The sequence below is a fragment of the Streptomyces sp. CNT372 genome, assembly GCF_000377145.1.
Map to the genome: position 1 here is coordinate 404,468 of NZ_KB897778.1, position 57,671 is coordinate 462,138.

A 57,671-nucleotide genomic window follows, 5' to 3' on the forward strand; every position below is an offset into this window, starting at 1 on the left:
GAGTGCCGAAGAGGTACAGCACCAGCTCCTCGTTGATGCTGATACGGCCGAAGTCCATCGCGACCGTCGTCGAGCTCTTGCGCTCGACCCCGGCGATGTCGTCCACACCGACGCCCGCCTGGGTCATCGTCTCCTCGGTCGTCAGCGGGCGGATCTCGCTGACCGAGCCGACCAGGGTCGTCTTTCCGACGCCGAAGCCGCCCACGACGACCACCTTGACGGCGGCCGTGGCGGTCGTCGGCAGCACGTCCTCGCTCCGCGGGCCGAGAGGCTGCTCAGAGCTTTTGAAGTCCATCGATCACTGCCTCAATCAAAGCGCGGTCGGGGAGGGAGGCCGCCCGGACGGGTGCGCGGGCGAGCACCCTGTCCTCGGCCAGAAGGTCGCTGAGCAGCACGGTGACCACACTCACCGGCAGACTCAGATACGCGGAGATCTCGGCCACCGACAACGGCGCCTGGCAGATCCTGATGATCGCCGCGTGCTCAGGCTGCATGCCGGGCTTCGGCCCCGACCTGGCCACGATCAGCGTGACCAGGTCTAAGGAGGCCGCTACGGAGGAGCCGCTGCGGCCGCCCGTGATCACGTACAGCCGCTCCGGACTGGTCTCCTCCCAGTCCGCGCCCGCGTCGCTCACCCGGTCTGCCCGTCGTGCCGGGGCGGCGTGCTCAGGTGCTCTCCGATCCGCAGTACGAGGTCGCGCATGCGCTGGCCCATCAGTCCGGCGTCGACGCCCTCGTCCGCCAGGACGGCGAGGTAGGCACCGGCGCCGGCGGCCATCAGGTAGAAGAAGCCGCCGTCCATCTCGATCACGACGAGCCGCATCCGGCCCTCGCCGCTGGGGAGTTCGGCGGCCACCGCGCCCGCGAGGCTCTGCAGGCCGGCACAGGCCGCGGCCAGCCGGTCGGCGGTGTCGTCGTCCGCCCCGTACTGGGCCATGCGCAGGCCGTCGGCGGACAGGACGACGACGTTCCGGGTCTGGGGGACGCCCTCCGCCAGGTCCTTGAGCATCCAGTCCATGTTGCTGTGATGGGACTGCCGCTGAATCATGGCTGCTCGTTTCCGTTGTTCGTCTGGGGGGTCTCACCGGACAGGCCGCTCTGGAACGCGGACAGCCACATACCCGGCTGTACCGCCGGCTCCGGGTCCGGTGCGGTCGGGGAAGGCGCGGTGCCGTCGGCGGCGAGGGCGGGCGCGGCCGCGCGTGTCTTGCGGCGGCGCTGGGGCAGCCCGCCCGCGGTCCGCTCGGTCACCAGGGGGACCTCCTCCTCCGAGGGGAGCGGGGCGGTGGGCCCGGTGACGGGACGCGGCCGTGCCTCCGCAGCGGCGTACGCGGCGGGGGCGGCGACCCCCGCGGGCGCGGCCGGCGCGGCGGAGGCGGACGCCCGGGGACCGGAGGCGGTGCCGATGCCGTGCGCGAGGCCGGTGGCCGACGCGGTGGTGGTGATCAGGTCCTGCGGCACCACGAGGACGGCGCGCACACCGCCGTACGCCGAGGACCGCAGCGAGACCTGGAAGCCGTACGCCTGCGCCAGCCGGCCGACCACCGCGAGACCCAGCCGGGGGGTCTCGCCGAGGTCGTTGACGTCGATGCCCTGCTGCGCCTGGCGCAGCATGCGCTCGGCCCGGCCCCGGGCCTCCTCGCTCATGCTGACGCCGCCGTCCTCGATCTCGACGGCGATGCCCGACTGCACGTCCACCGCGGTCAGATGGACCCTGGTCTGCGGCGGCGAGTAGCGGGTGGCGTTGTCCAGCAGTTCGGACAGCGCGTGGATCAGCGGCTCGACGGCCCTGCCGACGACGGCGACCTCGGAGACCGTGTGCAGCTCGACGCGCTGGTAGTCGATGATCCGGGACATCGCGCCGCGCATCACGCTGTACAGCGGGACGGCCTTGCTCCACTGGCGCCCGGGGCGCGCCCCGCCGAGCACGGCGATGGAGTCGGCGAGCCGGCCGATCAGCGCGGTGCCGTGGTCGATGCGGAGCAGGTCGCCGAAGACCTCGGGGTTCCGGCCGTGCCGGTCCTCCATCTCCCGCAGCTCCTGGGCCTGCTGGTGGACGATGGCCTGCACCCGGCGGGCGATGTTCACGAAGGCGCGCTGCGCGGACTCGCGCAGGTCCTCCTCGGCGCTCACCGCGTCGACCACCGAGCGGAGGACCGCCCGGTGCTCGGGAGAGGTGTCGAGACCGGCGAGGACGTCCTCGGTGAAGGCTCCCTTGCGCAGGTCGGCCACCACGCGGGGCAGGAGTTCACCGGCGAGGCGGCTGGTCTCGGTGGTACGGCGGGCGAGTTCCGCCTCCTGCGCGGCGGATCTGGCGTGCAGTTCGGCGATCCTGCGGCCCCGCCGCGCGGTCTCGGCGCAGGCGGCGGCGACCGCGGCGACGGCGACCGCGCAGACGATCGCCACCGGCGTCCGGGCCGCGTCGGACACGAGCAGGACGGCCGCGACCGCGCCCGCGACCGTCACGGCGACGGGCAGTTGCCACACGAGGCCGGATCCCGGCCCGGTGGCCCGGGCCGCCGTTCCCTGTCGAACCATCAGCATCCTCAGACTCAGAATCGAACGGGAAAGATCATATGAAACGACGGGCGGGAGCATATCCCGCTCTGCGTAAGGGTGTTGACCACGGGGCGCTGAACTGGCGCGTTCCTCGCGGCCGAAAACGCAAGGAGGCGCGCCGGGTCGTGATGACCCGGCGCGCCTCCTTCTCCCCGGCCCGCACGCGGCACCTGCCGAGCGCGCCGAGCCCGCGCGCAGCGCGGGATTACCGCGGGTTGCACCCGGCGCGCCCGCCGCCCCGCCCCAACTCGCCGGGCCCGCCCGCACGCCCTCCGGAGACGCCCGGCGAGCCCGCCGCTCCGCTGTCGTGCCGCGCCGGCCGGAGACGCCCGGCGAGCCCCTCGATCTGCTGCCGTGCCACGCCCGGCAGGACGCGCGCCCCGCACGCCCGGACGCGCCCGCAGCGCAGGATCGCGGGTTGCACCCGGCGCGCTCGCCGCCGCTCTCCGGGCCCGCCCGCGGCAGGACGCGCGCCCCGCGCGCCTGCAGCGCGTTCACCGGACGCGCGCCCCGTGCGCCTGCCGCGCGTTCGCCGGACGCGCGCGCAGCCCGGGACTACCGCGGGTTGCGCCCGGGACGCCCGCTCCGCTGTCGTGCCGCGCCGGCCGGACCCGCCCGGCGAGCCCCTCGATCTGCTGCCGTGCCACGCCCGGCAGGACGCGCGCCCCGCACGCCTACCGCGTGCTCGCGGCCCCGTCCGCCGCCTGGGCGGCGAGCGCGCGCTCCACGCCCGCGCGGGACTCCGAGACCAGCCGCCGCAGGGCCGCGTTCGGCCGGGCAGACTCCAGCCACGCGTCGGTCGCCGCCAGCGTCTCCGGCGTCACCTGGAGGGACGGGTAGAGCCCGGTCGCCACCTGCTGCGCCATCTCGTGGCTGCGGGACTCCCACACGTCCTTCAGCGCGGCGAAGTACCGCTCCGCGTACGGCGCGAGCAGTTCACGCTGGTCCGTCTGCACGAAGCCGCCGATCACCGCCTCCTGGACGGCGTTGGGCAGCGCGTCGCCCTCGACGACCGAGGCCCATGCCTCCTCCTTGGCCTCCGGGGTCGGCCGGGCCGCCCGCGCGGTGGCCGCGTGGCGCTCGCCCGCCGCCGTCCGGTCGCGCTCGTACTCGGCGGCGATCTCGTCCTCGTCGTAGACGCCCGTCGCCGCCAGCCGCTCCACGAACGCCCAGCGCAGCTCGGTGTCGACGGCCAGGCCCTCGACCGACTCGGTGCCCTCCAGCAGGGACTGGAGGAGGTCGAGCTGCTGCGGGGTGCGCGCGGTCGCGGCGAACGCCCGCGCCCAGGCGAGCTGGTGGTCCCCGCCCGGCTCGGCCGCCCGCAGATGCGCCAGCGTGGCGTCCGTCCAGCGGGTCAGGCCCGTCTCGCGCCAGGCCGGGTCCGCGTACAGGTCGAGGGCCAGCTTCACCTGGCGGTGCAGCGACTGCACCACGCCGATGTCGGACTCCTTGCCGATGCCGGAGAGCACCAGCTCCAGGTAGTCGCGGGTGGCCAGCTCGCCGTCCCGGGTCATGTCCCAGGCGGAGGCCCAGCACAGGGCGCGCGGCAGGGACTCGGCGAAGTCACCCAGGTGCGCGGTGACCGTGCGCAGTGACTCCTCGTCGAGGCGCACCTTGGCGTAGCTCAGGTCGTCGTCGTTGAGCAGGACGACCGCCGGACGCGGCCGGCCCACCAGCGCGGGCACCTCGGTCAGCTCGCCGTCCACGTCCAGCTCGACGCGTTCGGTGCGCACCAGCTTCCCGGCCGCGTCCAGGTCGTAGAGACCGATCGCGATGCGGTGCGGACGCAGCACGGGCTCGCCCTTGGCGCCCACCGGCAGCGCGGGGGCCTCCTGGCGCACCGCGAAGGCGGTGACCGTGCCCGAGGCGTCGGTGGTGATCTCCGGGCGCAGGATGTTGATCCCGGCCGTCTCCAGCCACGCCTTCGACCAGGTCTTCAGATCCCGGCCGCTGGTCTCCTCCAGGGCGCCGAGCAGGTCCGACAGCCGCGTGTTGCCGAAGGCGTGCGCCTTGAAGTACGCCTGCACGCCCCGGAAGAACTCGTCCATGCCGACATAGGCGACGAGCTGCTTCAGAACGGAGGCGCCCTTGGCGTAGGTGATCCCGTCGAAGTTCACGAGAACGTCGTCGAGATCGCGGATCTCGGCCATGATCGGGTGGGTCGACGGCAGCTGGTCCTGCCGGTACGCCCAGGTCTTCATGGAGTTCGCGAAGGTGGTCCACGCGTGCGGCCACTTCGAGCCCGGCGCGTGGGCCTGGCAGGCGATGGAGGTGTAGGTGGCGAACGACTCGTTCAGCCAGAGGTCGTTCCACCACTCCATGGTGACGAGGTCGCCGAACCACATGTGGGCCAGCTCGTGCAGGATCGTCTCGGCCCGCACCTCGTAGGCCGCGTCCGTCACCTTGGAGCGGAAGACGTACTGGTCGCGGATGGTGACCGCGCCCGCGTTCTCCATGGCGCCGGCGTTGAACTCCGGCACGAAGAGCTGGTCGTACTTGGCGAACGGGTAGGCGTAGTCGAACTTGTCCTCGAACCAGTCGAAGCCCTGCCGGGTGACCTCGAAGATCGCTTCCGCGTCCAGGTACTCGGCGAGCGAGGGGCGGCAGTAGATCCCCAGCGGGACCGTGCGGCCGTCCTTCTCCCAGGTGCTGTGCACGCTGTGGTACGGGCCGGCGATCAGGGCCGTGATGTAGGTGGAGATCCGGGGCGTGGGCTCGAAGGTCCAGACGTTGTCCTTCGGCTCGCCGGCCGGGGAGTTGGAGATCACGGTCCAGCCCTCGGGGGCCTTCACGGTGAAGGCGAAGGTGGCCTTCAGGTCGGGCTGCTCGAAGTTGGCGAACACCCGGCGCGCGTCCGGCACCTCGAACTGCGTGTACAGGTAGGCCTGCTGGTCCACCGGGTCGACGAAGCGGTGCAGGCCCTCACCGGTGTTGGTGTACGAGCAGTCCGCGACCACGCGCAGCTCGTTGTCGCCCTCGCGCAGGTGCCGCAGGGCGATCCGCGCGTCCCGGAAGACCGACGCGACGTCCAGGTCCCTGCCGTTGAGCACCACCTCGTGGACGGCGGGGGCGACCAGGTCGACGAAGGTCTCGGCCCCGGCCTCGGCCGAGGCGAAGCGCACGGTGGTGACGGACCGGTAGATTCCGCCCTCCTGCGCGCCGGAGAGATCGAGGTCGATCTCGTACGAGTGGACGGTGATCAGGCGCGCGCGCTCACGCGCCTCGTCACGGGTCAGGTTCGTGCCAGGCACCCGGTCATCTCCTCGGTTTGCGATGTGTGCGGCCATCCTTCCACGCGGCGCCCCCGCCGCGCCCGGGGGAATCGGGCCGCCGGGCCCGGGCGCGCGGGAGGATGGCGCGCAGGGCCGCGGGGGACGCGGCGGACGGACAGGGGGGCGGACAGGGGGGCGGACATGGAAAGTCGGCGGATCGTGATCGCGGGGGCCGGTATCGGGGGGCTGAGCTGCGCCCTGAGCCTGCACGCGGCGGGGCTGCGGCCCCGGATCGTGGGGGCTGCCCGGCGGCTGCGGCCGGTGGGCGTGGGCATCAACCTCCTGCCGCAGGCGGTGGCGGAGCTGACCGCGCTCGGCCTCGGCGAGGCGCCGGCCTCCATCGACGCCGCCTACCGCCGCACCTCGGGCCCGTCCTGACCGGCGTGCGGCCCGGAGCGGGCCGGGTGCGGGGCCGGGCCCGCGCACGCCGTGGGGGCGGGCACCCGGACCGGGCGCCCGCCCCCACGGCGGCCGTGCGGGAGCGCGGCCGCGCTCAGCCGCGCAGTTCGTCCGCGACCAGCTCCGCGATCTGGACCGCGTTCAGCGCCGCGCCCTTGCGCAGGTTGTCGCCGGACAGGAAGAGGGAGAGCCCGTGCTCGACGGTCTCGTCCACCCGGATGCGGCCCACGTAGGAGACGTCCTTGCCGGCCGCCTGGAGGGGGGTCGGGATCTCGGACAGCTCGACGCCCGGCGCCTCGCCCAGGAGCTCGTAGGCGCGCGCCACGCCGATCGGGCGCTCGAAGCGGGCGTTGACCTGGAGGGAGTGGCCGGAGAAGACCGGCACGCGCACACAGGTGCCGGCGACCTTCAGCTCCGGGATCTCCAGGATCTTGCGGGACTCGTTGCGGAGCTTCTGCTCCTCGTCGGTCTCGAAGCTGCCGTCGTCCACGATCGAGCCGGCCAGCGGCAGCACGTTGAAGGCGATCGGGCGCTTGTAGACACCGGGCTCGGGGAACTCGACGGCCCCGCCGTCGTGGGTCAGCTCGGTCGCGCGGCCCGCGACCTCCTTGACCTGCCCGTCCAGCTCGGCGACACCGGCCAGACCGGAACCGGAGACGGCCTGGTAGGTGGTGGCGACCAGCGCGGTCAGCCCCGCCTCGATGTGCAGGGGCTTCAGGACCGGCATGGCGGCCATGGTGGTGCAGTTCGGGTTGGCGATGATCCCCTTGGGGCGGTCCTTGATCGCGTGCGGGTTGACCTCGGAGACCACCAGCGGGACCTCGGGGTCGCGGCGCCAGGCGGAGGAGTTGTCGATCACGACCGCCCCCTGGCCGGCGACCTTCTCGGCGAGGGCCTTGGAGGTGGCGCCGCCCGCGGAGAAGAGCACGATGTCCAGGCCCGTGTAGTCGGCCGTCGCGGCGTCCTCCACGGTGATCTCCCGGCCCTCCCAGGCGATGGCGGAGCCGGCGGAGCGGGCGGAGGCGAAGAGCCGCAGCTCGTCGACCGGGAACTTTCGCTCGGCGAGGATCCTGCGCATGACCGTGCCGACCTGCCCGGTGGCTCCGACGATTCCGACCTTCACGAGTTCCTCCGTACGTTCCGTCCGTGCGTGTGCGCGGTTGCGGCACGGGTGCCGCTCCATGATGCGTCTTTCCAGGTCCGGCCTGTCCAATCGATTGTCCGGTGGATGGGACATGTGCCACACTCCGGCGCCCCGCTGTGACGGACGTCATCCACGGCGGCCGTCCTCTCCCGCGCCCCGGGAACGCCGACGGGGCGGGAGCCCGAAGGCCACCGCCCCGCCGTCATGCGCTGACGGGCGTTACTCGGTGACCTTGGAGATCACCACGCTGCCCGCGCCCGCGGCGGTGCCGCGCGCGTTCACCAGCGTCGCCTCGCCGAAGAACTGGCGTCCCTCGGGAGCGGCGCCGGCCACCACGACCTGCGCGCCGACGGTGGCGGACTGGCCGCTGCCGAGGGAGACCGGCGTGCTGCCGTCCACCTTCAGCGTGCCGAGCGACGGGGAGAAGAACACGTCGCGGTAGTCGAACTCGGTGGTCCCGGCCGGGACCGAGTAGCCGTCCACGACGATCCGGTAGGCGCCGGCGGCCGGCTTGACCAGACGCACGGCCTCCTCCGAGTCGGCGTCCGCCGCCTGGCCGACCTGGGTGGTGCCGCGGTAGACCGTGAGGTCGAGGTCCGCGCCGGTGTCCGAGGTGGAGCCGATGGCGACGTCCAGACGCTCCACGCCCTCACCGATGGTGAGGTCGTAGACCAGGGACTCGCCGTGCTTGATCGACGGACGGGCCACCTTGGCGGAGCCGAGCGCGCCGCCGGCGAGCTTGCCCTCGATCGCGCCGAACTCGTTGGTCACGTTCCACTGGACGTCCGCCGGGGTGCCGACCTTCGCCTCGGGGATCGTCTGCACCGCCGGGTCGAAGGAGGCGCCGAGCACGCTCACGTCGAGCTTGTACGGGTTGTCCAGCAGCGGCGACGTGCGCCGCGACTCGACCTCGATCTCCCAGACGCCCGGGGTCGGGTTCGCGTACGACCGGACGTCCGGACGGCAGGTGTTCGCCGGGTTGTTGTAGTTCGGGTAGCAGTTGATCGTGGAGGTCGGGTCGACCGGCACGCCGTACGGGTGCAGGGCGATGAAGCGGGTCTGGCTGTCCTTGGCGAGACCGCTGATGGCGACCTCGAGGTTCTTGGTGCCCTCGGGGACGGTGACGAAGTAGGACCTGTGGCTGTTGCGCTGCACCGAGCCGGACTCGGCGACCGCGTAGGACGGGGCGGCCAGCGCCTTGGAGGCGACGACCGTCGTCAGGATCTGCTTGTCCGTGCCGACCGTCTTCGCGTCGTCGGCGAGCAGGACCGCGCTGTGGACACCGGCGGTGCGGGCCTTCGCCTGGACGGTGACGGTGACCGGCTGGTCGAGCGGCAGCTTGATCTTCTTACCGCTCAGCAGCCTGAAGGTGCCGTCGTTGTTCTTCCACTTCAGGGTGTGCGCCACGGCCTTCTTCGGGCCGGTGGTGCGGGTGATGGTGATGTCGTACGTCCGCGCCTTGCCGACCTGGAGGCCGCCCTCGCGGTCGTAGAGGCCGGTGCCGAAGCCCGGGGTCTTCAGCGCGAAGTCGATCGCGGTGTCGACCGGGGCCTTGACGCGGTACTCGTGCGCCTCGGCGCCCTTCTTGATGGCCTTCCAGGCGTCGACGACGTCGATCAGACCGGAGCCCTGCTCGTGCGCGAGCACACCGTCGATGGTCTTGGCGGTGCTGGTCAGCGCGGTGCGCAGCTTGGCCGGGGTGAGCTCGATGTCCTTCTGCTTCGCGGCCGAGAGCAGCAGGGCCGCGGCGCCCGCGGTCTGCGGGGCGGACATCGAGGTGCCCTGCAGCATCGAGTAGCCGGGCGGGAGCTGGTAGCCCGCCTCGGCGACCGGGCCGCCCGGGCTCCAGGTCTGAGTGGTGTTGATCGAGGCGCCGGGCGCGACGATCGTGGGCGTGAAGCCGCCGTCCTCACGCGGACCGCGCGAGGAGAAGGGCAGCATCGCGTAGTCCTTGGCCACGGCGGAGCCGTAGTTGGCCGCCCAGGTCTCCTTGGAGATGGCCGCGCCGACGGAGACGACCTTGTCCGCGACGGCCGGGTCGCCCAGGGTGTTGGTGCCCGGGCCGGAGTTGCCGGCCGAGATCACCAGCTGGACGCCGTAGGTGTCGATGAGCCGGTTGTACAGCTCGGCGCGCGCGTTGTTGCCGTCGTTCAGCGCGGGCAGACCGCCGATGGACATGTTGACGATGTCCACGCCGCGGTTGATGACCAGGTCGGCCATGCCCTCGGTGAGCGCGATGTTGGTGCAGCCGCCGCTCCAGGTGCAGGCGCGGGAGGAGACCAGCTTGGCGCCGGGCGCCGCGCCGTTCATCTTGCCGCCGAAGAGGCTGTTGGCGGCGGTGATGCCGGCGACGTGGGTGCCGTGCGAGCCCTCGATGATGCCGATGCTGACGTAGTCGGCCTTGGCGCCGGCGCCGTAGACGACGTCCTTGCGGACCTCGATCACGAACGGGATCCGCTCGGCCACGGGGGTCGCCGGGTCGTCCTTGCCGAAGTAGCCGACCTGGAAGCCGTTCTTGTACGGCTTCATCACGGTGTCGTTGGTGAAGTCCCCGTCGTTGTCGAGGTCGACCCGCGCGGTGCGGGTGCCCGCGTCGTAGAGGACGCCCCAGGTGTCGGTGGTGTCGCCGTCCCGGTTGAGGTCGCCCGCCATGTCGCCGCCGAGGGTGGCGGACTCCCGGAACAGGCTGAAGTGCCAGGAGCCGGCCGGCGCCTTCCAGGTGCGGCCGGAGGCCGTGAACGCCGGGCCGCTGACGGCCTGGTTCATACGCAGCCAGGTGCCGTCGCCGTCCGCCACCGGGTCGGTCGCGGTGACCCAGTCGACGATCTTGCGCTCGCCGGTGGTGGTCTTCTGGAGCGCCGGGTGGCCCAGGTCGATGCCCGAGTCGAGGATGCCGATGGTGACACCGCGGCCGTCGGCCTTGGGGTTCTTCTTGACGAAGTCCACCGCGCCCGTCTCGAAGGACGGGTTGTACGGGTTGACCGCGGGCGTCTTCCTGTCCGGCGCCGGGTAGGCCGCGGACTGCTTGGCCGCCTTGCCGGCTGCCTTCACGGTGTCGGCCGCCGGGGTCGGGTCGTCCAGCTCGATCTCGTGCTTGAGGTCGATGCCCTGCACGGAAGTGAGCTTGGCCGCCGCCTTCAGCGCGGCCTCCGCCTTCGCTGTGGGGAGCGTGGCGCTGACATAGCCGATCTCGTCGAAGGTGCGGCCGACGGTGGCGCCCTCGACGGAGTCGAGCTGGGCGGCGACCTTGTCGGTCGCGCCGGGCGTGGCCGCGACCATGACGGTCACGTTCTTCTGACCGGTGGCCTGGGCCTCGGCGAGGAGGTCGGTGTCGGCCTTGCCGATCTTGTCCGACGGCTCCGTGGCCTTCACACCGCCGGTGCCCGCCGGGTCGGCGGTGGGCACGGAGGCGAAGGCGGGGGCCACGCCCGTGGCGACGAGTGCCGCCACCATCGAAGCGGCCGCTGCCACCCTGCCCGCGCGTCTGCGGGCGGGTATGGAGCGACCTGAGGTGGTGCTCTGGGACTGGGGGGTCATCTGCATCCCTGTTGGTGAAAGAGACGGTCCGGATTTCGGTGCCGGATGACCGCTCACCCTTTCGCAAATGACAGGGGTTTGTGGAGAGTTGACCTAGACGTGATGTGCGCATGGCGGGAACCCGCCAGTAAGCGGAACCTGCCAGTCGGGTCGAATCGGAAGGTACCGGTACGGAACCTCTCCCCCCGGATGTGGCGGAAGGGTGTGGGGGTGACGGTTGTTCAACGCGGCAGGACCACGACGTACGCGGCCGGCTCGCGGTCCGCCGCCGCCATCAGGGCCGTGCGCACCACCACCGCCTGCTGCCCGGGGGACTCCCGCAGCTTGCGGGGCGTGAGGTGCACCACGGTGATGCCCAGACGCTCCAGGGTGTCCCGCTTGCGGCTGTACTCCGACCACAGGGCCGCCTCGTCCTGCCGGGGCGCCCGGGTGTCCAGCTCCACGGCGACCGCCTGGTCCGGCCAGTACGCGTCCAGCCCGCCCAGCGGCGGCCCGCCGGGCAGCCGGAGGTCCACGTTCCACAGCGGCTCGGGCAGTCCGTGGGCGCGCACCATCTCGTACAGCCGCCCCTCCGCGAGGGCCCGGCCCTCGGCGAGGAGCGTGTCGACCGCGTCCACCACGTGCGGGCGCACCAGCAGCCGTGCCTCGTTCAACTCCCTGACCAGCTCCTGGGGTTCGCAGTGGCGTCCGCGTACGGCCTCGGTGAGCAGCCGTCGCACCGCCTCCGGGTCGTCGTCCCACTGGGCGACCGCGTCCGCGACCGCGCGGGCGGGCGGCGCGACGGGCAGCCCGTCGATCTTCTCGGGCGCCGGCAGGGCGTGCCCGCGCACCAGGCGTACGCACCCGGTGGACCGCAGCCGCCGGGTGCGCGCCACCAGGACGTCGACCGTCTCCAGGGCGTCGAGTGCGGGCGCGGCGGAGAAGCCGTGCAGCGCCAGGGCCGCGAGCCCGGTCACCATCGCGTCGCCGTAGGGCTCGGACACCCGCCGCTGGGCGGGCAGGACGGGGCGCCCCGCGTACAGCAGGGCGGCGCGGAGCAGTTCGGGCCCGGTCGCCGGGCCGGGGCGCAGCAGGTACACGCCGGGCAGCAGCACCTGCCAGCCGCCCGTGCGGCACTGCTGCGCGACCTGTGCAGGGGAGACGCCGCCGGTCCGCAACTCGGTGCCGCAGACGACGAGTTCACGGACGGCGGGCGGGGCGGTGAGGGGGAGGGGGGTGTGGCACTGTTCCATGCGGAGGGCATGCCCCCGGGGCGCCCGCCCGCTAACCGCTGTTACACGCTCGTCGGCAATTCGGGACGACCCCGTCCTAAAGGACGGACGTTCGAGTGCCGAGTACCGGTGCCGCGTCCGGCCGGTACCCGGCCCCGACCGATCCCGGCCCGGACCGGGGCGTGGTTCACACCGGGGTGTCCGCCACCTGCGCCCGCAGCGCGCGGGCCAGGTCGTCCCGCGCCTCCAGCACCAGCCGCCGCAGCGCGGGCGCCGCCGAGACGTGCGCGTCCAGCCACGCGTCCGTCGCCTCCAGCGTCGCCGGGGAGTCCTGGAGCGCCGGGTACAGACCGCTCACCACGTCCATGCCGATCTGGATGGACCGCTCGGACCACACCCGCTCGATCGCGGCGAAGTACTTCGGCGTGTAGGGCGCGAGCAGTTCCCGCTGGGACGGCTGGACGAAGCCCGCGATCGTCGCCTCCACCAGCGCGTTCGACAGTCTGTCGGACTCCACGACCGCGGCCCACGCCTGGTCCTTGACCGCCGCCGACGGCCGCGCGGCCAGGCAGCGCACCTCGTGCCGCTTCCCCGAGGCGGTGTCGTCCCGGGCCAGCTCCGCCGCGATCCCCGCCTCGTCGGCCGCGCCGTGCGCCGCCAGCGGCTCCAGGAACGCCCAGCGCAGCTCCTGGTCGACGTCCAGGCCGTCGATCCGCGCCGTGCCGTCCAGCAGCCCCGCGAGCAGCTGGAGGTCCGCCGGAGCGGAGGCCACCGAGGCGAGGAACCGCGCCCAGGTGAGCTGGTGCTGGCTGCCCGGCTCCGCGCGCCGCAGCTCGGCGAGCGCGCCATCGGCGAGCAGCCGGCCGCCCTCCTCGCGCCAGCCGGGCGCCGCGTACCGCGCCAGGGCGGTCCGCGCCCAGGCGTGCAGCATCTGGAGGACGCCGATGTCCGACTCCCGCCCGGCGAAGCGCAGTACCAGGGCGATGAACTCCCGGGCCGGCAGCAGCGCGTCCCGGGTCAGGTTCCACAGGGCCGACCACCCGAGCGCGCGGGCCAGCGGGTCGTCGATGTCGCCGAGGTGCGCCCGCAGGGTGTCCAGGGACCGCTCGTCGAAGCGGACCTTGCAGTAGGTGAGGTCCTCGTCGTTGACCAGCACCAGGTCCGGCCCGTCCGCGCCCACCAGCTCCGGCACCTCGGTCCGCGCCCCGGTCACGTCCGTGCCGGCCTGCGCGTAGCGCACCAGCTTCTCGCCCTCGACCCGGTAGAGGCCCACGACCACCCGGTGCGGCCGCAGGGTCTCCCCGTCCTGTGCCACGGCCAGGCCGGTGACCCGCCCGTCGGTGCCGAGGGTCACCTCGGGGGTGAGCGCGTCGACGCCCGCGGTCTGGAGCCAGGCCCGCGACCACTCGGTCATGTCGCGCCCGGAGGTCTCCTCCAGCACCGCCAGCAGGTCGGCCAGGGTGGTGTTCCCGTACGCGTGCCGCTTGAAGTAGCGCCGCGCGCCCTCCAGGAAGGCGTCCCGGCCCACATAGGCGACGAGCTGCTTGAGGACGGCTGCGCCCTTGGCGTAGGTGATCCCGTCGAAGTTGAGCTTGGCGTCCTCCAGATCGCGGATGTCCGCCGTGATCGGGTGCGTGGAGGGGAGCTGGTCGGCCCGGTAGGCCCATGCCTTGCGGTTGTTGGCGAAGGTCACCCAGCCGTTGGTGAACCGGGTCGCCTCCACCATCGAGAAGGAGCCCATGAAGTCCGCGAAGGACTCCTTCAGCCACAGGTCGTCCCACCACTCCATGGTGACCAGGTCGCCGAACCACATGTGCGCCATCTCGTGCAGGATCACATTGGCGCGCCGCTCGTAGGCGGCGGTGGTGACCTTGCCCCGGAAGACGAACTCCTCGCGAAAGGTCACCATGCCCGGGTTCTCCATGGCGCCGATGTTGTACTCGGGCACGAAGGCCTGGTCGTACTTCCCGAAGGGGTACGGGTAGTCGAAGTGCTCGTGGAAGAAGTCCAGGCCCTGCTTGGTCACGAGGAAGATGTCGTCCGCGTCGAAGTGCCGGGCCAGGCCCTTGCGGCACATCGCGCCCAGCGGGATGCGCAGCACCGTGCCGTCCGGCAGCTCCCGCTCGTACAGGTCCGTCTCGTAGTGGTACGGGCCGGCCACCACGGCCGTGATGTACGTGGAGACCGGCCGGGTCTCCGTGAAGCGCCAGGTGCCGTCCTCGCCGCGGGCGCCCTCTCCGTTGCTCCACACCGTCCAGCCCTCGGGCGCGGTGACCTCGAAGCGGAACGGGGCCTTGAGGTCGGGCTGCTCGAAGGTCGCGAAGACCCGGCGGGCGTCGGCCGGCTCGTACTGGGTGTAGAGGTAGACCTCGCCGTCCTCCGGGTCGGCGAAGCGGTGCAGGCCCTCGCCGGTGCGGCTGTAGGCGCACTGCGCGTCCACGGTCAGGACGTTCTCCGCCTCGACGCGGTCCAGCGTGATCCGGCTGCCGTCGAAGACCTCGGCCGGGTCCAGTACGCGGCCGTTCAGCGTCACGGCCGTCACGGCGGGTGCCAGCAGGTCCACGAAGGTCGACGCCCCCGGCTCGGCGGCGCGGAAGCGGATCTCGGTCACCGAGCGGAAGGTACGCGGCCCGGCGCCCTCGTCGGCGTCCCCGACGGCGGACCGCACGTCCAGGGCGACGTGGTAGCCCTCGACGGTCAGCAGCTCGGCCCGGGTGCGGGCCTCGTCGCGGGACAGATTCTCACCGGGCACGGGCACTCCTTCGTGTCTCGTTCGAACAGCAGCGATCCTCCCATGCGGTCCTGGCAGCCGGTACGGGGGAATCCCTCGCGCGCATCGCGTGTTCCCCCGGGGGAGGCACCGTCGGTGCCGGAGAGGCGAGGAGAGATATGTCGGACAAGACGGACGGGAAGACTCCGGCGGACTTCTGGTTCGATCCGCTCTGTCCCTGGGCCTGGATGACCTCCCGCTGGATGCTGGAGGTCGAGAAGGTCCGCGACGTCGAGGTGCGCTGGCATGTCATGTCCCTCGCCGTGCTCAACGAGGACCGCATGGACGAACTCCCCGAGGAGTACCGGGAGATGCTGACCCACGCGTGGGGCCCGGTGCGCGTGGTGATCGCCGCGCAGCAGGAGCACGGCGACGAGGTCGTCGGCCCGCTCTACACCGCCATCGGCCGCCGCTTCCACGACGAGGGCCGCGGCCCGGTCCCCGACGCGGTCGCCGAGGCGCTGGAGGAGGTGGGCCTGCCCGTCTCCCTGGCCAAGTACGCTGGCGAGAGCACCTACGACCCCGAGCTGCGGGCCTCCCACAAGGAGGGCATCGAGCTGGTCGGCCAGGACGTCGGCACCCCGGTCATCGCGGTGCCCGGCGCGGACGGTCGGCGGATCGCCTTCTTCGGCCCGGTCGTCACCCCCGCCCCCAAGGGCGAGGCGGCGGCCCGGCTCTGGGACGGCACCCTGCTGGTGGCCTCCGTCCCCGGTTTCTACGAGCTCAAGCGCACCCGCACGGCGGAGCCCAGCTTCGGCTGAACGGCCCGGGGTCCGCGCAGTCCCGGCGTCCGCAGGTCCTGCCTCCGGGTACGAGAACGCCCCCGCGACTCACGTCATCGCGGGGGCGTTCCCCTGTGCGCCCGCCGGTGAAGGTTGAGAAGACGATCACGAGCAGGGCGTCCGGTGGCCCGGTCGCCCCCGGGGCGGTTGCCCCGGGGTGGCCGGGCGGATCAGCCCCTGGTGGGGGCGGGCGGCGTCAGGGCGTGATGAGCGGCGTGCGGCCCTTGGCCTCGGTGTAGCGCTTGGCGACGTCCTGCCAGTTGACGACCTGCCACATGGCCTCGATGAAGTCGACCTTCTGGTTCTTGTACTGCAGGTAGAAGGCGTGCTCCCAGGCGTCGAACACCAGGATCGGCACGGAGCCCTGCCCCACGTTGCCCTGGTGGTCGTAGACCTGCTCGACGATCAGCCGGCCGCTGACGGGCTCGTATGCCAGGACGCCCCAGCCGGAGCCCTGCGTGGTGGCGGAGGCCTTGGTGAGCTGGGTCTTGAACTTGGCGAAGGAGCCGAAGGACTCGGTGATGGCGTCCGCGAGGTCGCCCACGCCGTCCGCGGCCAGCGGCTCACCGCCGCCGCCCTCCTTCGGGCCCGTCATGTTGTTCCAGTAGATGCTGTGCAGGATGTGGCCGGAGAGGTGGAACGCGAGGTTCTTCTCCAGGCCGTTGATCGAGCCCCAGGCCTCCTTGTCGCGGGCCTCCTCGAGCTGTTCGAGGGTGTCGTTCGCGCCCTTGACGTACGCGGCGTGGTGCTTGTCGTGGTGCAGCTCGATGATCTGCGGGTTGATCACCGGCTCGAGCGCCGCGTAGTCGTACGGGAGTTCAGGAAGCGTGTAGATGGCCATGATCGGTGGTCCCTCCGACTGCTTTCTTGTTGCACATTCTATGCAACTGCACGCTAGCAGCAGACAGGTGCGGACGTGATCAGCCCCTGGACCTACGGCCTGTCCGGCAAATGGCGTCGTCCGCCCGGACGGGATTTGTCAGACCGGCCTCAGGCCGCGGCGTGCCGGTACGGGGGCCTTCCGGCGGAGGACGCGTCAGGCGCGGCGGGCGCGTTCGCGGGCCGCGGCGAGGCGGTCGAGGTGGTCCTCGTACGCCTTGGTGTACGCGGCGGCCCGGCCCTCGTCCGGTACGACGGTCCCGCTCGGCGCCGTCCACGCGGCGGTGTCCAGCGCCACCCCGTGCCGGTGCGCCGACGCCAGGACCGCGCCCCGTGCCCCCACCTCGCCCTCCATGACGCGCAGTTCCCTCCCGAGCACGTCGGCGAAGAGGCGCATCCAGGCGGAGGAGCGGGTGCCGCCGCCGCAGACCGCCAGGGAGCCGGTGAGTCCGGCCGCCTCCAGGCAGTGCCGGGCGGCGAAGGCGATCCCCTCGCAGGTGGCCCGGACCAGATCGCCCCGGGTGGACTCCAGGCTCACCCCGGACATCTCGGCCCGCAGCCCGGGCTCCACGAAGGGCGCCCGCTCGCCGGACGGCGCGAAGTACGGCAGCACCCGCACGCCGTGCGCCCCCGGCGGGGTGTCCGCGAGGAGCGCGTCGACCTCGGCGTGGCGCACGCCGGTGGTGGCGAGGACCCAGTCCAGGGCCGCGGTGCCGACCATCGCGGGCATCGCGCGCAGCCAGTGGCCGGGGCGGTCGGTGGAGATGTGCAGCCCGGCCGGCTCCCCGTCCAGGGCGAGGGAGCGGGTGGCGACCAGGGAGGCCAGACAGGTGCCCACGATGAGCAGCCCGTCCCCGGGTTCCCGCACCCCCGCGCCGAGGGCGCAGGCGGGCAGGTCGTAGGGGCCGTTGGCGACGGGGGCACCGGCGCCGGGCAGCCCGGCGGCCACGGTCGCGGTGGCGAGCGGGTCGGCGACGGGCGGCAGCAGCCCGCGCCGGGCGCCGAGCCCGAAGGCGTCCACCACCTCGTCCGCCCACTCCCGGGTGCGGGGGTCCAGGAACGGCATGGACGCGTCCGACACATCGGTCGCCCGCCGCCCGGTGAGGCGTTCGAAGACCATGTCCTTGCAGTACAGGGCGGTCTCCGCCGCGTCCAGTGAGGCGGGCTCATGGCGTTCCAGCCAGGCGAGGACCGGGCCGGGGCAGCCGGGGAACACCGCGCTGCCGGTGCGCCTGAACACGGACTCGAACACCCCGGAGGCCAGCCACTCGTCGACCAGCCCGTGCGCCCGGCCGTCCATCCAGGAGATCGCCGGGCGCACGGGGCGGCCGTCGGGGCCGACCAGCCAGACGCCGTCGCCCTGCCCGGTGAGGCCGATCAGTCGCACCTCGGGGCGGGTGGCGGTCAGGGTCCCGAGGGCGTCGGTGACGGCCTCGTACACCTCGTCCATGTCCTGCTCGACCCGGCCGTCGCGGATGTCGAGACCGACCGGGCGGGACTCGACGGCGAGCGTCCGGCCGCCCTCGTCGAAGGCGGCGGCCTTCACCACGGAGGTGCCGACGTCGACACCGATGAACACGGTCATGCTGCGGCACTCCTCAGGTCGGGGGCGGGCTCGGAGGGGGCGGCGGACCTGCCGCGTCAGGGCAGCGCGTGGGCCGGGGGTTCGCCCCGGACGTACCGCGCCACCTCGGCGGCCGCGATCGCCGCCGCCTTGTGCGCCACCTGCCGGCTCGCGCCGCCGAGGTGCGGGGTGAGGACCGTGTTCGGAGCGGCCAGCAGCCGGGAGCCCGGCGCGGGCGGCTCCTGCGCGTAGGTGTCCAGGGCCGCGGCGGCCAGGTGCCCCCGCTCCAGCGCGTCGCACAGCGCCTCGGTGTCCACCAGACCGCCGCGCGCCGCGTTCACCAGGACCGACCCCTCGGGCATCAGGGCCAGTTCGCGGGCGCCGACCAGCCCCTGGGTCTCCGGCGTCAGCCGGGCGTGCAGGGTCACCACCCGGGAACGGGTCAGCAGCTCGTCCAGGGAGTGCGCCCGCATGCCGTGCACATCGCCGCGCACATAGGGGTCGAACACCTCCACCTCGGCTCCGAAGGCGGCCAGCACCCGGGCCACCCGGCTGCCCACCGCGCCGTAGCCGACCAGCCCCACCGGCAGGTCCTCCAGCTCCGGGCCGCACTTCTCGTAGGTGTAGTACGAGGCGTCCCAGCGCCCCTCGTCCGCCAGCGACCGGTGGGCCTCGGGGATGCGGCGGAGGGCGGCGAGCAGCAGCCCGACGGTGAACTCGGCGGTGGCCGCGGCGTTCCGGCCCGGCGCGAAGCAGACCGTCACCCCCCGGGCCCGGGCGGCGGCCGCGTTCACATTGACCGGGCCGCCGCGGCAGACGGCGATCAGCCGCAGGTCGGGGGCGGCGTCCAGGACGCGTTCGGTGAACGGGGCCATCTGGGTCACGCACACCTCGGCCCCGCCGCCGGGGCCCTTGCCGCGCAGGGCCTCGATCAATACGTCCTCGGCGTCGCTCGCCTCCTCGACCTCACCGACCGTGCCGAAGGGCTCCAGGGGCCAGGGCAGGGTGAGTTCGTCCGCCGTGAAGGGGTGGCCGGCGAGGGCGTGGCGCAGCGCCCCGACCAGGAGGGGGCTGCGGACGAAGTGGTCGCCGGCGGCAAGGATCCTCGTCACGGCTGCTCTCCCGTCTGGATGTCGCGGACCGGGCCGCGGGTTTCGGGCGGCGCCTGGGGGGGGCGGGCCGCCGGTCGGTGACCAGGATCGTCGTGCCGCCGGGGCCTTCGCGGCTTCGCCGGTCCGCCCGGCGCGTCGCGTCGCGCGGGCCGTGCTGCGCCGGGTGCGGGGCGGGTCGGTCGTGCGGGTCGCGCCGGTACTGCCGTGCCGGTTCCGTCATCGGGACCACCGTCCGTCCTGCCGGGGACGCCGTCTTCACGCGCGGGCACCCATTCTCGGTGCAGAGTGGGAGTTTCGCGGGACCTTCCGGAAAGGGGCCGGTATGTGGCTGGGCATCGACCTCGGCACCCAGGGCGCGCGGGCCCTGCTCGCCGACGACGAGGGCCGCGTCCTCGGCAGCGGTTCGGCGCCGCTGACCGGCGTGCGGGACGGCGCCCGCCACGAGCAGTCGCCCGAGGACTGGTGGACCGCCGTGTGCGACGCGGTCCGCGCGGCCCTCGCCGAGGCGCCGCCCCCGCGCGCGCTCGCCGTCTGCGCCACCTCCGGCACGGTCTTCCTCGGCGACGCGGCGGGCCGGCCGCTCACCCCGGCCCTGATGTTCGACGACGGCCGCGCGCCGGGCCGTGGCCTCGGGCGGGCCCGCCGGCTGGCCCGGACGTATCCGCCGGGGCCGGGCGCGCGGATCATGCACCAGGCCGATCTGATCACCACCCGCCTGACCGGCCACCCCGTCCCGACGGACTCGGGGCACGCCCTGAAGACGGGCTACGACCCGCTGGCGGGCGCGTTCACCGGGGCGGGGGAGCCGGACGGGCAGCATCAGGGGCCGGACGGAACGGGGGAGCCGGTCGGCGCAGCCGTCGGTGGTCCCGACCTCACCCGGATGCTGCCCGAGGTCGTGCCCCCGGGCACCGTCCTCGGGGAGGTCTGCGCCGCCGCCGAGACGGCCACCGGCATCCCCCGCGGCACCCCGGTCGTCGCCGGGACCACCGACGGCTGCGCCGCCCAGCTCGCCTCCGGCTCGCTGACCCCCGGCTCCTGGAACTCGGTCCTCGGCACCACCCTGGTCCTCAAGGGTGTGTCCGCCACACCCCTGCACGATCCCGGAGGCGTGGTCTACAACCACCTCTCGGCGGACGGCTCCTGGCTCCCCGGCGGCGCCTCCGCCACCGGCGCCGGCGCGCTGCGGGCCGCCTTCCCGGACGCGGACCCGGCCCGGATGGACGCCCTCGCCGCCCACCGCGAACCCGCCGCCACTCTCGCGTACCCCCTGGTCGGCCGGGGCGAGCGGTTCCCGTTCACCGCCCCGGAGGCCACCGCCTTCCTGCTGGGCGCCCCGGAGTCGGACGCCGAGCACTGGGCCGCCCTCCTCCAGGGCGTCGCCCTGGTGGAACGCCTCTGCCTGGACTACCTGGACCACCTCGGCGCGGCCGTCGACGGGCCCCTCACCGTCACCGGCGGCGCGGTGCGCAGCGCCTACTGGACCCGGCTGCGGGCGGACGTCCTCGGCCGTGAGCTCCGCGTCCCGGAATCCGCCGAACCCGCCCTCGGCATGGCGGTCCTGGCCGCCTACGGCGCGGGCGGGGCCGAGTCGCTGAGCGGGGCCGCGTCCCGGATGGTGCGGCTGCGCACCACGGTCCGGCCGGGCGGCGGCACGGCACGCTGGGACGGCCCGTATCTGCGGCTGGTGGACGAACTCGTCCGCCAGGGCTGGCTTCCGGAGCCGGTCGCCGCCCACGCCCGGACCCGCACGGCCGGCGGGAGCGCCGGGTGACGGTGACCCGCCGTCCGCCCGTTTCCGCAGCCCCGCCCGTCTCCGCCGGCCCGCCCGTCCCTGCCACCCTGCCCGTCTCCGCCACCCCGCCCGTCCCTGCCACCCTGCCCGTCTCCGCCACCCCGCCCGTTCCCGCCACCCCGCCCGCCCGTCCCGACCACCACCCTCCCGACCCCCGAAGGGCCCCATGACCGCGACCCTGCTCCTCGCCCGGCACGGCCAGACCGTCTGGCACGCCGAGAACCGCTACGCGGGCGTCAGCGACGTCCCCCTCACCGACGAGGGCCGGCGGCAGGCCGAACGGCTCGGCGCCCGGGTGCACGCCGATCCGGTGGACGCGATCTGGACCTCCACCGTGCCGCGCGCCATCGCGACGGCCGCGCCCGCCTGCCGCGCCCTCGGGCTGGAGCCGCACCGCGACCACGAGCTGCGCGAATGCGACTTCGGGGTGGTTGAGGGCCGCACCCTCGCCGAGTTCGCCGCCGAGGACCCGGCGGCGGCCGAGGCGTTCCGGGCCGATCCGGCCGCCCATCCGTTCCCGGGCGCGGAGGACCCCCGGGCCGCGGCGGCCCGGGGGTCCGGTGCGCTGCGCCGGATCGCCGGCGCGCACGAGGGGCAGCGGGTTCTGGTGGTCGCCCACAACACCCTGCTGCGGCTGGTCCTCTGCGACCTGCTCGGCATCCCGCTCGCCGACTACCGCAGGGTCTTCCCGCAGTTGCGCAACGCCGCGCTGACCGAGCTGCGGCTCGCGCCGGACGGGAGCCGTCCGGCGCTGCTGGGGCTCAATCTCCCCTGCTGACGTCCGTCCCGGCGGCCGCGCGCCGCCGCTGGAGGGAGTAGCCCGTGGCCGCGAGGGCCAGGGTGAGCACGCCCGTGGCGAGGAGCTGGTTTCGGGTGTCCGGCTCGCCCAGCATCAGCACGAACACCGTCGCCATCCCGAGCAGCGCCGCGATGCTCAGCCACGGGTAGAGCCACATCCGCAGGACCAGGGTCTCGGGCGCCTCGCGTTCGGTGCGGCGGCGCAGCACGAGCTGGGAGACGGTGATGAAGAACCAGACCACCAGGATGATGGCGCCGATGGTGTTGAGCAGCCAGGCGAAGATGTCGTCCGGCCGCCAGTAGCTGAGCAGCACGCAGCAGAAGCCGATCACCGAGGACGCGAGCACCGCCGGGCGCGGCACCCCGCCGTGGACCCGTCCGAGCCAGGACGGCCCCTGCCGGCGGGCGACGAGGGAGCGGGCCATACGGGAGGCGCCGTAGATGTTGGCGTTCATCGCGGAGAGCAGGGCGATCAGCACGACCACGTTCATGATCTCGCCGGCCGCCGGGATGCCCAGGTGGTCCAGGGTCGCGACGTAGGGGCCGCCCTTGACGGCCGGGTCGTTCCACGGCACCAGGGCGACGATGACCGCCATGGAGCCGATGTAGAAGACGGCGATCCGCCACATCGCGGTGCGCACCGCCTTGGCGACGCCCTGCACCGGGTGCTCGGACTCGGCCGCCGCGATGGTGACCGTCTCCAGGCCGCCGTAGGCGAAGACCGAGGCGAGCAGGCCGACGACGAAGCCCTCGTAGCCGTTGGGCAGGAAGCCGCCCTTCCCGGTGAGGTTGCCGGTGCCGGGGGACTCGGTGCCGGGCAGCAGCCCGGTGATGGCCAGGACGCCGATCGCGAGGAAGATCACGATGGCGGCGACCTTGAGGGCGGCGAACCAGAACTCGAACTCGCCGAAGTTCTTCACGGCCGCCAGGTTGGTGCCGCAGAAGACCACCATGAACAGCGCCACCCAGGCCCAGCCGGGGGTGCCGGGGAACCAGCCGGTCATGATCGCCGCCGCGCCGATGGCCTCCAGGCCGACCGCCACGCACAGCAGGAACCAGAACGCCCAGCCCGCGGTGAAGCCCGCCCAGGGGCCGAGGGCGCGCTCGGCATGCACGGAGAAGGAGCCCGAGGCCGGGTTCGCCGCCGACATCTCGCCGAGCATCCGCATCACCAGCATGACCAGCACACCGGAGAGGACGTAGGCGAGCACGATGGACGGGCCCGCCGCGGCGATGGCCGTACCGGAGCCCACGAAGAGCCCGGCGCCGATCACACCGCCCAGGGCGATCATCGACAGATGGCGCTGCTTGAGGCCGTGCGAGAGCGCGGCGGTGTCCTGCCGCCGTTCGTCGGGCGACGACGGGGGCGGCGGGGCGGCGGGCGGGGACAGTGACATGAGCGGCCCTGTTTCACTGACGGGAGCGGGGAGCAGCCGACAGTCTGGACGGGGCGTCCGGTGCCCGGGAACGCGTGTCCGCTATACGGTCACGATGTTCACACAACGCCACCACGCGGCCACGGCCACGGCCCGGCTCAGCGGTGCGCCCGCCGCCGTTCCCGGACCTCCCGCGCGCCCGCGACCAGGAGCACCAGCGCCGTCGCGCCCGCCGACCACAGGACCTGGGTGCGGGCGGTGTCGTCGAGGAGCATCAGGACCAGCACCCCGGCCATCGCCACCAGGGCGGCCAGGGTCAGCCAGGGGAAGAGCCACATCCGCAGGGTGAGCGCCTCGGGCGCCTCCAGTTCGATCCGGCGCCGCAGCCGCAGTTGCGAGAGGGCCACCAGAGCCCAGACGAACAGCAGCACCGCGCCGACCGAGTTGAGCATGTAGAGGAACACCGTGTCGGGCCACGCCAGGTTGAGCAGCACCGATACGAACCCGAAGGCGACCGAGGCCAGCACCGCCCGGCGCGGCACCCCGCCCCGGGAGACGGCGAGCAGCGCCCGGGGTCCCTCGCCGCGTTCGGCGAGGGAGAAGACCATCCGGGAGGAGCCGTAGAGATTGGCGTTGAGCGCGGAGAGCAGCGCCACGAAGACGACGATCTCCATGATCCGCCCGGCGCCCGGGATCCCGATGCCGTCGAGGACGGTGACGAAGGGGCTGAGGCCGGCTTTCTGCACCGTCCACGGCAGGACCGTCACGATCACCAGCATCGAGCCGACGTAGAAGAAGAGGATGCGCACCACGGCGCTGCGGACCGCCCGCGCCACGGCCCGCGCCGGGTCCGCGGTCTCGGCGGCGGCGATGGTGACGACCTCCAGGCCGCCGAACGCGAACACCACCACCAGGACCCCGGAGACCACCCCGGACCAGCCGTTGGGCAGGAAGCCGCCGTCGCCGGTGAGATGGGACAGCCCCACGGGCTCGGAGCCGGGCAGTACGCCGAAGACGGCGAGGGTGCCGAGGAGCAGGAAGAGGACGAGGGCGCCGACCTTGAGGGAGGCGAACCAGAACTCGAACTCGCCGAAGTTCTTCACCGCCGCCAGGTTGGCCGCGGTGAAGACCAGCATGAACACCAGCACCCAGCCCCACTGCGGCACGGCCGGCGCCCAGCCGTGGGCGATGGCCGCGGCGGCCGTCGCCTCGGCGGCGAGCACGACCACCAGCAGGAACCAGTAGAGCCAGCCGACGCTGAAGCCCGCCCAGCGGCCGAGGGCGCGCTCGGCGTGCACGGAGAAGGAGCCGGAGGCCGGCATCGCGGCGGACATCTCGCCGAGCATCCGCATCACCAGCATCGCGAGGGCGCCCGCGATCAGATACGAGACGACGATGCCGGGGCCGGCGAGGGATACCCCGGCGCCGGAGCCGACGAACAGCCCGGCGCCGATCACACCGCCGAGCCCCAGCATCGTCAGATGCCGCTGCTTCAGCCCGTGTTCGAGGGGCTCCGCCCCGGTGGTCACGGGCGGGGGCGGGGCATCGCGCATGGTGGGGAGTACTCTCGGCCGGCTCAAGTGGAGTTATGGGGTCCCTACAGTCTCGCCGAGTACCGTCCCCGGGCGCAAAACGCGCTGCACGTCCCGGACCTCCGTGACGAGCGTCACCCCGCCGTCCGGGTCGGCCGCTCGCTTTGTGTGATCCCCACCAAGGTGCCAACGCACGCTTTGTGGACGGCTGATGGTGATCCGGTTGGCTGCGCTGGGCTACGGTCGCCGTGTCCCGCTCCTCCCCCGTCCCTCACTCCGCGGAGAGTCCCCGATGAGCACTGCTGCCGCCCCCGTCCGATCCGGCCTGGTCCTGGCCGATCTGGTCCCCGCGTCCCGCGTCCGGGACGTCGCCCTGGTGGTCGGCGGTGCCGTCCTGACCGGGCTCGCCGCCCAGGTCTCCCTGCCGGTGCCCGGCTCCCCGGTGCCGGTGTCAGGCCAGACCTTCGCCGCGCTGCTGGTGGGCACGGCCCTCGGCGCCCGCCGGGGCTTCCTCTCCCTCGGGCTGTACGCGGTCGCCGGTGTGGCGGGCGTCCCGTGGTTCGCGCAGGGCACCTCGGGTTACGGCATGCCGTCCTTCGGCTACATCCTCGGCATGCTGCTGGCCGCGACGGTCGTCGGCGCGCTCGCCCGCCGGGGCGCGGACCGCACGGTCCTGCGCACCGCGGGCTCGATGGTCCTCGGCTCCGCGATCATCTACGCGGTCGGTGTCCCGTACCTGGCCGCGGCCACCGGTATGTCCCTGGGCGAGGCGGTCGCCGCGGGACTCGTCCCCTTCCTCATCGGCGACGCCCTGAAGGCGGCCCTCGCGATGGGCGCCCTCCCCACCGCCTGGAAGATCGCCGGCCCCCGCGCCTGACCACCCTGCTTCCCCGGCCCCCGGCCCGCTTCCGCGCGGCCCGGGGGCCGGGGTGTCTCCGCATCGCGGGCCCGGGCCCGGACGCGCCGCTGCCCCGGCCCGCTTCCGCGCGGACCGGGGCAGCGGGAAACGGCGTGCCCGGCGGTATCAGACCTCGGAGCGGGCGGCGGGGTCCGCCGTCCGGCGGCGCCGGCGGTCCCGGGCGATGCCCACCGTCAGGACCACAGCCGCCGCGAGCAGCGAGAGCAGCATCTGCTGGCGGCCCTTGTCGTCGAAGAGCATGTAGACGACCACGAAGGAGATCATCGCGATGGTCGCGTACGTGAGGTACGGGAACAGCCACATGCGCACGACCAGCTTCTCCGGCGACTCGCGCAGGATGATCGAGCGCATCCGCAGCTGCGTCACACAGATGACCAGCCACACGAAGAGCGCCACCGCGCCGCTGGAGTTCAGCAGGAACTCGAAGACCGTGTCCGGCCACTCGTAGTTGAAGAACACGGCGAGGAACCCGAAGGCGACCGACGACAGGATCGCGGCCATCGGCACGCCCCGCTCGTTGACCTTCGCGAAGGAGGCCGGCGCGTCACCGCGCTGGCCCAGGGAGAACGCCATCCGGGAGGCGGTGTAGAGCCCGGAGTTGAGGCAGGAGAGCACCGCGGTCAGGATGATGAAGTTCATCAGCTCGCCCGCGTGCGGAATGCCGATCGAGTTCAGCGCCGCGACGTAGGAGCCGTCCGCCAGGATCTCCTCGGAGTTCCACGGCAGCAGGGTGAGCACCACGAAGATCGAGCCCAGGTAGAAGACCGCCACGCGCCAGATCACGCTGTTGGTCGCCCGGGACACGGCCCGCTGCGGGTCCGCGGACTCGCCTGCGGCCAGGGTGACGATCTCGCTGCCCATGAACGAGAAGACGACCATCAGGATGCCCGTCAGGACCGCCCCGTAGCCCATGGGGAAGAAGCCGCCCTCGGAGGTCAGGTACGACAGGCCCGCGCCGGGGTTGTCGGAGCCGGGCAGCAGGCCGAACACGGCCAATCCGCCGACTACCACGAAGGCGCCGATCGCGGCGACCTTGATCCCCGCGAACCAGAACTCGAACTCGCCGTAGGAGGCGACGGAGGCGAGGTTGGTGGCCGTCAGCACGACCATCACCAGCAGCGCCCAGCCCCACTGGGGTACGGACGGGAGCCAGCCTTCCAGGATCTCGGCCGCGATCGTCGCCTCGACGGCGAGCACGACCACCCAGAAGAACCAGTACAGCCAGCCGATGGAGAAGCCCGCCCAGCGGCCGAGCGCCCGGTCCGCGTACGCGGAGAACGAGCCGGAGCTGGGGTTGGCCGCGGCCATCTCGCCCAGCATCCGCATCACCAGCACGACCATCAGGCCGACGAGCGCGTACGACACGAGGATCGCGGGGCCCGCCGCCGCGATGCCGGAGCTGGAGCCGGCGAACAGGCCCGCTCCGATGACACCGCCGATGGCGATCATGGAAAGATGGCGGTTCTTGAGACCTGCCTTGAGACCGTCGGGGGAGGAGGGCTGCCCGGGGTTCTCGGGCTGCTCACCTTCCTTTGTGAGGGTCATCTGCGACGTCATGCATGGATCCTTATGCCGTTGGGGCCGTTCGGGTTACGAACTGAGGAAGTGAAACCCAATACGCCGGTGTACGGAAGGTCTGCATGCGATTCGTTGCGTTCGTCACTCCGGATCTTCACTCCGGGCCGGAGTGATCTTCACACCGGAACGCGGGCGGGGCTCCCGCCGAGCCCCGCCGGCGGCCCGCCGAGCCGAGCCCCGCCGGCGGCCCGCCGAGCCGGGCCCCGCGCCGGACCGCGCCCGCCCCCCATGCCACACTCGGACCATGCGCGTGTACCTCGGCTCCGACCATGCCGGCTTCGAACTCAAGAACCACCTCGTCGAGTGGCTCACGGCCCACGGCCACGAGCCCGTCGACTGCGGTCCGCACATCTACGACGCCCAGGACGACTACCCGCCGTTCTGCCTGCGCGCCGCCGAGCGGACGGCCGCGGACCCCGACTCGCTCGGCATCGTGATCGGCGGCTCCGGCAACGGCGAGCAGATCGCCGCCAACAAGGTCAAGGGCGTGCGCGCGGCGCTCGCCTGGAGCGAGCAGACCGCCGCTCTCGGCCGCGAGCACAACAACGCCAACGTCGTCGCGATCGGCGGCCGGATGCACTCCATGGAGGAGTCGACGAAGTTCGTCGAGATCTTCCTCGACACCCCCTACTCCGGCGAGGAACGCCACACCCGCCGTATCGAGATGCTCTCGGTCTACGAGAACACCGGCGAGCTCCCCCCGATCCCGGCCCACCACCCGCAGGAGCCGACCGCCTGATGCCCGAGGGGCACACCATCCACCGGCTGGCCGCCGACTACCGGGAACGGTTCGGCGGCCGGCCCGCGCGGGTGAGCAGCCCGCAGGGCAAGTTCGCCGACTCCGCCGCGCTGCTCGACGGCACGGAACTGGAGTCCACCGAGGCCCACGGCAAGCACCTCTTCCTGGGCTTCGCCGGCGAGGAGTGGGTCCACATCCACCTCGGCCTCTTCGGCAAGGTGGCCTTCGGAGCGGCCCCCGCCCCGCCGCCCACCGACACCGTCCGGCTGCGCCTGGCCAACGCCGAGTCCTGGGTCGACCTGCGCGGCCCCACCACCTGCGCCCTGCTCACCGAGGGCGAGAAGCAGGCGGTACACGACCGGCTCGGCCCGGACCCCCTCCGCGCGGACGCCGACCCGGACCTCGCCTGGGCCCGGATATCCCGCTCGCGGACCACCGTCGCCGCCCTGCTGATGGACCAGAAGACCGTCGCGGGCGTCGGCAACGTCTACCGCGCCGAGGTCCTCTTCCGGCACGGCATCGACCCCTACCGCGCGGGCCGGGACCTGACCCGCCGCGAGTGGGACGCGATCTGGGCCGACCTGGTGCTGCTGATGCGGGAGGGCGTCCGCCTCAACCGCATCGACACCGTCCGGCCCGAGCACACCCCCGAGGCCATGGGCCGCCCGCCGCGCGTGGACGACCACGGCGGCGAGGTGTACGTCTACCGGCGGGCGGCGATGCCCTGCCACGTCTGCGGCGCCGGGATCCGCACCGCGCCGCTGGCCGCCCGCAACCTCTTCTGGTGCCCCGGCTGCCAGCACCGGCCGGCCCCCGCCACCTGACCCCGCCCGCCGCACGCCGGCCGCGCCGCGCCCACCCGCCGCGCACCCTGGCCGGGCCGGCGCGGGGCCGGCGCGGCGCGGGATCCGGAACCGGATCAGAACCCGTGCGGCAGCCACGGCGCCACGTCCGAGGAGAACGCGGACGACGCCTCCGCCAGCGCCCCCTCGCGCAGCTCGCCCACCCGGCCGGCCCGCGCCAGCGACGCCAGCGTCACCCCGCCGAAGTAGGCCGCGCCCAGCTCCCGTACCGACAGCGCCACATCCGGCGCGTCGCCCGTCCGCTCGCAGGACGCGCCCTTCGCGTCGCCGGAGAGCCGCCAGCGCCCCTCGTTCCAGGGGCAGAAGGCGTCCGAGACCTCCAGCACCACGTCCACCGGCGTCCGGTAGGTGCGGGCCGCCAGCGCGGCGCCCACCTCCACCGGCCGCGCGTGCAGGGCGTCCCGGACGCGCACCTCGCAGCGGCGGATGTCGGAGACCAGGTGCAGCAACTCGTCGTCCACCGGCCGGTTGCGCGACTGCACCGAGACCGTGAGGTCGATCCCGCAGAGGAAGTGCCAGAGTGCCGCGTAGGCCCCCGGGTCCTCGGCGGCGATGTCCCGGAGCGAGATCGTGCCCTGCGGCCCGGTCGCCGACCAGTCCGGCTTGTTGTGGAAGCGCGCGAAGCCCACCACCCGGCCCGCCCGCTCCGCCACCACGCACTGGAGCGGGGAGCCGCCGCCCCGCTCCGAGGGCGGGTCGAGCAGCGGCAGCCGCTCCCAGCCGGGGGAGCGCCGCGGCATGCCCGGCCGGGAGTCCAGCGTCGACCGGTAGACCCGTTCGCACGCCTCGGCGGACTCGTCGACCCCGGCGAAGCGCAGCCGTACGTCCTCCGCGCCCGGCGGCAGCGCGATCCGCACCCGGGTGGAGTCGACGGCGACGGACATCTGGTGGCTGGCGATCCCGTAGCCGAAGCGGCCGTAGATCGCCGGCTCGGAGGCGGTCAGCACCGCCAGCGGCTCGCCGAGCGCCCGTACGTCGTCGAGCTGACGGCGCATCAACGCGGTGAGGATGCCGCGCCGGCGGTGGGTCGCGGCCACGCTCACCATGGTCACGCCCGCCGCGGGCACCACGGACCCGCCCGGCACCGACATCCGGAACGAGAACGACCCGGCCGTGCCCACGAGCGTGTCGCCGTCCCAGGCGCCGAGCGAACGTTCCGCCTCGGTCAGGTCCTGCCACAGCCGGCGTTCCTCGGGCGCCTCCGCGACCCCGCCGAAGGCCCGCTCCAGGCCGGTGTACCAGTGATCCCATTCGGAGGGGTCGAGAATGCGCAGCTCAGTCGTCATGTGCCCATCCCTACCAGGACTCCGCGGACAGCTGCGACCGTATTTCGAACGGGTAGTCACGGGGTACCCCTCCACGGGAGCCGGGCGGGTGGATAGGGTCCATCCGATGGCCCGGGGCTCGGCAGCAGACTCGTTCGGGGCCCGGACGCGGAAGGCCGTGCACCGGGTCCGCACCGGGCTGCGCCGCTCCGCCGTCGACTACTTCCGCGGCGGCGGCTCCGACCGCCTGGCTCTCGCCGGGCTTCTGCTGACCGTCCCGGCCCTGGTCTGGGGCACCGTCACCAACCCGGTCTGGTTCTCCCCGGTCGCCCTGGTCCTCCCCATCGTCGCGGGCGGCCTGGTACTGCGCCCCGCGAGCCTGCTGGGGCTGTACGCGGCGGCCGCGGCCGGTCTGATCGTGGAGTCCACCGTCCTCGGCCCGTACACCGAGGGCCCGGCCCGGGTCACCCCCGGCACCGTCCTCACCGTGGCCGCCTGCGGCTTCTTCGGGCTGCTCATCGCGCAGTTCCGGGCCCGGGTCGGTGTGCCCTGGCGGCGCGGCGGCACCATGCTCTTCGACCTGCGCGAACGCATCCGGGTGCAGAGCGCCCTGCCGAGGCTGCCGAAGGGCTGGCACCGCGAGATGGCGCTGCGGCCGGCCGGCGGGCAGTCCTTCTCCGGGGACTTCGTCGTCGCGGCCCGGACCAACGGCGGCCGCACCCTGGAGATCGTCCTCACCGATGTGTCCGGCAAGGGGATGGACGCGGCCTCCCGGGCGCTGCTGCTCTCCGGTGCGTTCGGCGGGCTGCTCGGCTCGCTGCCACCCCACGGTTTCCTGCCGGCGGCCAACGGCTATCTGCTGCGCCAGGACTGGGACGAGGGCTTCGCCACCTCGATCCACCTGGTCCTGGACCTGGACTCCGGGGACTACGAGCTGCTCTCCGCGGGCCACCTGCCCGCCCTCCAGCTCCACGCGGGGACCGGCCGCTGGGAGGAGAAGGCCGCCGAAGGGCCGCTCCTCGGGGTGTACGACGGGGCGCAGTTCGACCCGGTGAAGGGCTCCCTGCGCCCCGGCGACGTGCTGATGCTGTTCACGGACGGCCTGGTGGAGGCGTCCGGCCGGGACATCGCCGAGGGCATCGACCGGCTGACGGGCGAGGCCGACCGCTATGTGGCCGCCGGCTTCGAGGGCGCCGCCTGGCACCTCATCGAGGCGGTGGCCAAGGACGTCAACGACGACCGGGCGCTGCTGCTGCTGCGCCGCCAGGGGTGAGGGCCGGCTCCTCCTCCTCGGCCGTCCGGCGCCCCTCGGGGCACGCACCCACGGGGCGCGGCAGGTCAGGGGCCGTAGAGTCGTCCCATGTCGGACCATCTGAGCCTGGCCGAGATCGAGGCCATCGCCCGCGAGGCACACGAGGGGCAGACGGACAAGTCGGGACGTCCCTACGCGGAGCACATCTCCGCCGTCGCCCACGGGGTCCGCGGACGCGGCGGGAGCGACGAGCAGATCGCGGCCGGCTGGCTGCACGACGCCGTCGAGGACGACCGGCTCAGCCGGGCCTGGCTGGACGGGGCCGCCCTGCCGCGGTCCGTCAGGAGATGGTCCTGGCGCTGACGAAGGGGGAGGGGGAGAGCCTGGAGTCCTACACGGCTCGCGTCCTCGCCACCCCCGGCGCCCTCCTCGTGAAGGAGGCGGACCTGGCGCACAACACGAACCCGGCCCGCCTCGCGGCGCTGGACGAGGCGACCCGGGCCCGGCTCACCGAGAAGTACGCGAACACCCGCCGGCTCCTCGGCCTGGACGCGCCCCGGCCCTGACCTGACCTGCCCCGCCGAGCCCCGAGCCTGACCTGACCCGCCTGCCCCGGACACGGCGCCGGCCCCCGCGCCGCGAGGGCACCGGGGGCCGGTCGGGGGGCCGGGCGGCGTGCCGCTCCGAGCGGGCGGGCTACCGCGCCGCGCCCGCCTTCGCCGGCTCCTCCTTGCGGAACGCCCACACCATGTCGGGCTCCGTCACGGGCCGCATCAGCCGGCGGACCGGCGGGGTGCACAGAAGGGTGACCACCCCGGCCATCACCACGGTGATGGTGACCAGGCCGATGGGGCCGCTCAGCCAGTCGTTCTCCTCGAAGACGCCCAGGTAGTCGCAGGCCTTCACCACGAAGCCGTGCAGCAGGTAGCCGCAGATGGTGCCCGCGCCCAGCGCGGTCATCCAGCTCTGCCGGCTCGGCACCCACGCCAGGAACGCGGCGGTCAGCACGGCCGCGCAGCCGAAGAAGCCGAGGACGATCAGGGCCCCGGACCACCACGCGGTGCCGATGTCCTGCACCGCGCTGGAGCGGTAGAACCAGCGCAGCGTGATGTCCGGCGCGAGCCAGTAGGCGAACAGCGCCGTGCCCGCCAGCAGCGGCAGGGTCAGCAGCTTGACCTCCCGCCGGCGCAGCATCCGGAAGTGCTCCGGCTTCATGCACAGACCGAGCACGAAGAACGGCAGGAACTGGAGCACCCGCTGGAGGTTGAGGTCCGCGCCGATGCCGGGTGTCAGGGCCGCCGCGACGCCGATGGCGAGGGCGACGGGCAGCGGCCACCTCACCACACGCCACAGTGGGGTGGTGAGCCGCCAGATGAACAGGGCCGCGAGGAACCAGGTCAGGTAGTACGGGTCGAGCAGGGTGATCTTCTGGCCGGAGTCGCCGCCCGCGTACTTGGCGAAGAGGGAGTACGCGACCTCGAAGACCACGTACGGCAGGGCGATGCCGGTCAGCAGCCGCCGGATCTGGTGCGGCTTGCCCTGGTAGCTGCGCGAGAAGTAGCCGGAGATCAGGATGAAGGCCGGCATGTGGAAGGTGTAGATGATCATGTACAGCGCACGGGCGGCCCGGCTGCCGTCCATGACCGGCTCCCAGGCGTGCGCGACGGCCACGAGGACGATCGCCAGGTACTTCGCGTTGTCGAAGTAGGGATCGCGGCCGGCGGGCTTCGCGGACCCGGCGGGGGCCGGCGGGGCGGACGTCCGCTCGGTCCTCCGCTCGGCCGGGGCCGTCGCGAGAGCGGTCGCGGTGTGCGCGGCTCCCGGTTCGGGGGCGGGGCCCGGCTCCTGAGCCTCCGGTGACGGAGTCTTCTGATATCCGTGCGCAGCGTGGAACATTCAAGGCACCTTAGCCATGCTTTTTCGGTTTGGAAAATACCGGCGTCATGGCGGTCATTCGAATCAGGAAACCCTACGAACTGCCCTTTTCGTCCCGTTTGGTACAGCTTGAACGGGGCATTTCGCCGCGCTTCTGGCGTGACGCAAATTACTCTTCGAGCGTTCTTCGAATTTCATGTGACCAACATGTGGGGGCATGGAAACGATCGGGTCGTGTTCCTTCTCGCATTTCACTCCGCCGGAGCCGTCGCTCCACGGCTGCCCCGGATGCCCCCGCCCATGCCTGCCGAGTCTGGCGTGATCTTGTCGGCGACGATTCGTCACCGGGCAGCAGGGGCAGGGAGGTTGGTGGCACCATGGGTGCCGTCGGGGGTGCGCTGGGCCGTGTGCCCCCGGGCCGGCAAGGCGGACCGACCGAGGGTGTGATCAGTGTGGCCATTTCACTGTCAGTGGTGGTGCTGTTGTTGGTCATCCTTGTGGTGATGATCCGCAGCGGTTCCATCAAGCCGGGACCGGCCGTCGTCGCCATCCTGTTCGGCTTCTTCCTCGCGTCGACCGGCATGGCCCCGTCGATCAACCGCTTCATGAACTCCCTGGCGGACACGATCAACCAGATAAGTTTCTGAAGGCCCCGCGCCAACTCCCCTGCGGCCGACCCCCGGAACGCCGCAGGGCCGGTCCGGCGCGTGCTGTGCCGGACCGGCCCCGGGCCGAAGGGGACGGGCGAGGCAATCGAACCCGCGTAGCTGGTCGTAAGGACCCCGGACGCGGAATCCGGCTGCAAGGCCCGATGCGGGCCCTTCGAGGCTCGCACCATGGCTTGTCGATCACTCGGGCAATCGATGCCCGCACCAGCTGGGAGACTCATGGCTCTGGAGATGCGGGACCGCTGCGAACGGTGCGAACGGACGGTGCTGCCGCTGGACTCCCCATCCGCCCGCATCTGCTCGTACGAGTGCACCTTCTGCGTGGCCTGCAGTGATGCCATGCAGGCCACGTGTCCCAACTGCGGTGGCGAACTCGTGGCCCGCCCCCGGCGAGCGTCCGCGTCTGCCTGATCCGGAGTCCTCCTGCCGGGCGGCGAGCCGCCCGGCCACGCCATGCGGCGGAGCCGGCTCCGTCCCGGCCCGGGACGCCGCGAGGATCCCGCGACAGTCACCGGTCGTCAGGGCGAACCACGCGCGCATCCCGTGGGCCCAGCCGGAGATCTCCGCGTTCCCGGATCGTCGCGGTCCCGGCCGTGATCGCGACCGGCCCTGCGACGTGCCTCGCCGTGTTCGCCCGGCCCGGGTCCGGACGGCCCGGTCTTCATCGGAACCAGCAAGGCGACGCCTCGCCGGAGCCACTTCGGCGAGCTGTGGCGCCGGCGTGCGATCAAGTCGGCATCGAGGGACCGCACTTTCATGATCTCCGCCACACCCGGAACACCCTCGCCGCCGCGACCGGTGCCGGCGCGCGGGAGCTGATGACGAAGACCGGAAACGCCGCAGGGCCAGGCTGGAGGACGAACCTCCGGCCTGGCCCTGAGCCATGTGGAGCGGGCGACGGGAATCGAACCCGCGTAGCTAGTTTGGAAGACTAGGGCTCTACCATTGAGCTACGCCCGCGTGGAGGGCCGGTGCGGTGACCGCCCGGCACGGACAGCATCGTAGCGTCTTGCCGAGGCCCGGCGCACACCCCGTCCCGGCGTCCGTGAAATCACCCCTGACCGGGGCCTCGCGGCATGTACCCTACGGTTCGCACCGACGGGGTGTGGCGCAGCTTGGTAGCGCGTCCGCTTTGGGAGCGGAAGGTCGTCGGTTCGAATCCGGCCACCCCGACCAGCAAGATCGCACCGCGCCGTCCGCGCGGGTCCGCGGAGCCGTCTCGCGGCGGGCAAGATCGCGTTGTGAGGGTCCTCCTGCTTGCCGTTACTATGCAAGCTGCGTGCCCGTGTGTCTGATGTGCCGGGCCCGATCCGCTGAAACGCCCGCTCAGGGCGTCGGCAGAACCCCTAGATGTCAGCCACCAAGGAGACCGAACCGTGAAGAGCGCCGTGGAGACCCTGAACCCGACCCGGGTTCGGCTCACTGTCGAGGTGCCCTTCGAGGAGCTCAAGGACAGCCTCGACGCGGCGTACAAGAAGATCAACCAGCAGGTCACGGTGAAGGGCTTCCGCAAGGGCAAGATCCCTGCCCGGGTCATCGACCAGCGGTTCGGCCGCGGTGCTGTGCTGGAGGAGGCCGTCAACGACGCGCTTCCGAAGTTCTACACCGAGGCGGTCAACGAGGCGGAGATCAACCCGCTCGGCCAGCCCGAGGTGGACATCACCGAGCTGAAGGACGGCGAGACGCTGAACTTCACCGCCGAGGTCGACGTCCGTCCCGCCATCGAGATCCCGGACTACTCCGGCATCGAGGTCACCGTCGACGCCGTCGAGGTCACCGACGAGGACGTCGAGAAGTCCGTCGAGCAGCTCCGTGAGCGCTTCGCCTCGACGAACCCGGTCGAGCGCGCCGCCGCCGACGGCGACGTCGTCACCATCGACCTGGAGGCCAAGGTCGACGGCGAGGTGCTGCCCGACGGCGTCGCCAACGGCGTCTCCTACACGATCGGTTCGGGCGAGCTGCTCGACGGCATCGACGAGGCCGTGACCGGCCTGGAGGCCGGCGGCGAGGCCACCTTCACCTCGCAGCTCAAGGGCGGTTCCGCCGAGGGCAAGGACGCCGAGGTCACCGTCAAGGTCACCGCCGTCGCCGCCCGCGAGCTCCCCGAGCTGGACGACGACTTCGCCCAGCTCGCCTCCGAGTTCGACACCCTCGAGGAGCTGAAGGCCGACAGCCGCAAGCGACTTGAGAACATGAAGCAGTACGACCAGGCCACCCAGGCCCAGGAGCGCGTCCTCGACGAGCTGCTGAAGCTGGCGGAGGTCCCGATCCCCGAGAAGCTCCTCGAGGACGAGATCAACACCCGCAAGCACAACCTGGAGCACCACCAGCTCGGCCAGATGGGCCTCGACCTCGCCAAGTACCTGGAGATCCAGGGCAAGACGGCCGAGGAGTTCGACGAGGAGACCCGCGAGCAGGCGGTCAAGGGCATCAAGACCCAGTTCATCCTCGACGAGCTGGTCAACAAGGAGAAGCTGAACGTCAACCAGGAGGAGCTCACCGAGCACCTCATGCGCCGTGCGGCCTCCTCCAACATGAGCCCCGACCAGTTCGCCCAGGCCGTCGTCGAGGGCGGCCAGGTGCCGATGCTCGTCGGCGAGGTCGCCCGCGGCAAGGCGCTGGCCGTGGTCGTCGAGGCCGCCAAGGTCACCGACACCAACGGCGAGACCGTCGACCTGGACGACGACGAGGACGAGACCGCGCCGGCCGAGGCCGCCGCCGAGGCGTCCGCCGACGCCGACGAGGCCGCCGAGAAGAAGAACGAGGGCTGAGTCCCCCGCTCCCGCAGCCGTGGACGGGCTCCGGACGCCGAAGGGCGTCCGGAGCCCGTCTCCGTAGGGCCGGCCGGGCCCGCGGACGCCGCGACGGCCGCCCCGGGCCGGGACCTTGCGCTCCGAGCGAACAGTTCGGGAACCGGGATGGCTCTGTCCGACCTGCGCGTTAGGGTCCATGAATACGAGGGCAGGCAAGTCCCCGCCCCCCGGTACGAAGACGCTGAGACGGCCGGAAGCCGTCAGAGACGAGCAGGTGGATACGTGACGAATCTGATGCCTTACGTCGCCGGTGAGCCGTCCATCGGCGGTGGCCTCGGCGACCAGGTCTACAGCCGGCTGCTCGGCGAGCGCATCATCTTCCTCGGCCAGCAGGTCGACGACGACATCGCCAACAAGATCACGGCGCAGATGCTGCTCCTTGCCGCCGACCCGGACAAGGACATCTACCTCTACATCAACAGCCCCGGCGGTTCGGTGACGGCCGGCATGGCCGTCTACGACACCATGCAGTACATCCCGAACGACGTCGTCACCATCGGTATGGGCATGGCGGCCTCGATGGGCCAGTTCCTGCTGACCGGTGGCGCCGCGGGCAAGCGCTTCGCCCTGCCGAACACCGACATCCTCATGCACCAGGGCTCCGCCGGGCTCGGCGGTACCGCCTCGGACATCAAGATCCAGGCCGAGTACCTGCTCCGGACGAAGAAGCGCATGGCCGAGATCACCGCCCAGCACTCCGGCCAGACCGTCGAGGCGATCATCCGCGACGGCGACCGCGACCGCTGGTTCACCGCGGAGGAGGCCAAGGAGTACGGCCTCATCGACGAGATCATCTCCGCCGCTTCGGGCGTGCCCGGCGGCGGCGGCACCGGCGCCTGAGCCAGGTCCGCCGCGTCCGCACCCCGCACCGCCCGAGCCCGCAGAACGCCACCAGGATGGTGAACACCCATATGAGCAACTTCTCCGCGAGCGGTCTCTACACCGGCCCGCAGCTGGACAACCGCTACGTCGTCCCGCGCTTCGTCGAGCGCACCTCGCAGGGCGTGCGCGAGTACGACCCGTACGCGAAGCTCTTCGAGGAGCGCGTGATCTTCCTCGGCGTGCAGATCGACGACGCCTCCGCCAACGACGTCATGGCGCAGCTGCTGTGCCTGGAGTCGATGGACCCGGACCGCGACATCTCGATCTACATCAACAGCCCCGGCGGCTCGTTCACCGCGCTGACCGCCATCTACGACACGATGCAGTTCGTGAAGCCGGACATCCAGACGGTCTGCATGGGCCAGGCCGCCTCCGCCGCCGCCGTCCTGCTGGCCGCCGGCACCCCGGGCAAGCGCATGGCCCTGCCGCACGCGCGCGTCCTGATCCACCAGCCGTCCTCGCAGACCGGCCGTGAGCAGCTCTCCGACCTGGAGATCGCCGCCAACGAGATCCTGCGCATGCGCGAGCAGCTGGAGGAGATGCTGGCCAAGCACTCCACCACGCCGATCGAGAAGGTCCGCGACGACATCGAGCGCGACAAGATCCTCACGGCCGAGGACGCCCTCGCGTACGGCCTGGTCGACCAGATCGTGTCGACGCGCAAGAGCACGGCCGCAGCGGCCGCCTGACGCGTTCCGGCGCCCTTGGCACGGTCCACGGTCATGTGAACCGTGCCAAGGGGGGCCCGAACGGGGGGCCAGGCAAGGTACCGTCGGATATGAGGCACCAGGAGCGGCTGAACCAAGCCGCTCCCAGGCGAAGGGGAAGCACCTCGTGGCACGCATCGGTGATGGCGGCGACCTGCTCAAGTGCTCGTTCTGCGGAAAGAGCCAGAAGCAGGTGAAGAAGCTCATCGCAGGCCCCGGGGTCTACATCTGCGACGAGTGCATCGACCTCTGCAACGAGATCATCGAGGAAGAGCTCGCGGAGACCTCCGAGGTGCGGTGGGAGGAACTCCCCAAGCCCCGCGAGATCTACGAGTTCCTGGAGAGCTACGTCGTCGGCCAGGAGCCGGCGAAGAAGGCCCTCTCGGTGGCGGTCTACAACCACTACAAGCGGGTCCAGGCAGGCGAGAACGGCGGCGGCCAGGGCCGCGAGGACGCGATCGAACTCGCGAAGTCCAACATCCTGCTGCTGGGCCCCACGGGCTCCGGCAAGACCCTCCTCGCGCAGACCCTCGCCCGGATGCTGAACGTCCCCTTCGCCATCGCCGACGCGACGGCGCTCACGGAGGCGGGTTACGTCGGCGAGGACGTCGAGAACATCCTGCTGAAGCTGATCCAGGCGGCCGACTACGACGTCAAGAAGGCCGAGACCGGGATCATCTACATCGACGAGATCGACAAGGTCGCCCGCAAGAGTGAGAACCCGTCGATCACCCGGGACGTCTCGGGCGAGGGCGTCCAGCAGGCCCTGCTGAAGATCCTGGAGGGCACCACCGCCTCCGTGCCCCCGCAGGGCGGACGCAAGCACCCGCACCAGGAGTTCATCCAGATCGACACGACGAACGTGCTGTTCATCGTGGGCGGCGCCTTCGCCGGTCTGGAGAAGATCATCGAGTCCCGCGCGGGTGCCAAGGGCATCGGCTTCGGCGCGACGATCCGCTCCAAGCGCGAGATCGAGGCGAGCGACCAGTTCCAGGAGGTCATGCCGGAGGACCTGGTCAAGTTCGGCATGATCCCCGAGTTCATCGGCCGCCTCCCGGTGATCACCTCGGTCCACAACCTGGACCGCGAGGCCCTCCTCAAGATCTTGGTCGAGCCGCGCAACGCGCTCGTCAAGCAGTACCAGCGCCTCTTCGAACTCGACGGCGTGGAACTGGACTTCGACCGCCCCGCCCTGGAGGCCATCGCCGACCAGGCCATCCTCCGCGGCACCGGCGCCCGCGGCCTCCGCGCGATCATGGAGGAGGTGCTGATGTCGGTGATGTACGAGGTCCCCTCCCGCAAGGACGTGGCCCGCGTGGTCATCACGGAGGACGTCGTCCACAACAACGTCAACCCCACCCTGGTCCCGCGCATCGTCAAGGACGAGGGCAACGGCCGCCACGAGAAGAGCGCGTAGGCACGCACGACGAAGGGGCGCCCCGGACGACTCGTCGTCCGGGGCGCCCCTTTCCGTCCAGCCGGCGTCAGACCTTGCTGCGCGAGGCCTTGTAGTGCTTCGCGGTCAGCTCCGCGACCTCGTCCAGCGTGTAGCTCTTGCCGCTTCCGGTCAGGACCGCGCCCAGCTCCATGGCGTTGACCACGCCGACGGTGCTGTAGTCCGCCCAGATGCAGGTGGGGACCTCGAACTCCTTCGGGCCCTTCTCCATCGTGCCGTCGCCCTCGGAGTTGAGGAACTTGATGCTCTGGCACTTCATCAGGGCGCCCTCGAAACCGGAGGGGGTCTTCTCGACCGGGTCCCCGACGGGCTGCATCTTCACGTCCTTGCCGAGAGTGGCGCTCTGGTCCTTCTCGTAGTTCGCGAAGCCGGTGTCGATGGCCTTCTCCGGGTCGGCGACCTCGCCCCACATGCCGTTGAGGCTCAGGTTCTTCGCCTGGAGCGGGTTGCTCTTGTCACCGGCCGTGTAGGACGCCTGGACCATGTGCGGGTCCTTGATGCCCATGGCGTCGGCGCTCGCCTTGGCCTTGGAGTCCATCGTCGGGTTCTTGTCGGCGCCCTGCTTGGTGAAGTCGTCGATCGACGCCGCCGGGGTCACCTTGTACCCCTTGGTGTCGTCCGCGACCGCCGCGTTCCCGCTGCCGCCACCGCCCAGGAGGAAGTACGCGCCGACGCCGAGCGCCGCCACGACGGCCACCGCGCCGAGGATCAGGCCGGTCTTCTTGCCGCCACCGCCGCCGTTCGGGGGCGGTGGCGGGGCCGGGTAGCCGCCCGGGTACTGGGGCTGCTGGCCGTACGGTCCCGGCGCCTGGGGCTGGCCGTAGGGCGGGGTGCCCGGCGCGCCCTGCTGCGGATAGCCGTATCCGGGCTGCGGCGGGACGCCCTGCGGGGCCTGCTGCGGGTAGCCGTATCCGGGCTGCGGCGGGACGCCCTGCGGGGCCTGCTGCGGGTAGCCGTATCCGGGCTGCGGCGGGCCGGGCGGCTGCTGGCCGTAGGGGCCCGGCTGGTTGTAAGGGCCGGGCTGCTGGCCGTAGGGCCCCGGCTGGTTGTGACTCATTCACGGTCTCCTTGGGGCTACTTGATTTCGACGCGCACGTCGTCGCGCACCTTGGCGCTCGTTCCCGCGGCGGTCTCCAGCGCGATGGCCTTTCCGCTCAGCACCAGCGACGCGTCCGGCCGCGTCACGTACGAGAGGGTGCTGTGGCCGCCCCACAAGCACCCGCCGTACGGGCCAGGCTGGTGGCAACTCATGACCGGCGTCCCCCTCGTGATGCTTACGCGCTCCGGACATCCTGGCGCAATGCCGTTCCCCACGGCACGGCAGGGGGCACACCGTTACGGAAGAATCGCGTTTCAGGACGACCCCGTGACACCTCTAAACTGACCCCGTGACCGAGAACACTCAGCAGCAGACAGCGCCCACCACCGAACTGCCGACCCAGTACGCGCCGGCCGAGGTAGAGGGGCCGCTGTACGAGCGCTGGGTGGAGCGGGGGTACTTCGAGGCGGACGCGAAGAGCGAGAAGCCCCCGTTCACCGTCGTCATCCCGCCGCCGAACGTCACCGGCAGCCTGCACCTGGGCCACGCCTTCGAGCACACGCTCATCGACGCCCTCACCCGCCGCAAGCGGATGCAGGGCTACGAGACGCTGTGGCAGCCCGGCATGGACCACGCCGGTATCGCCACCCAGAACGTCGTGGAGCGCGAGCTCGCCAAGGAGGGCAAGTCCCGCCACGACCTGGGCCGTGAGGCGTTCATCGAGCGCGTCTGGCAGTGGAAGGGCGAGTCCGGCGGCCAGATCTCCGGTCAGATGCGCCGCCTCGGCGACGGCGTCGCCTGGTCCCGCGAGCGCTTCACCATGGACGAGGGCCTGTCCCAGGCCGTCCAGACGATCTTCAAGCGCCTCTACGAGGACGAGCTGATCTACCGCGCCGAGCGCATCATCAACTGGTGCCCGCGCTGTCTGACCGCGATCTCCGACATCGAGGTCGAGTACCAGGACGACGACGGCGAACTCGTCTCCATGACCTACGGCGAGGGCGAGGAGACGATCGTCGTCGCCACCACCCGCGCCGAGACGATGCTCGGCGACACCGCGGTCGCCGTCCACCCGGACGACGAGCGCTACCGGCACCTCATCGGCAGGCAGATCAAGCTCCCGCTCACCGACCGCAGCATCCCGGTCGTCGCGGACACCCATGTCGACCCGGAGTTCGGCACCGGCGCCGTCAAGGTGACGCCGGCGCACGACCCGAACGACTTCGAGATCGGCCGGCGCCACGACCTGCCGTCGCTGACCGTCATGGACGAGCGCGCGGTCATCACCGTCCCGGGGCCCTTCGAGGGCCTGGACCGGCTGGAGGCGCGCAGCGCCATCGTCGGCGCCCTGCGCGCCGAGGGCCGGATCGTCGCGGAGAAGCGCCCGTACACGCACTCGGTCGGCCACTGCTCCCGCTGCAAGACGACGGTCGAGCCGCGGCTGTCCCTGCAGTGGTGGGTCAAGGTCGGCCCGCTGGCGAAGGCCGCGGGCGACGCGGTCCGCGACGGCCGGGTGAAGATCCACCCGCAGGAGATGGAGAAGCGGTACTTCGACTGGGTCGACAACCTGCACGACTGGTGCATCTCGCGCCAGCTCTGGTGGGGGCACCGCATCCCCGTCTGGTACGGCCCGGACGGCGAGATCGTCTGCGTCGGCCCCGGTGAGGAGCCGCCAGCCGGCGAGGGCTGGCACCAGGAGACCGACGTCCTGGACACCTGGTTCTCCTCGGGCCTGTGGCCGTTCTCCACCCTCGGCTGGCCGGAGGAGACCGAGAGCCTCGCGAAGTTCTACCCGAACTCCGTCCTGGTCACCGGCTACGACATCCTGTTCTTCTGGGTCGCCCGGATGATGATGTTCGGCCTGTACGCGATGGACGGCACCCCGCCGTTCCACACCATCGCCCTGCACGGCATGGTCCGCGACCAGTTCGGCAAGAAGATGTCGAAGTCCTTCGGCAACGCGGTCAACCCGCTGGACTGGATGGACAAGTACGGCTCCGACGCCCTGCGCTTCACCCTGGCGCGCGGCGCCAACCCGGGTGTGGACGTCCCGATCGGCGAGGACTGGGTCCAGGGCTCCCGCAACTTCGCCAACAAGATCTGGAACGCCACCCGCTTCGCGCTGATGAACGGCGCCACGGTCGAGGGCGAGCTGCCCCCGGCCGAGGAGATGTCGGCGACCGACCGCTGGATCCTGTCCCGGCTGAACAAGACCGTCGCCGAGGTGGACGCGAACTACGAGGACTTCCAGTTCGCCAAGCTCTCCGAGGCCCTGTTCCACTTCGCCTGGGACGAGGTCTTCGACTGGTACGTCGAGCTGTCCAAGACCACCTTCTTCGCCGGCGGCGAGCCCGCCAAGGTGTCCGGCCGGGTCCTCGGTGAGGTCCTGGACGTGATGCTGCGGCTGCTGCACCCGGTCGTCCCCTTCGTCACCGACACCCTGTGGACCACCCTCACCGGCGGGGAGTCCCTCGTCGTCGCCGACTGGCCCGAGGCCGTGTCCGTTCCCGGGGCCGACGCCCCGGGTGGCTTCCGGGACGAGGCCGCCGAGCGGGAGATCGAGCTGGTCCAGCAGGTCGTCACCGAGGTCCGCCGCTTCCGCAGCGACCAGGGGCTCCAGCCGGGTCAGAAGGTGCCGGCCCGGCTCACCCTGGACGGCACCGCGCTGGCCCCGCACGAGCCCGCGATCCGGCAGCTGCTGCGCCTCCAGCCGGAGGGCGAGGGCTTCCACGCCACCGCCTCCCTGCCGGTCGCGGGCGCCACGGTCGCCCTCGACCTCTCCGGCACGATCGACGTCGAGGCCGAGCGCAAGCGCCTGACGAAGGACCTGGGCGCCGCCGAGAAGGAGGTCGCCCAGGCCAACGCCAAGCTCGGCAACGAGGCGTTCCTCGCCAAGGCCCCCGACCAGGTCGTGGAGAAGATCCGCACCCGCCTGGCCAAGGCCGAGGCCGAGATCGCCCGGATCACCGGCCAGCTCGCCGGCCTGCCCCAGGGCTGAGGCACGGCACGGACGGCACGGGCGAGGCCCCGGGGACCACCCCGGGGCCTCGCCCGTTCCCGCCCGCCGCCCTCCGTAGACTGGTCCCCGTGAGTGAGCACCCCGACGAGGCCGACGCCTTCGACGAGATCGTCGACGCCGAGACAGACCGCGACCCCGACCTGGCGGTGATCGAGGCCGGCAGCCGAACCCTGCGCACCAGGTCCGGCACCCCCCAGGCCGACCAGGTGCCCGCCAGGCCCGCCGACCCCGAGGTCGACAAGGCGCTGCGCGAGGTCGAGGCGGACCTGGCGACGCGCTGGGGCGAGACCAAGCTGGAGCCGTCCGTCGCCCGGATCTCCGCGTTGATGGACGTGCTCGGCGAGCCCCAGCGGGCGTACCCGTCGATCCACATCACCGGGACCAACGGCAAGACGTCCACGGCCCGCATGATCGAGGCCCTGCTCGCCGCGTTCGAGCTGCGCACCGGGCGGTACACCTCGCCGCACGTCCAGTCGATCACCGAGCGGATCAGCCTGGACGGCGCCCCGATCAGCCCCGAGCGCTTCATCGAGACCTTCCGGGACGTCACCCCGTATGTCGGGATGGTGGACGCGAGCCAGGAGTACCGGCTGTCGTTCTTCGAGGTGCTGACCGGCATGGCCTACGCGGCCTTCGCCGACGCCCCGGTGGACGTGGCGGTGGTCGAGGTCGGCATGGGCGGGTCCTGGGACGCGACCAATGTGATCGACGGCTCGGTCGCCGTCGTCACCCCGATCGACCTGGACCACACCGACCGCCTCGGCTCCACGCCCGCGGACATCGCCGCCGAGAAGGCGGGGATCATCAAGCCGGGCGCGACCGTCGTACTGGCCCAGCAGCCGGTGGACGCCGCCCAGGTGCTGCTGAAGAAGGCCGTGGAGGCGGACGCGACCGTCGCGCGCGAGGGCATGGAGTTCGGCATCGTCTCCCGCGAGGTGGCGGTCGGCGGGCAGCTGCTGACCCTGCGCGGGCTGGGCGGCGAGTACGACCAGATCTTCCTGCCGCTGTACGGCGCGCACCAGGCGCACAACGCGGCGGTGGCCCTCGCGGCCGTGGAGGCGTTCTTCGGCGTCGGGGCCGGGCAGGCCCGGACGCTGGACGTGGACACCGTGCGCGAGGCGTTCGCCTCGGTCGTCTCCCCGGGCCGGCTGGAGGTCGTGCGCCGCAGCCCCACCGTGGTGCTGGACGCGGCCCACAACCCGGCGGGCGCGCGGGCGGCGGCCGGGGGCGTCACCGAGTCCTTCGGCTTCTCCCGGCTGATCGGCGTGGTCGGCACCAGCGCCGACAAGGACGTGAAGGGCCTGCTGGAGGCCTTCGAGCCGATCTTCGCGGAGATCGTGGTCACGCAGAACTCCAGCCACCGGGCGATGGACGCCGACGAGCTCGCGGCCCTGGCCGTGGAGGTCTTCGGCGACGACCGGGTGGTCGTGGAGCCCCGGCTGGACGACGCCCTGGAGGCGGCGATCACGCTGGCGGAGGAGGAGTCGGAGTACGCCGGGGCGGGTGTCCTGGTGACCGGCTCGGTGATCACGGTCGGCGAGGCCCGGCTGCTTCTGGGAAGGGCCTGAGCTGCCGTGCGTACCCTGTGTGCTTCCACACTGATCGGCGAGTTCTTCGTGATCGGCTTCGCCGGACTGGTGGCCATGAAGGCGGACGGCGCCTCCATGGCGGCCGTCTGGACGGTCTGCGGGATCGCCATGCTGCTCTCGGTCCTGCTGTGCGGGATGATCACCCGCCCGGGCGGGGTCCAGCTCGGCTGGGCGCTGCAGATCGCGCTGATCGCGGGCGGTTTCGTGGTCCCCGCGATGTTCTTCCTGGGCGTGGTGTTCGCAGGGCTGTGGTGGGCCTCGGTCCACTACGGCCGCAAGATCGACGAGGCGAAGGCCCGCTGGGCGGCGGCCGAGGCCACCGCTGGGCCTGACGCTGCGTAACGGGCGCCGCCCGCGCACGGTAGCCTCAGGGAGCCCCGCCGTCCGCAACACGGACGGCGGGCCCCGCACCCGCACATGAAGGAGCCCGCACCGTGAGCCAGCGCACGCTCGTCCTGCTCAAGCCCGACGCCGTACGCCGGGGCCTGATCGGGGAGATCATCGGCCGTATCGAGGCCAAGGCCGGCTGGACCATCAGCGCGCTGGAGCTGCGCACCCTCGACCAGGACACCCTGGAGCAGCACTACGGCGAGCACAAGGGCCGCCCCTTCTACGAGCCGCTGATCGCGTTCATGTCCTCCGGTCCGGTCGTCGCGCTGGTCGTCGAGGGCGAGCGGGTCATCGAGGGCGTCCGCCAGTTGGCGGGTCCGACCGACCCGATCGCGGCGGCCCCCGGGTCCATTCGTGGCGACTTCGGCACGATCGTCCGGGAGAATCTGATTCACGCCTCGGACTCCGAGAAGTCCGCCATTCGGGAACTGGAGCTGTTCTTCCCGGAACTCCGATAGCGGGTCCCGCGCCAGGGATTCGCTGTGATCCGCTGACAAAGCATCAGCCATACAGCGCTCACCACCTGGGGCGACCGAAGGAATTTCGGTCGCCCTTCGGCATACGCCGAGCCATTGCGGGAACGCATCGCCCCGACGCATCGTCACCACATACAGAGGTGGACCAGCGCGCCGGATCCGCAGGGACGGCACTACGATGTAAGCCTCCACGCACATCACACCCACCTCGCCATCCTGATTAGCCATCAACGCTCGATTTGGGAAGGCCAGACGCATCCTCATGGGGAACAACATGTCGTTCATCGGCCGTGACATGGCTGTCGACCTCGGGACCGCCAACACGCTGGTGTACGTCAGAGGCCGGGGGATCGTTCTCAACGAGCCGTCCGTCGTCGCGATCAACACCAACACGGGCGGCATTCTCGCGGTCGGCGCCGAGGCGAAGAAGATGATCGGGCGCACGCCCGGGAACATCGTCGCGGTCCGTCCGCTCAAGGACGGAGTGATCGCCGACTTCGAGATCACCGAGCGAATGCTCCGCTACTTCATTCTGAAGATCCACAAGCGGCGGTACCTCGCCCGGCCGCGGGTCGTCGTCTGTGTGCCCTCGGGCATCACGGGCGTCGAGCGCCGCGCGGTCATCGAGGCGTCGACGCAGGCGGGCGCGCGCCAGGTGCACATCATCGAGGAGCCGATGGCCGCCGCCATCGGCTCCGGGCTCCCGGTCCACGAGGCCACCGGCAACATGGTCGTGGACATCGGCGGCGGCACCACCGAGGTCGCGGTGATCTCCCTCGGCGGAATCGTCACGGCGCAGTCCATCCGGGTCGCCGGCGACGAGCTGGACAACGCGATCATCCAGCACATCAAGAAGGAGTACTCCCTCCTCCTCGGTGAGCGCACCGCCGAGAGCATCAAGATCACCATCGGCTCGGCCTACGACATGGACAAGGACGAGCACACCGAGATCCGCGGCCGGGATCTGGTCTCCGGGCTGCCCAAGACGGTGGTCATCTCGGCCGCCGAGGTCCGCAAGGCCATCGAGGAGCCGGTCAACGCGATCGTCGACGCCGTGAAGACCACGCTCGACAAGTGCCCGCCGGAGCTTTCCGGCGACGTCATGGACCGCGGCATCGTCCTCACCGGCGGTGGCGCGCTGCTGCGCGGGCTCGACGAGCGCCTGCGCCGTGAGACGGGCATGCCGATCCACATCGCCGAGGACCCGCTGGACTCGGTGGCCCTCGGATCCGGCAAGTGCGTCGAGGAGTTCGAGGCGCTCCAGCAGGTACTGGACGCGCAGCCGCGCCGTTAGACGGGACGGGCGGCCCGCCCACCGGGGCCGGGCCGCCCGCTCCGCCGCACGGGGGGCCGGGGGACCGCCACCGGGGGGTCGGCCCGTCCCCCTCGGGGCCCCTGGACCGTTGCACCACCGACACCACCATTCCGACGAGGAAGGCACGGCCGCCGCACTGTGAGGGACACACGAGAGAGCCGGCTGCTCCTGGTGCTGCTGATCGCCATCGCGTTCGCTTTGATCACGGTGGACATCCGCGGCGGCGAGGAGTCACCGGTCGACGGCGCCCGCCACGCCGCGGCCACGGTGTTCGGCCCCGTCGAGAACGGCGTCGCGGCGGCGGTCGATCCGATCGGGAACGCCATCGGCGCCGTGCGCGACTCGGGTGAGCGCCACGACCGCATCAGCGAACTGGAGCGTGAGAACGCCGAGCTCAAGCAGCGCCTCGGCAGCGACGACCGCAACAGCAGCCGGCTGCGCGAGCTGGACGGCCTGATCCGCACCGCCGCCGCCGGGCAGTACGGCATCAAGGGCGCGGAGGTCATCGCCATAGGAGCGGCCCAGGGCTTCTCCTGGACCGTCACCATCGACATCGGCTCCAACGACGGCGTCAGCCGGGACATGACGGTGATCAACGGCGACGGCCTCGTCGGCCGGGTCACCACCGTCGGCCCCAGCACCGCCACGGTCCTGCTCGCCAACGACCCGGACTTCACCGTCGGCACCCGGATGGAGAAGTCCAGCGAGCTGGGCTTCGCGACCGGACAGGGCGACCGTCCGCTGATGGTCCAGCTGCTCAACGGCAAGGCCAAGGTGAAGAAGGGCGACCGGCTGGTCACCTTCGGCTCGCAGGCCAACAAGCCCTTCGTGCCCGGTGTCCCGGTCGGCGAGGTCATCCGCGTCGATCCCTCGGGCGGCGACCTGACCCGCAACGTCTACGTCCGCCCCTACGCGGGCTTCAGCAAGCTCGACATCGTCGGCGTCGTCGTCCAGGCCCCGCGCAGCGACCCGCGGGACATGGTCCTGCCGCCGAAGCCCGCGAAGCCCAGGCCGACGCCCACCGTCACCGTGACCGTCACCCCCGGCGCCGACGGCAGCGTGGAGGGGCAGGCCGACGGGCAGCAGCCCCAGGGGCAGACCGACCCCCAGCTCCAGGGCCGCGGCGACGAGCAGACCCCGACCCCCGGCCGGACCCCGGGGGCGGGACAGCTTCCGGACACCGGGGCGGACCCACCGGGTGACACGCTTCCCGGCGGCCAGGACGACGAGTAACAGGAGCTGATCCGTACATGCGTTTCAACCGGGTGCTGCTCTCCACGACCCTCGTCGTGGTCGCCCTCGTCGTCCAGGTCACCGTCCTCGCCCGTCTCCAGCTGCCCGGCGCGGTCCCGGACCTGCTGCTGCTGACCGTCCTCGGACTGGCCATGGTCTACGGCCATGTGGCGGGCGCCTTCATCGGTTTCGGCGCCGGACTCCTCGCCGACATCGCCCCGCCCGCGGATCACGCGGCCGGCCGCTACGCCCTCGTGCTCTGCGTCATCGGCTATCTGGCCGGGCTGGTCCGTCCCGAGGGCGGCCAGCAGATCCGCTCGGCCACCGCCCCCATGCTGGTGGTCGTCGCCGCCGCGATCGGCTCCACCCTGCTGTACGCGGGCGTCGGCGCGCTGGTCGGCGACACCGCCGCCCGCCATGTGGGCCTGGGGAGCCTGCTGTTCACGGCCGCCGTCTACGACCTGCTGCTCGCGCCCTTCACCGTGCCGCTGATCATGTGGCTGGCCAGACGGAGCGACAACGACCCGCTCGCCGAGAACCAGAGCGGCGGCGGCGACGTCGCCTCCGGCTGGCTCTCGGCCGGGACGGGTCTGCGGATCGGCGAGCAGCGCAGCGGGCTGCGGATCAAGGCGGCGCGGAACCGGGCCTCCCGGGCCGGCCGCATCAAGGGCGTCAAGCGACTGTGACCGAGGGGGCAGCAGCGTGAGCAACATCCCGGAGACCGGGCGGACCCCCAGGGTCCAGATCCGGCTCGTCATCATCCAGGTCCTGGTCTTCTCCCTCCTGCTCACCCTCGGCGGCCGGCTCTGGTACCTCCAGATCCGCAACGGCGACGAGTACGCGAACGAGGCCAGCGGCAACCATGTCCAGCGGGTGGTCTCGCCCGCCGTGCGCGGCTCGATCCTCGACGCCCGCGGGGTGCCGCTCGCCGACAACGAGACCCGGCTGGTGGTCTCCGCGTCCCGTACCGACCTGATGAAGATGAAGGACGACGGCAAGGCCGTCCTCACCCGGCTCGCCGGGGTCCTCGGCATGAAGCCGAAGGAGGTGATGGACAAGGTCCGGCTCTGCGACGCGAAGACCCCGCAGCCCTGCTGGAACGGCTCCCCCTACCAGCCGATCCCGGTCACCGACGAGGCCACCACCCAGCAGGCCCTCCAGATCCGGGAGCGCACCGAGGACTTCCCCGGCATCACCGCCGAGCCCACCGCGGTCCGCCGCTACACCGCCCCCGCCGACGCCCGGACCTCCCAGGTCCTCGGCTACCTCTCGCCCGTCACCGACGAGGAGATCCAGAAGGCCAAGGACTCCGAGTCGCCCTATCTGCGCTCCGACCAGGTCGGCCGCTCCGGCCTGGAGCGCACCTACGACAAGGAACTGCGCGGCCAGGCGGGCGTCACCTCCTACGAGGTCGACAAGCTCGGCCGGGTCATGGGCCAGGCCGAGTCGGACCCGGGCGTCCCCGGCTCCAACCTGGTCACCAGCATCGACGCCCGGGTCCAGGCGGTGGCCGAGGCCGAGCTGCACCAGGCGATGAAGACCGCCCGCAAGGAGGTCGACAAGATCACCGGCCGGCCGTACGAGGCCGACTCCGGGGCCGTCGTCGTGATGGAGTCGAAGACCGGCCGGATCGTGGCCATGGCCTCCCAGCCCGACTACGACCCCAACGCCTGGGTCGGCGGCATCTCCGCCAAGGACTACGCGAAGATGACCGGCAAGGACTCCAACTACCCGCTGCTGAACCGTGCCATCCAGGGCCAGGCGGCCCCCGGCTCCGTGTTCAAGGTGGTCTCCGCGAGCGCCGCCGTCCGGGCCGGCTACGACTTCAACGACCGCTACAACTGCAGCAGCTCGTACCAGCTCGGCAGCCGCAGCTTCGCCAACTTCGAGTCCCAGGGGCACGGCCCCATCACCCTCGGGGAAGCCCTCAAGTTCTCCTGCAACACCGTCTTCTACGCCCTCGGCCACAAGGAGTGGCAGCGTGACGGCGGCATCAAGCCGAAGAAGAAGACCAACGACTGGTTCTACCGGACCGCCCGCGACTTCGGCTTCGGCTCCGAGACCGGCGTCGACCTCCCCAACGAGGTCACCGGCCGCATCCCGGACCGCGCCTGGAAGCAGAACTTCTGGGAGGCCAACAAGGACGCCTGGTGCAAGGACGGCAAGAAGGGCGGCTCCTACGTCGAGCAGATCGCCTACGAGAACTGCCTCGAAGGCAACCAGCTCAAGGCCGGTGACAGCATCAACTTCTCCATCGGACAGGGCGACATCCTCGTCACGCCCATCCAGCTGGCGACCGCCTACGCGGCCATCAGCAACGGCGGCACCCTCTGGAACCCCACCATCGGCAAGGCCGTCATCAGCCCCGACGGCAAGCGGATCGACGAGATCGAGCCCTCCTCGCACGGGAAGCTGCCGATAGGAGCGGAGACCATCGCCGACCTCGACAAGGGCCTGCGCTCGGTCGTCGGCCCGGGCGGCACCGCCGCCTGGCGGTTCGGCGGCTGGCCCCAGGACAAGATCCCGATGCGCGCCAAGACCGGTACCGCGCAGGTCTACGGCAAGCAGACCACCTCCTGGTTCGCCACCTACACCGACGACTACACGGTCGTCATGACGATCTCCCAGGGCGGCACCGGCTCCGGGGCCTCCGGCCCGGCCGTCCGCAACATCTACAACGCGATGTACGGGCTGGACGCGGAGGGCAACCAGGACCTGAAGCGCGCCCTGCTGCCCAAGCCGCAGAAGGCCCTGCCGAAGATCTCCCCGGACGGCTCGGTGGTCGCCCCCGAGGTCAGGCCCTACGTGCCGCCGAAGCCGGAGGACCCCGCACTGGAAACGCTCGCGGGACCCCCTCCCGCACGGAGGGACTAGACAGATGACTGGCGCAGGCGGCTTCTCCGTCTCCGGATACGGCCCCGACCGCGGCGGGCTGTGGGCCCGGCTCAGTGCCCGCGACTCTCTCGTGCGGCGGCTCGACTGGCCGCTGATGGTCTCCGCCCTGGCCCTCTCCGTCATCGGCACCCTGCTGGTGTGGTCCGCGACCCGGGGGCGCACCGAGCTGAACGACGGCGACCCCTACAGCTTCCTCGTCAAGCACAGCCTCAACATCGGTATCGGGCTCGTCCTGATGGTCGGCACGGTCTGGCTCGGGCACCGCACCCTGCGCGGCGCGGTCCCGGTCCTCTACGGGCTCTCCGTCGTCCTCGTGCTGCTGGTGCTCACCCCACTGGGCGCGACCATCAACGGCGCGCACGCCTGGCTGGTCATCGGCGGGCTGTCCCTCCAGCCGTCCGAGTTCGTGAAGATCACGATCATCCTCGGCATGGCGATGATGCTCGCCGCCCGGGTCGACGCCGGCGACCAGCTCCACCCCGACCACCGCACCGTCGCCAAGTCCCTGGCCTTCGCGATCCTGCCGATGGGCATCGTCATGCTGATGCCCGACCTGGGCTCGGTCATGGTGATGGCGGTCATCGTGCTGGGGGTGCTGCTCGCCTCGGGCGCCTCCAACCGCTGGATCCTCGGACTGATCGGCGCGGGCGTCGGCGGGGCGGTCCTGGTGGCCGCGCTCGGGCTGCTCGACGAGTACCAGATCAACCGCTTCGCGGCCTTCGCCAACCCCGAGCTGGACCCGGCGGGCGTCGGCTACAACACCAACCAGGCGCGCATCGCGATCGGGTCCGGCGGGCTGTACGGCGCGGGGCTCTTCAACGGCCACCAGACCTCCGGCCAGTTCGTGCCCGAACAGCAGACCGACTTCATCTTCACCGTCGCCGGTGAGGAACTCGGCTTCGTCGGCGCCGGGCTGATCCTCGTCCTCCTCGGCGTCGTGATGTGGCGCGCCTGCCGGATCGCCCGGGAGACCACCGAGCTGTACGGCACCATCGTGGCCGCCGGGATCATCGCCTGGTTCGCGTTCCAGTCCTTCGAGAACATCGGCATGGCGATGGGCATCATGCCGGTCGCCGGGCTGCCGCTGCCGTTCGTCTCCTACGGCGGCACCTCCATGTTCGCGGTCTGGATCGCGGTCGGGCTGCTCCAGTCGATCCGGGTGCAGAAACCCATAAGCGCCTGAACGGCCGCGGGGGTGGCGCGCGCACTGCCGCGCCGCCCCCGCGGCGACTAGATTCGGTGCATGGCGGACACCAAGCGCGAGATCGAGCGGAAGTACGAAGCCACCCCCGACACCCGGCTCCCGGACCTGACCCGCATCCCCGGCGTCGCCGAGGCCGAGGAGCACGGCGTCACCGAACTGGACGCCGTCTACTACGACACCGAGGACCTGCGGCTCGCCGCGTCCGGGATCACACTGCGCCGCAGGACGGGCGGCACGGACGCCGGCTGGCACCTGAAGCTCCCCGTCGCCCCCGGCGTGCGCGACGAGATCACCGCCGACCTCTGCGACGAGGTGCCCGGCGAACTCACCACCCTGGTCCGGGCCCGCACCCGCGGCGCGCCCCTGGTGCCGGTCGTCCGCCTGCTCTCCTCCCGTGCGGTCCGCCTGCTGCGGGACGCGGACGGCACGGCCCTCGCGGAGCTGAGCCGGGACGCGGTGGTCGCCGAACGGCTGCACGGCGAGGGGCGCACCGCCCAGTGGGACGAGATCGAGATCGAACTCGCGGACGGCGCCGACCCCGCCTTCCTCGACGGCGCGGACAAGAAGCTCCGCAAGGCCGGACTGCGCGCCGCCGCCTCCCCGTCCAAGCTCGCCCGCGCCCTCGACGAGACGGGCGGCGGTCCGGCCGTCCGCCCCGAACCGGGCGAGCCCCGCACGGCGGGCGACCACATCACCGCCTACCTCCGCGAGGAGACCGAGGCGCTGCTCGCCCACGAGCCCGGGGTCCGCCGGGATCTGCCCGACGCCGTCCACCAGATGCGGGTCGCCACCCGGCGGCTGCGCAGCGCCCTGCGCACCTACCGGAAGATCCTGGACCGGGAGGCCACCCAGCCGCTGATCGACGAACTCAAGTGGCTCGCCGGCGAACTGGGCGCCGCCCGGGACCAGGAGGTCCTCGCCGAACGCCTGCGGGACCGGGTCGCCGAACTGCCCGCCACCCTGGTCCTCGGCCCGGTCGAGGCCCGGCTCACCGCCTGGGCCGTCTCCGGGGACGCCGACACCCGGGCGGTGGCGCTCGCCGCCCTGGACAGCGACCGCTGCCTGCGGCTGCTGGACGCCCTCGACGCGCTGCTCGCCGACCCGCCCCTGCTCAAGGCCGCCGGCAAGGCGCCGGACGCGGCGATCCCGGACGCGGTGCTGCGCGAGTACCGGCGGGTGTCCGGCCGGGTCGAGCACGCCCTCGCCCTGGCGCCGGGCCCGGAGCGCGACACCGCCCTGCACGAAGCCCGCAAGGCCGCCAAGCGCGCCCGGTACGCGGCGGAGGCGGCCACCCCCGCCCTCGGCCGGCCCGCGCGCCGGTTCGGCAAGCGGATGAAGACGGTGCAGAAGGTCCTCGGCGACCACCAGGACAGCGTGGTCGCCCGGGACGCCGCCCGGGACCTCGCGGTCGCGGCGCACCTGGCGGGGGAGTCCGCGTTCACCTGGGGACTCCTCTACGGGCACGAGCAGGCGACGGCCGCCGAGCGGGAGGCCGAACTGCCGGGCGTATGGGCGAAGGCGGCGGACCCGGACCTGCGGGCTGCCCTGCGCTCCTGACCCGCGCCCGGCCCGTACGCCTTCCGGTGGTTCGCCGGAAGGCGTACGGGGGGCTGCTCCACTCGCGTTACGCTTGAGAGTCGCCCCCGCCAGCTCCACGAAGGTTCCAGATGTCTGCCGAGTCGGTCTTCTCGAAGCTCGAAGCTCTGCTCCCGCATGTGCAGAAGCCCATTCAGTACGTCGGCGGTGAACTGAACTCCACCGTCAAGCCGTGGGAGTCCTGCGACGTCCGCTGGGCGCTCATGTACCCCGACGCGTACGAGGTCGGGCTGCCCAACCAGGGCGTCATGATCCTCTACGAGGTCCTCAACGAGCAGGAGGGCGTCCTCGCCGAGCGCACCTACAGCGTGTGGCCGGACCTGGAGGAGCTGATGCGCGAGCACCGGGTCCCCCAGTTCACCGTGGACTCGCACCGCCCGGTCGGCGCCTTCGACGTGCTCGGGATGAGCTTCTCCACCGAGCTGGGCTACACCAACATGCTCACCGCGCTCGACCTCGCGGGCATCCCGCTGGAGTCGGGGGACCGCACCGTCGACCACCCGATCGTGCTCGCCGGCGGCCACGCGGCCTTCAATCCCGAGCCGATCGCGGAGTTCATCGACGCGGCGATCATCGGCGACGGCGAGCAGGCCGTCCTCGACATGACCCGGATCATCCGCGAGTGGAAGGCCGAGGGCCGGCCCGGCGGCCGCGAGGAGGTGCTGCTGCGCCTCGCGAAGACGGGCAGTGTCTACATCCCCGCCTTCTACGACGTGGAGTACCTGCCCGACGGCCGCATCGGCCGTGTGGTGCCCAACCGCTCCGGTGTGCCGTGGCGCGTCTCCAAGCACACCGTGATGGACCTGGACGAGTGGCCGTACCCCAAGCAGCCGCTGGTCCCGCTCGCCGAGACGGTCCACGAGCGGATGTCCGTCGAGATCTTCCGCGGCTGCACCCGCGGCTGCCGCTTCTGCCAGGCCGGCATGATCACGCGCCCCGTGCGGGAGCGAAGCATCACCGGCATCGGCGAGATGGTGGACAAGGGGCTCAAGGCGACGGGCTTCGAGGAAGTCGGCCTGCTGTCGCTGTCGTCCGCGGACCACTCCGAGATCGGTGACATCGCGAAGGGCCTCGCGGACCGGTACACCGAGGACAAGGTGGGCCTCTCCCTGCCCTCGACCCGGGTCGACGCCTTCAACGTGGACCTGGCCAACGAGCTGACCCGCAACGGCCGCCGCTCGGGTCTGACCTTCGCCCCCGAGGGCGGCTCGGAGCGGATGCGGAAGGTCATCAACAAGATGGTCTCCGAGGAGGACCTGATCCGGACCGTCGCCACCGCGTACGGCAACGGCTGGCGCCAGGTGAAGCTGTACTTCATGTGCGGCCTGCCGACCGAGACCGACGAGGACGTCCTCCAGATCGCCGACATGGCGATGAACGTCATCCAGAAGGGCCGCGAGGTCTCCGGCTCCAACGACATCCGCTGCACCGTCTCCATCGGCGGCTTCGTGCCCAAGCCGCACACCCCGTTCCAGTGGGCGCCGCAGCTGTCGGCCGAGGAGACCGACGCGCGGCTGGCGAAGCTGCGCGACAAGATCCGCGGCGACAAGAAGTACGGGCGTTCCATCGGTTTCCGCTACCACGACGGCAAGCCCGGCATCGTCGAGGGCCTGCTCTCCCGCGGCGACCGCCGTATCGGCGCGGTCATCCGTGCGGTGTACGAGGACGGCGGCCGCTTCGACGGCTGGCGCGAGCACTTCAGCTACGACCGCTGGATGGCCTGCGCGGACAAGGTCCTCCCCGGCTTCGGTGTCGACCTCGCCTGGTACACCACCCGCGAGCGCACCTACGAGGAGGTCCTGCCCTGGGACCACCTGGACTCCGGTCTGGACAAGGACTGGCTCTGGGAGGACTGGCAGGACGCCCTCGACGAGGTCGAGGTCGAGGACTGCCGCTGGACACCGTGCTTCGACTGCGGGGTCTGCCCCCAGATGGACACCAGCATCCAGATCGGCCCGACCGGCAAGAAGCTGCTGCCGCTGACCGTGGTCAAGTAGCCGTGCGTGCCCGGGCGGCCCGCGTCGCCGTCCGAGCGGACGCGCGCGCGTAACCTGGAAGACGCGCAACAACAACCACAGACCGTTCCCGGCGCGGCGGCCGGACCCGAGGTCTCGCCCGGCTTCCCGGCGGGGCGGGGGCCGGGCCGCCCCGCGAAGGAACACCGCACGCCGTGGGCGGTGCGCCACCCGCGCCCGCTCCGCACCGAGGAGAAGAACCCCTGGGCAAGCGACAGCCCGAAGGACCGCCGCCCGCACCCGCGGTACAGCGCATCCGACTGCGCTACACCAAGCGCGGCCGCCTCCGGTTCACCAGCCACCGCGACTTCCAGCGCGCCTTCGAGCGGGCCCTGAGGCGCGCCGAGGTGCCCATGGCGTACTCGGCGGGCTTCACCCCGCACCCCAAGGTGTCGTACGCCAATGCCGCACCCACCGGTACGGGCAGCGAGGCCGAGTACCTGGAGATCGCCCTCACCGAGGCGCGCGACCCGGACAAGCTGCGCGCGCTGCTGGACGAGTCGCTGCCCGCCGGACTCGACATCACCGACGCCGTGGAGGCCCGCACCCCGGGCCTGGCCGACCGGCTGACCGCCTCCGTGTGGGAGCTGCGGCTGGACGGCGTCACCCCCGAGGACGCCGAGAGCGCCGTCGCCGCCTTCCTCGCCGCCGAGACCGTCGAGGTCAGCCGGAAGACGAAGAACGGCGTACGGAGCTTCGACGCCCGGGGAGCCGTCGCGGATCTTCAGGCGGCTCGTCCACAGGCTGATAGGCCGGTGGACGGGCCCTGTGCGATACTGCGGCTGGTTGTTCGGCACGTAGCACCTGCCGTGCGACCCGACGACGTCCTGTCCGGTCTCCGAGCTGTGGCCGACCTGGCGCCGCCGGTCCCCGCAGCGGTGACCAGGCTGGCGCAGGGGCTCTTCGACGAGGAGTCCGGCACGGTGACCGACCCGCTCGCGCCCGACCGCGAGGCAGCCCCGGCCGCTCCATCCACGGCCGCCGGGACCACCTCTGCGACGGCGCCGGAAGGTCCCGCCGCGTAGGGACGGTCGTCGTAGCGCGGCTCTCGTACCCGGGAGCCACCTGGGTCGGGCCGCGCAAGGGACACAGAAGACTTTCGCCAGGCCGTGCGTACATCGCGTACGGAACCGGCGAGCCAGACATCAGCTCC

Annotated in this window: 44 protein-coding genes, 2 tRNA genes and 2 pseudogenes (1 of these 48 cut by a window edge); 28 read left to right on the top strand and 20 right to left on the bottom strand. The window is 72.0% G+C overall.

What is annotated here, in order from left to right:
• The 5 genes from C593_RS0107090 to pepN (C593_RS0107110) form a co-directional block, all read right to left on the bottom strand.
• On the bottom strand, nt 1–295 hold the 5' portion of the coding sequence (locus C593_RS0107090) for an ATP/GTP-binding protein (protein WP_026277437.1). The gene continues 326 nt to the left of window position 1, outside the view; 295 of the gene's 621 nt are visible here — the first part of the coding sequence; it begins with the start codon at nt 293–295; its stop codon lies off the left edge, out of view.
• Complete coding sequence (locus C593_RS0107095) at nt 276–635, bottom strand: DUF742 domain-containing protein (protein ID WP_018846603.1); 360 nt, start codon at nt 633–635, stop codon at nt 276–278. The genes C593_RS0107090 and C593_RS0107095 overlap by 20 nt, the downstream gene beginning before the upstream one ends.
• Complete coding sequence (locus C593_RS0107100; protein ID WP_018846604.1) at nt 632–1,048, bottom strand: roadblock/LC7 domain-containing protein; 417 nt, start codon at nt 1,046–1,048, stop codon at nt 632–634. The genes C593_RS0107095 and C593_RS0107100 overlap by 4 nt, the downstream gene beginning before the upstream one ends.
• Complete coding sequence (locus C593_RS0107105; protein WP_026277438.1) at nt 1,045–2,538, bottom strand: ATP-binding protein; 1,494 nt, start codon at nt 2,536–2,538, stop codon at nt 1,045–1,047. The genes C593_RS0107100 and C593_RS0107105 overlap by 4 nt, the downstream gene beginning before the upstream one ends.
• A 695-nt stretch (nt 2,539–3,233) precedes the next feature.
• Entirely contained in the window at nt 3,234–5,810 is a 2,577-nt protein-coding gene (pepN, locus tag C593_RS0107110) for an aminopeptidase N (RefSeq protein WP_018846606.1), read from the bottom strand.
• A 162-nt stretch (nt 5,811–5,972) separates the two neighbouring features.
• Here pepN (C593_RS0107110) and C593_RS0107115 point away from each other — a divergent pair.
• Nucleotides 5,973–6,182 (top strand): annotated as a pseudogene (locus C593_RS0107115) (flavin-dependent oxidoreductase); the annotation flags it as partial.
• Between the two features lie 142 nt (nt 6,183–6,324).
• Here C593_RS0107115 and C593_RS0107120 read toward each other — a convergent pair.
• The 4 genes from C593_RS0107120 to pepN (C593_RS0107135) all read right to left on the bottom strand — a co-directional run bounded on the left by C593_RS0107120 (nt 6,325) and on the right by pepN (C593_RS0107135) (nt 14,874).
• Nucleotides 6,325–7,353 carry an aspartate-semialdehyde dehydrogenase gene (locus tag C593_RS0107120; protein ID WP_026277439.1) on the bottom strand — a complete coding sequence of 343 codons (1,029 nt, stop codon included), beginning with the start codon at nt 7,351–7,353 and terminating at the stop codon, nt 6,325–6,327.
• Nucleotides 7,354–7,593: 240 nt separating this feature from the next.
• Entirely contained in the window at nt 7,594–10,917 is a 3,324-nt protein-coding gene (locus C593_RS0107125) for a S8 family serine peptidase (RefSeq protein ID WP_026277440.1), read from the bottom strand.
• A gap of 215 nt (nt 10,918–11,132) precedes the next feature.
• Nucleotides 11,133–12,143, bottom strand: coding sequence for a hypothetical protein (locus tag C593_RS0107130; RefSeq protein WP_018846610.1), 1,011 nt, complete (start codon nt 12,141–12,143; stop codon nt 11,133–11,135).
• Nucleotides 12,144–12,309: 166 nt separating this feature from the next.
• Nucleotides 12,310–14,874 carry an aminopeptidase N gene (gene pepN / locus C593_RS0107135; RefSeq protein ID WP_018846611.1) on the bottom strand — a complete coding sequence of 855 codons (2,565 nt, stop codon included), beginning with the start codon at nt 14,872–14,874 and terminating at the stop codon, nt 12,310–12,312.
• A 137-nt stretch (nt 14,875–15,011) separates the two neighbouring features.
• Here pepN (C593_RS0107135) and C593_RS0107140 point away from each other — a divergent pair, with 137 nt between their 5' ends.
• Nucleotides 15,012–15,653 (top strand): mycothiol-dependent nitroreductase Rv2466c family protein, encoded by a 642-nt coding sequence (locus tag C593_RS0107140; RefSeq protein WP_018846612.1) that lies wholly within the window; start codon nt 15,012–15,014, stop codon nt 15,651–15,653.
• Between the two features lie 217 nt (nt 15,654–15,870).
• Here the strand turns inward: C593_RS0107140 and C593_RS0107145 are convergent, their stop codons facing one another.
• From C593_RS0107145 to C593_RS0107155, 3 genes are all read right to left on the bottom strand, one after another.
• Nucleotides 15,871–16,515 carry a superoxide dismutase gene (locus C593_RS0107145; protein ID WP_018846613.1) on the bottom strand — a complete coding sequence of 215 codons (645 nt, stop codon included), beginning with the start codon at nt 16,513–16,515 and terminating at the stop codon, nt 15,871–15,873.
• 195 nt (nt 16,516–16,710) lie between these two features.
• Nucleotides 16,711–18,132 (bottom strand): FGGY-family carbohydrate kinase, encoded by a 1,422-nt coding sequence (locus C593_RS0107150; protein ID WP_026277441.1) that lies wholly within the window; start codon nt 18,130–18,132, stop codon nt 16,711–16,713.
• Nucleotides 18,133–18,194: 62 nt separating this feature from the next.
• Nucleotides 18,195–19,229: a 2-hydroxyacid dehydrogenase gene (locus C593_RS0107155; RefSeq protein ID WP_018846615.1), complete on the bottom strand. Its 1,035-nt coding sequence runs from the start codon at nt 19,227–19,229 to the stop codon at nt 18,195–18,197.
• Between the two features lie 322 nt (nt 19,230–19,551).
• On the opposite strand from C593_RS0107155, the gene C593_RS0107160 reads away from it, so the two are divergent.
• Nucleotides 19,552–21,003, top strand: coding sequence for an FGGY-family carbohydrate kinase (locus C593_RS0107160; RefSeq protein WP_018846616.1), 1,452 nt, complete (start codon nt 19,552–19,554; stop codon nt 21,001–21,003).
• A gap of 187 nt (nt 21,004–21,190) precedes the next feature.
• Nucleotides 21,191–21,802: a histidine phosphatase family protein gene (locus tag C593_RS0107165; protein WP_018846617.1), complete on the top strand. Its 612-nt coding sequence runs from the start codon at nt 21,191–21,193 to the stop codon at nt 21,800–21,802.
• On the opposite strand, the gene C593_RS0107170 is transcribed toward C593_RS0107165, so the two are convergent.
• Both C593_RS0107170 and C593_RS0107175 read right to left on the bottom strand, forming a co-directional pair.
• Nucleotides 21,786–23,219: an amino acid permease gene (locus C593_RS0107170; protein ID WP_018846618.1), complete on the bottom strand. Its 1,434-nt coding sequence runs from the start codon at nt 23,217–23,219 to the stop codon at nt 21,786–21,788. The genes C593_RS0107165 and C593_RS0107170 overlap by 17 nt on opposite strands.
• A gap of 137 nt (nt 23,220–23,356) precedes the next feature.
• Nucleotides 23,357–24,751 (bottom strand): amino acid permease, encoded by a 1,395-nt coding sequence (locus C593_RS0107175; RefSeq protein ID WP_018846619.1) that lies wholly within the window; start codon nt 24,749–24,751, stop codon nt 23,357–23,359.
• Between the two features lie 271 nt (nt 24,752–25,022).
• Here C593_RS0107175 and C593_RS0107180 point away from each other — a divergent pair, with 271 nt between their 5' ends.
• Nucleotides 25,023–25,607: a biotin transporter BioY gene (locus C593_RS0107180; RefSeq protein ID WP_018846620.1), complete on the top strand. Its 585-nt coding sequence runs from the start codon at nt 25,023–25,025 to the stop codon at nt 25,605–25,607.
• 147 nt (nt 25,608–25,754) lie between these two features.
• Here the strand turns inward: C593_RS0107180 and C593_RS0107185 are convergent, their stop codons facing one another.
• Nucleotides 25,755–27,206, bottom strand: a complete 1,452-nt coding sequence (locus C593_RS0107185; RefSeq protein ID WP_018846621.1) for an amino acid permease — start codon at nt 27,204–27,206, stop codon at nt 25,755–25,757.
• A gap of 265 nt (nt 27,207–27,471) precedes the next feature.
• Between C593_RS0107185 and C593_RS0107190 the strand changes: the two genes are divergently transcribed.
• Together C593_RS0107190 and C593_RS0107195 are read left to right on the top strand one after the other, a co-directional pair.
• A complete protein-coding gene (locus C593_RS0107190) occupies nt 27,472–27,966 on the top strand; it encodes a ribose-5-phosphate isomerase (protein WP_018846622.1) in 495 nt (164 codons plus the stop codon).
• Entirely contained in the window at nt 27,966–28,790 is an 825-nt protein-coding gene (locus C593_RS0107195; RefSeq protein ID WP_018846623.1) for a DNA-formamidopyrimidine glycosylase family protein, read from the top strand. Before C593_RS0107190 ends, C593_RS0107195 begins: the two co-directional genes overlap by 1 nt.
• Nucleotides 28,791–28,885: 95 nt before the next feature.
• Here the strand turns inward: C593_RS0107195 and C593_RS0107200 are convergent, their stop codons facing one another.
• Nucleotides 28,886–30,115 (bottom strand): GNAT family N-acetyltransferase, encoded by a 1,230-nt coding sequence (locus C593_RS0107200; RefSeq protein ID WP_018846624.1) that lies wholly within the window; start codon nt 30,113–30,115, stop codon nt 28,886–28,888.
• A 106-nt stretch (nt 30,116–30,221) separates the two neighbouring features.
• Between C593_RS0107200 and C593_RS0107205 the strand changes: the two genes are divergently transcribed.
• Both C593_RS0107205 and C593_RS29050 read left to right on the top strand, forming a co-directional pair.
• A complete protein-coding gene (locus C593_RS0107205) occupies nt 30,222–31,367 on the top strand; it encodes a PP2C family protein-serine/threonine phosphatase (RefSeq protein ID WP_018846625.1) in 1,146 nt (381 codons plus the stop codon).
• Nucleotides 31,368–31,454: 87 nt separating this feature from the next.
• Nucleotides 31,455–31,912: pseudogene (locus C593_RS29050) on the top strand (HD domain-containing protein).
• 130 nt (nt 31,913–32,042) lie between these two features.
• Here the strand turns inward: C593_RS29050 and C593_RS0107215 are convergent.
• Entirely contained in the window at nt 32,043–33,242 is a 1,200-nt protein-coding gene (locus C593_RS0107215; protein ID WP_018846626.1) for an acyltransferase family protein, read from the bottom strand.
• 431 nt (nt 33,243–33,673) lie between these two features.
• Between C593_RS0107215 and C593_RS0107220 the strand changes: the two genes are divergently transcribed.
• Nucleotides 33,674–33,868, top strand: a complete 195-nt coding sequence (locus C593_RS0107220) for a hypothetical protein (protein WP_026277443.1) — start codon at nt 33,674–33,676, stop codon at nt 33,866–33,868.
• Between the two features lie 240 nt (nt 33,869–34,108).
• On the top strand, nt 34,109–34,300 hold the full coding sequence (locus C593_RS31375; RefSeq protein ID WP_078521235.1) for a DUF1272 domain-containing protein: 192 nt from the start codon (nt 34,109–34,111) through the stop codon (nt 34,298–34,300).
• A 475-nt stretch (nt 34,301–34,775) separates the two neighbouring features.
• Here the strand turns inward: C593_RS31375 and C593_RS0107225 are convergent.
• Nucleotides 34,776–34,849, bottom strand: a tRNA-Gly gene (locus tag C593_RS0107225).
• A gap of 139 nt (nt 34,850–34,988) precedes the next feature.
• Here C593_RS0107225 and C593_RS0107230 point away from each other — a divergent pair.
• The 5 genes from C593_RS0107230 to clpX all read left to right on the top strand — a co-directional run bounded on the left by C593_RS0107230 (nt 34,989) and on the right by clpX (nt 39,708).
• A tRNA-Pro gene (locus tag C593_RS0107230) sits at nt 34,989–35,065 on the top strand.
• A gap of 200 nt (nt 35,066–35,265) precedes the next feature.
• On the top strand, nt 35,266–36,660 hold the full coding sequence (gene tig, locus C593_RS0107235) for a trigger factor (RefSeq protein ID WP_018846628.1): 1,395 nt from the start codon (nt 35,266–35,268) through the stop codon (nt 36,658–36,660).
• Between the two features lie 276 nt (nt 36,661–36,936).
• Nucleotides 36,937–37,542 (top strand): ATP-dependent Clp protease proteolytic subunit, encoded by a 606-nt coding sequence (locus C593_RS0107240; RefSeq protein WP_020610252.1) that lies wholly within the window; start codon nt 36,937–36,939, stop codon nt 37,540–37,542.
• Nucleotides 37,543–37,598: 56 nt separating this feature from the next.
• Nucleotides 37,599–38,273, top strand: coding sequence for an ATP-dependent Clp protease proteolytic subunit (locus tag C593_RS0107245; RefSeq protein WP_359158823.1), 675 nt, complete (start codon nt 37,599–37,601; stop codon nt 38,271–38,273).
• Nucleotides 38,274–38,418: 145 nt separating this feature from the next.
• Entirely contained in the window at nt 38,419–39,708 is a 1,290-nt protein-coding gene (gene clpX, locus C593_RS0107250; protein ID WP_018846631.1) for an ATP-dependent Clp protease ATP-binding subunit ClpX, read from the top strand.
• Between the two features lie 67 nt (nt 39,709–39,775).
• Here the strand turns inward: clpX and C593_RS0107255 are convergent, their stop codons facing one another.
• Together C593_RS0107255 and C593_RS32920 are read right to left on the bottom strand one after the other, a co-directional pair.
• Nucleotides 39,776–40,804: a hypothetical protein gene (locus C593_RS0107255; RefSeq protein WP_018846632.1), complete on the bottom strand. Its 1,029-nt coding sequence runs from the start codon at nt 40,802–40,804 to the stop codon at nt 39,776–39,778.
• 17 nt (nt 40,805–40,821) lie between these two features.
• The gene (locus C593_RS32920; protein WP_158686804.1) at nt 40,822–40,998 is read right to left on the bottom strand and encodes a hypothetical protein; all 177 of its coding nucleotides are present in this window, start codon (nt 40,996–40,998) and stop codon (nt 40,822–40,824) included.
• Nucleotides 40,999–41,135: 137 nt separating this feature from the next.
• Here C593_RS32920 and C593_RS0107265 point away from each other — a divergent pair, with 137 nt between their 5' ends.
• The 12 genes from C593_RS0107265 to C593_RS0107320 all read left to right on the top strand — a co-directional run bounded on the left by C593_RS0107265 (nt 41,136) and on the right by C593_RS0107320 (nt 57,543).
• Nucleotides 41,136–43,784: a valine--tRNA ligase gene (locus tag C593_RS0107265; RefSeq protein WP_018846634.1), complete on the top strand. Its 2,649-nt coding sequence runs from the start codon at nt 41,136–41,138 to the stop codon at nt 43,782–43,784.
• An 89-nt stretch (nt 43,785–43,873) separates the two neighbouring features.
• A complete protein-coding gene (gene folC / locus C593_RS0107270) occupies nt 43,874–45,373 on the top strand; it encodes a bifunctional tetrahydrofolate synthase/dihydrofolate synthase (RefSeq protein WP_018846635.1) in 1,500 nt (499 codons plus the stop codon).
• A 6-nt stretch (nt 45,374–45,379) separates the two neighbouring features.
• Complete coding sequence (locus C593_RS0107275) at nt 45,380–45,736, top strand: DUF4233 domain-containing protein (protein WP_018846636.1); 357 nt, start codon at nt 45,380–45,382, stop codon at nt 45,734–45,736.
• A gap of 92 nt (nt 45,737–45,828) precedes the next feature.
• Entirely contained in the window at nt 45,829–46,242 is a 414-nt protein-coding gene (ndk, locus tag C593_RS0107280) for a nucleoside-diphosphate kinase (RefSeq protein ID WP_018846637.1), read from the top strand.
• Nucleotides 46,243–46,534: 292 nt separating this feature from the next.
• Nucleotides 46,535–47,554 (top strand): rod shape-determining protein, encoded by a 1,020-nt coding sequence (locus C593_RS0107285; protein ID WP_020610253.1) that lies wholly within the window; start codon nt 46,535–46,537, stop codon nt 47,552–47,554.
• A gap of 159 nt (nt 47,555–47,713) precedes the next feature.
• Nucleotides 47,714–48,808, top strand: a complete 1,095-nt coding sequence (gene mreC, locus C593_RS29055; RefSeq protein ID WP_078521237.1) for a rod shape-determining protein MreC — start codon at nt 47,714–47,716, stop codon at nt 48,806–48,808.
• Between the two features lie 17 nt (nt 48,809–48,825).
• The gene (gene mreD / locus C593_RS0107295) at nt 48,826–49,494 is read left to right on the top strand and encodes a rod shape-determining protein MreD (protein WP_018846640.1); all 669 of its coding nucleotides are present in this window, start codon (nt 48,826–48,828) and stop codon (nt 49,492–49,494) included.
• 16 nt (nt 49,495–49,510) lie between these two features.
• Nucleotides 49,511–51,682 (top strand): penicillin-binding protein 2, encoded by a 2,172-nt coding sequence (mrdA, locus tag C593_RS0107300; protein ID WP_018846641.1) that lies wholly within the window; start codon nt 49,511–49,513, stop codon nt 51,680–51,682.
• Nucleotides 51,683–51,686: 4 nt separating this feature from the next.
• Nucleotides 51,687–52,886: a rod shape-determining protein RodA gene (gene rodA, locus C593_RS0107305; RefSeq protein WP_018846642.1), complete on the top strand. Its 1,200-nt coding sequence runs from the start codon at nt 51,687–51,689 to the stop codon at nt 52,884–52,886.
• Between the two features lie 60 nt (nt 52,887–52,946).
• Nucleotides 52,947–54,464: a CYTH and CHAD domain-containing protein gene (locus C593_RS0107310; RefSeq protein ID WP_018846643.1), complete on the top strand. Its 1,518-nt coding sequence runs from the start codon at nt 52,947–52,949 to the stop codon at nt 54,462–54,464.
• Between the two features lie 110 nt (nt 54,465–54,574).
• Nucleotides 54,575–56,500 (top strand): TIGR03960 family B12-binding radical SAM protein, encoded by a 1,926-nt coding sequence (locus C593_RS0107315; RefSeq protein WP_018846644.1) that lies wholly within the window; start codon nt 54,575–54,577, stop codon nt 56,498–56,500.
• A 221-nt stretch (nt 56,501–56,721) separates the two neighbouring features.
• Nucleotides 56,722–57,543, top strand: a complete 822-nt coding sequence (locus C593_RS0107320; RefSeq protein ID WP_051093645.1) for a TIGR03936 family radical SAM-associated protein — start codon at nt 56,722–56,724, stop codon at nt 57,541–57,543.
• Nucleotides 57,544–57,671 lie beyond the last annotated feature (128 nt).

What these genes read in the sequence shown, in the direction of transcription:
- C593_RS0107175 (WP_018846619.1), bottom strand. Translation starts at nt 24,751, where the DNA reads ATGCGCGATGCCCCGCCCCCGCCCGTGACCACCGGGGCGGAGCCCCTC.
- C593_RS0107200 (WP_018846624.1), bottom strand. Translation starts at nt 30,115, where the DNA reads ATGACGACTGAGCTGCGCATTCTCGACCCCTCCGAATGGGATCACTGG.
- C593_RS0107105 (WP_026277438.1), bottom strand. Translation starts at nt 2,538, where the DNA reads ATGGTTCGACAGGGAACGGCGGCCCGGGCCACCGGGCCGGGATCCGGC.
- C593_RS0107310 (WP_018846643.1), top strand. Translation starts at nt 52,947, where the DNA reads ATGGCGGACACCAAGCGCGAGATCGAGCGGAAGTACGAAGCCACCCCC.
- C593_RS0107165 (WP_018846617.1), top strand. Translation starts at nt 21,191, where the DNA reads ATGACCGCGACCCTGCTCCTCGCCCGGCACGGCCAGACCGTCTGGCAC.
- C593_RS0107140 (WP_018846612.1), top strand. Translation starts at nt 15,012, where the DNA reads ATGTCGGACAAGACGGACGGGAAGACTCCGGCGGACTTCTGGTTCGAT.
- C593_RS0107190 (WP_018846622.1), top strand. Translation starts at nt 27,472, where the DNA reads ATGCGCGTGTACCTCGGCTCCGACCATGCCGGCTTCGAACTCAAGAAC.
- C593_RS0107180 (WP_018846620.1), top strand. Translation starts at nt 25,023, where the DNA reads ATGAGCACTGCTGCCGCCCCCGTCCGATCCGGCCTGGTCCTGGCCGAT.
- C593_RS0107240 (WP_020610252.1), top strand. Translation starts at nt 36,937, where the DNA reads ATGCCTTACGTCGCCGGTGAGCCGTCCATCGGCGGTGGCCTCGGCGAC.
- C593_RS0107100 (WP_018846604.1), bottom strand. Translation starts at nt 1,048, where the DNA reads ATGATTCAGCGGCAGTCCCATCACAGCAACATGGACTGGATGCTCAAG.
- C593_RS0107215 (WP_018846626.1), bottom strand. Translation starts at nt 33,242, where the DNA reads ATGTTCCACGCTGCGCACGGATATCAGAAGACTCCGTCACCGGAGGCT.
- rodA (WP_018846642.1), top strand. Translation starts at nt 51,687, where the DNA reads ATGACTGGCGCAGGCGGCTTCTCCGTCTCCGGATACGGCCCCGACCGC.
- C593_RS0107160 (WP_018846616.1), top strand. Translation starts at nt 19,552, where the DNA reads ATGTGGCTGGGCATCGACCTCGGCACCCAGGGCGCGCGGGCCCTGCTC.
- C593_RS32920 (WP_158686804.1), bottom strand. Translation starts at nt 40,998, where the DNA reads ATGAGTTGCCACCAGCCTGGCCCGTACGGCGGGTGCTTGTGGGGCGGC.
- mreD (WP_018846640.1), top strand. Translation starts at nt 48,826, where the DNA reads ATGCGTTTCAACCGGGTGCTGCTCTCCACGACCCTCGTCGTGGTCGCC.
- C593_RS0107130 (WP_018846610.1), bottom strand. Translation starts at nt 12,143, where the DNA reads ATGGAACAGTGCCACACCCCCCTCCCCCTCACCGCCCCGCCCGCCGTC.
- C593_RS0107125 (WP_026277440.1), bottom strand. Translation starts at nt 10,917, where the DNA reads ATGCAGATGACCCCCCAGTCCCAGAGCACCACCTCAGGTCGCTCCATA.
- C593_RS0107185 (WP_018846621.1), bottom strand. Translation starts at nt 27,206, where the DNA reads ATGACGTCGCAGATGACCCTCACAAAGGAAGGTGAGCAGCCCGAGAAC.
- C593_RS0107205 (WP_018846625.1), top strand. Translation starts at nt 30,222, where the DNA reads ATGGCCCGGGGCTCGGCAGCAGACTCGTTCGGGGCCCGGACGCGGAAG.
- C593_RS0107195 (WP_018846623.1), top strand. Translation starts at nt 27,966, where the DNA reads ATGCCCGAGGGGCACACCATCCACCGGCTGGCCGCCGACTACCGGGAA.
- C593_RS0107315 (WP_018846644.1), top strand. Translation starts at nt 54,575, where the DNA reads ATGTCTGCCGAGTCGGTCTTCTCGAAGCTCGAAGCTCTGCTCCCGCAT.
- C593_RS0107245 (WP_359158823.1), top strand. Translation starts at nt 37,599, where the DNA reads ATGGTGAACACCCATATGAGCAACTTCTCCGCGAGCGGTCTCTACACC.
- C593_RS0107285 (WP_020610253.1), top strand. Translation starts at nt 46,535, where the DNA reads ATGTCGTTCATCGGCCGTGACATGGCTGTCGACCTCGGGACCGCCAAC.
- C593_RS0107145 (WP_018846613.1), bottom strand. Translation starts at nt 16,515, where the DNA reads ATGGCCATCTACACGCTTCCTGAACTCCCGTACGACTACGCGGCGCTC.
- C593_RS0107170 (WP_018846618.1), bottom strand. Translation starts at nt 23,219, where the DNA reads ATGTCACTGTCCCCGCCCGCCGCCCCGCCGCCCCCGTCGTCGCCCGAC.
- C593_RS31375 (WP_078521235.1), top strand. Translation starts at nt 34,109, where the DNA reads ATGGCTCTGGAGATGCGGGACCGCTGCGAACGGTGCGAACGGACGGTG.
- C593_RS0107255 (WP_018846632.1), bottom strand. Translation starts at nt 40,804, where the DNA reads ATGAGTCACAACCAGCCGGGGCCCTACGGCCAGCAGCCCGGCCCTTAC.